The sequence below is a fragment of the Bradyrhizobium sp. F1.13.3 genome (genome assembly GCF_040548265.1).
Classification (GTDB): Bacteria; Pseudomonadota; Alphaproteobacteria; order Rhizobiales; family Xanthobacteraceae; genus Bradyrhizobium.
The window spans coordinates 1-57,486 of record NZ_JBEPRI010000027.1; the positions used below are offsets into that span (position 1 = coordinate 1).

General features: G+C 58.2%; 52 protein-coding genes and 6 pseudogenes. 33 read left to right on the forward strand and 25 right to left on the reverse strand.

The features are described from left to right. From ABIB66_RS39935 to ABIB66_RS39945, 3 genes and pseudogenes are all read left to right on the forward strand, one after another. Positions 1-199: hypothetical protein (locus ABIB66_RS39935; protein ID WP_354259054.1), on the forward strand; the 199-nt coding region annotated here is incomplete at its 5' end. Between the two features lie 94 nt (positions 200-293). Further along, a pseudogene (locus ABIB66_RS39940) lies at positions 294-986 on the forward strand (IS66 family transposase); the annotation flags it as partial. 751 nt (positions 987-1,737) lie between these two features. Then, positions 1,738-1,920, forward strand: coding sequence for a hypothetical protein (locus ABIB66_RS39945; protein ID WP_354259057.1), 183 nt, complete (start codon positions 1,738-1,740; stop codon positions 1,918-1,920). A gap of 141 nt (positions 1,921-2,061) precedes the next feature. On the opposite strand, the gene ABIB66_RS39950 is transcribed toward ABIB66_RS39945, so the two are convergent. After that, positions 2,062-2,997 carry a class I SAM-dependent methyltransferase gene (locus tag ABIB66_RS39950; protein ID WP_354259059.1) on the reverse strand — a complete coding sequence of 312 codons (936 nt, stop codon included), beginning with the start codon at positions 2,995-2,997 and terminating at the stop codon, positions 2,062-2,064. Between the two features lie 475 nt (positions 2,998-3,472). Here ABIB66_RS39950 and ABIB66_RS39955 point away from each other — a divergent pair. After that, positions 3,473-3,791 (forward strand): annotated as a pseudogene (locus ABIB66_RS39955) (IS630 family transposase); the annotation flags it as partial. 140 nt (positions 3,792-3,931) lie between these two features. Here ABIB66_RS39955 and ABIB66_RS39960 read toward each other — a convergent pair. Continuing rightward, positions 3,932-4,958 (reverse strand): annotated as a pseudogene (locus ABIB66_RS39960) (IS5 family transposase). 23 nt (positions 4,959-4,981) lie between these two features. Then, positions 4,982-6,065, reverse strand: a pseudogene (locus tag ABIB66_RS39965) (tyrosine-type recombinase/integrase). 199 nt (positions 6,066-6,264) lie between these two features. Here ABIB66_RS39965 and ABIB66_RS43745 point away from each other — a divergent pair. Further along, positions 6,265-7,205: pseudogene (locus tag ABIB66_RS43745) on the forward strand (IS110 family RNA-guided transposase). Here the strand turns inward: ABIB66_RS43745 and ABIB66_RS39980 are convergent. Beyond that, on the reverse strand, positions 7,187-7,396 hold the full coding sequence (locus ABIB66_RS39980; protein ID WP_354259067.1) for an Arm DNA-binding domain-containing protein: 210 nt from the start codon (positions 7,394-7,396) through the stop codon (positions 7,187-7,189). The pseudogene ABIB66_RS43745 and the gene ABIB66_RS39980 overlap by 19 nt on opposite strands. A 239-nt stretch (positions 7,397-7,635) precedes the next feature. On the opposite strand from ABIB66_RS39980, the gene ABIB66_RS39985 reads away from it, so the two are divergent. From ABIB66_RS39985 to ABIB66_RS40035, 11 genes are all read left to right on the forward strand, one after another. Then, complete coding sequence (locus tag ABIB66_RS39985) at positions 7,636-8,052, forward strand: hypothetical protein (protein WP_354259070.1); 417 nt, start codon at positions 7,636-7,638, stop codon at positions 8,050-8,052. Positions 8,053-8,175: 123 nt separating this feature from the next. Continuing rightward, a complete protein-coding gene (locus tag ABIB66_RS39990; protein WP_354259073.1) occupies positions 8,176-8,748 on the forward strand; it encodes a hypothetical protein in 573 nt (190 codons plus the stop codon). Next, the gene (locus ABIB66_RS39995) at positions 8,735-9,052 is read left to right on the forward strand and encodes a hypothetical protein (RefSeq protein WP_354259076.1); all 318 of its coding nucleotides are present in this window, start codon (positions 8,735-8,737) and stop codon (positions 9,050-9,052) included. The genes ABIB66_RS39990 and ABIB66_RS39995 overlap by 14 nt, the downstream gene beginning before the upstream one ends. Positions 9,053-9,373: 321 nt before the next feature. Then, the gene (locus ABIB66_RS40000) at positions 9,374-9,922 is read left to right on the forward strand and encodes a hypothetical protein (protein WP_354259078.1); all 549 of its coding nucleotides are present in this window, start codon (positions 9,374-9,376) and stop codon (positions 9,920-9,922) included. Between the two features lie 452 nt (positions 9,923-10,374). Then, entirely contained in the window at positions 10,375-10,590 is a 216-nt protein-coding gene (locus ABIB66_RS40005) for a hypothetical protein (protein WP_354259081.1), read from the forward strand. Positions 10,591-11,217: 627 nt separating this feature from the next. After that, positions 11,218-11,406 (forward strand): hypothetical protein, encoded by a 189-nt coding sequence (locus ABIB66_RS40010; RefSeq protein WP_354259084.1) that lies wholly within the window; start codon positions 11,218-11,220, stop codon positions 11,404-11,406. Between the two features lie 184 nt (positions 11,407-11,590). Next, on the forward strand, positions 11,591-12,415 hold the full coding sequence (locus ABIB66_RS40015) for an ATP-binding cassette domain-containing protein (RefSeq protein WP_354259086.1): 825 nt from the start codon (positions 11,591-11,593) through the stop codon (positions 12,413-12,415). Between the two features lie 21 nt (positions 12,416-12,436). Continuing rightward, positions 12,437-13,717, forward strand: coding sequence for an extracellular solute-binding protein (locus ABIB66_RS40020; protein WP_354259089.1), 1,281 nt, complete (start codon positions 12,437-12,439; stop codon positions 13,715-13,717). Between the two features lie 128 nt (positions 13,718-13,845). Then, on the forward strand, positions 13,846-14,994 hold the full coding sequence (locus ABIB66_RS40025) for an aminotransferase-like domain-containing protein (protein WP_354259092.1): 1,149 nt from the start codon (positions 13,846-13,848) through the stop codon (positions 14,992-14,994). 102 nt (positions 14,995-15,096) lie between these two features. Further along, positions 15,097-16,353, forward strand: coding sequence for a mandelate racemase/muconate lactonizing enzyme family protein (locus tag ABIB66_RS40030; RefSeq protein WP_354259095.1), 1,257 nt, complete (start codon positions 15,097-15,099; stop codon positions 16,351-16,353). Between the two features lie 518 nt (positions 16,354-16,871). Next, a complete protein-coding gene (locus ABIB66_RS40035) occupies positions 16,872-17,792 on the forward strand; it encodes a ketopantoate reductase family protein (RefSeq protein WP_354259098.1) in 921 nt (306 codons plus the stop codon). A 538-nt stretch (positions 17,793-18,330) separates the two neighbouring features. On the opposite strand, the gene ABIB66_RS40040 is transcribed toward ABIB66_RS40035, so the two are convergent. From ABIB66_RS40040 to ABIB66_RS40055, 4 genes are all read right to left on the reverse strand, one after another. After that, complete coding sequence (locus ABIB66_RS40040; protein ID WP_354259101.1) at positions 18,331-19,449, reverse strand: alpha/beta hydrolase family protein; 1,119 nt, start codon at positions 19,447-19,449, stop codon at positions 18,331-18,333. Between the two features lie 477 nt (positions 19,450-19,926). After that, positions 19,927-21,192: an extracellular solute-binding protein gene (locus tag ABIB66_RS40045; RefSeq protein ID WP_354259104.1), complete on the reverse strand. Its 1,266-nt coding sequence runs from the start codon at positions 21,190-21,192 to the stop codon at positions 19,927-19,929. Between the two features lie 168 nt (positions 21,193-21,360). Continuing rightward, positions 21,361-22,221 carry a phytanoyl-CoA dioxygenase family protein gene (locus tag ABIB66_RS40050; RefSeq protein ID WP_354259107.1) on the reverse strand — a complete coding sequence of 287 codons (861 nt, stop codon included), beginning with the start codon at positions 22,219-22,221 and terminating at the stop codon, positions 21,361-21,363. Positions 22,222-22,306: 85 nt separating this feature from the next. After that, positions 22,307-23,791 (reverse strand): alkaline phosphatase family protein, encoded by a 1,485-nt coding sequence (locus tag ABIB66_RS40055; RefSeq protein ID WP_354259110.1) that lies wholly within the window; start codon positions 23,789-23,791, stop codon positions 22,307-22,309. A 1,563-nt stretch (positions 23,792-25,354) separates the two neighbouring features. On the opposite strand from ABIB66_RS40055, the gene ABIB66_RS40060 reads away from it, so the two are divergent. Further along, positions 25,355-26,938, forward strand: coding sequence for a carbohydrate porin (locus ABIB66_RS40060; protein ID WP_354259113.1), 1,584 nt, complete (start codon positions 25,355-25,357; stop codon positions 26,936-26,938). A 513-nt stretch (positions 26,939-27,451) separates the two neighbouring features. Beyond that, positions 27,452-28,837, forward strand: a complete 1,386-nt coding sequence (locus ABIB66_RS40065) for a carbohydrate porin (RefSeq protein ID WP_354259116.1) — start codon at positions 27,452-27,454, stop codon at positions 28,835-28,837. A gap of 177 nt (positions 28,838-29,014) precedes the next feature. Here ABIB66_RS40065 and ABIB66_RS40070 read toward each other — a convergent pair whose 3' ends face one another. From ABIB66_RS40070 to ABIB66_RS40105, 8 genes are all read right to left on the reverse strand, one after another. After that, positions 29,015-29,986 carry an alpha/beta hydrolase gene (locus tag ABIB66_RS40070; protein ID WP_354259119.1) on the reverse strand — a complete coding sequence of 324 codons (972 nt, stop codon included), beginning with the start codon at positions 29,984-29,986 and terminating at the stop codon, positions 29,015-29,017. Between the two features lie 208 nt (positions 29,987-30,194). Continuing rightward, positions 30,195-30,989 (reverse strand): metal-dependent hydrolase, encoded by a 795-nt coding sequence (locus tag ABIB66_RS40075; RefSeq protein WP_354259122.1) that lies wholly within the window; start codon positions 30,987-30,989, stop codon positions 30,195-30,197. Positions 30,990-31,200: 211 nt separating this feature from the next. Continuing rightward, positions 31,201-32,550: an ABC transporter substrate-binding protein gene (locus ABIB66_RS40080; RefSeq protein ID WP_354259125.1), complete on the reverse strand. Its 1,350-nt coding sequence runs from the start codon at positions 32,548-32,550 to the stop codon at positions 31,201-31,203. A 22-nt stretch (positions 32,551-32,572) separates the two neighbouring features. Next, a complete protein-coding gene (locus tag ABIB66_RS40085; protein WP_354259127.1) occupies positions 32,573-33,619 on the reverse strand; it encodes a succinylglutamate desuccinylase/aspartoacylase family protein in 1,047 nt (348 codons plus the stop codon). 13 nt (positions 33,620-33,632) lie between these two features. After that, a complete protein-coding gene (locus tag ABIB66_RS40090; protein WP_354259130.1) occupies positions 33,633-34,742 on the reverse strand; it encodes an aminotransferase-like domain-containing protein in 1,110 nt (369 codons plus the stop codon). A gap of 349 nt (positions 34,743-35,091) precedes the next feature. After that, a complete protein-coding gene (locus ABIB66_RS40095) occupies positions 35,092-35,940 on the reverse strand; it encodes a carbohydrate ABC transporter permease (RefSeq protein ID WP_354259133.1) in 849 nt (282 codons plus the stop codon). Next, entirely contained in the window at positions 35,937-36,869 is a 933-nt protein-coding gene (locus tag ABIB66_RS40100; RefSeq protein ID WP_354259136.1) for a carbohydrate ABC transporter permease, read from the reverse strand. Before ABIB66_RS40100 ends, ABIB66_RS40095 begins: the two co-directional genes overlap by 4 nt. Then, complete coding sequence (locus ABIB66_RS40105) at positions 36,866-38,044, reverse strand: ABC transporter ATP-binding protein (protein ID WP_354259249.1); 1,179 nt, start codon at positions 38,042-38,044, stop codon at positions 36,866-36,868. The genes ABIB66_RS40100 and ABIB66_RS40105 overlap by 4 nt, the downstream gene beginning before the upstream one ends. Positions 38,045-38,732: 688 nt before the next feature. Between ABIB66_RS40105 and ABIB66_RS40110 the strand changes: the two genes are divergently transcribed. The 5 genes from ABIB66_RS40110 to ABIB66_RS40130 all read left to right on the forward strand — a co-directional run bounded on the left by ABIB66_RS40110 (position 38,733) and on the right by ABIB66_RS40130 (position 44,750). Next, positions 38,733-39,932, forward strand: a complete 1,200-nt coding sequence (locus tag ABIB66_RS40110; RefSeq protein WP_354259139.1) for a pyridoxal phosphate-dependent aminotransferase — start codon at positions 38,733-38,735, stop codon at positions 39,930-39,932. Positions 39,933-39,973: 41 nt separating this feature from the next. After that, a complete protein-coding gene (locus ABIB66_RS40115; RefSeq protein ID WP_354259252.1) occupies positions 39,974-40,816 on the forward strand; it encodes an isocitrate lyase/phosphoenolpyruvate mutase family protein in 843 nt (280 codons plus the stop codon). Positions 40,817-41,020: 204 nt separating this feature from the next. Further along, positions 41,021-41,929: a LysR family transcriptional regulator gene (locus ABIB66_RS40120; RefSeq protein ID WP_354259142.1), complete on the forward strand. Its 909-nt coding sequence runs from the start codon at positions 41,021-41,023 to the stop codon at positions 41,927-41,929. 1,006 nt (positions 41,930-42,935) lie between these two features. Further along, positions 42,936-43,250 carry a helix-turn-helix domain-containing protein gene (locus tag ABIB66_RS40125; RefSeq protein ID WP_354259144.1) on the forward strand — a complete coding sequence of 105 codons (315 nt, stop codon included), beginning with the start codon at positions 42,936-42,938 and terminating at the stop codon, positions 43,248-43,250. A 588-nt stretch (positions 43,251-43,838) separates the two neighbouring features. Next, a complete protein-coding gene (locus ABIB66_RS40130; RefSeq protein ID WP_354259147.1) occupies positions 43,839-44,750 on the forward strand; it encodes a LysR family transcriptional regulator in 912 nt (303 codons plus the stop codon). On the opposite strand, the gene ABIB66_RS40135 is transcribed toward ABIB66_RS40130, so the two are convergent. From ABIB66_RS40135 to ABIB66_RS43750, 7 genes and pseudogenes are all read right to left on the reverse strand, one after another. Then, positions 44,714-44,911 carry a DUF2274 domain-containing protein gene (locus tag ABIB66_RS40135; protein WP_354259255.1) on the reverse strand — a complete coding sequence of 66 codons (198 nt, stop codon included), beginning with the start codon at positions 44,909-44,911 and terminating at the stop codon, positions 44,714-44,716. The genes ABIB66_RS40130 and ABIB66_RS40135 overlap by 37 nt on opposite strands. Before the next feature lie 344 nt (positions 44,912-45,255). Beyond that, positions 45,256-45,513, reverse strand: coding sequence for a hypothetical protein (locus tag ABIB66_RS40140; RefSeq protein WP_354259150.1), 258 nt, complete (start codon positions 45,511-45,513; stop codon positions 45,256-45,258). A gap of 100 nt (positions 45,514-45,613) precedes the next feature. Next, positions 45,614-46,621, reverse strand: coding sequence for a DNA-primase RepB domain-containing protein (locus ABIB66_RS40145; RefSeq protein WP_354259152.1), 1,008 nt, complete (start codon positions 46,619-46,621; stop codon positions 45,614-45,616). A gap of 577 nt (positions 46,622-47,198) precedes the next feature. Further along, positions 47,199-47,633, reverse strand: a complete 435-nt coding sequence (locus ABIB66_RS40150) for a hypothetical protein (RefSeq protein WP_354259155.1) — start codon at positions 47,631-47,633, stop codon at positions 47,199-47,201. A gap of 120 nt (positions 47,634-47,753) precedes the next feature. Then, positions 47,754-48,008 (reverse strand): helix-turn-helix transcriptional regulator, encoded by a 255-nt coding sequence (locus tag ABIB66_RS40155; protein ID WP_354259157.1) that lies wholly within the window; start codon positions 48,006-48,008, stop codon positions 47,754-47,756. A gap of 26 nt (positions 48,009-48,034) precedes the next feature. Further along, positions 48,035-48,826, reverse strand: coding sequence for a tyrosine-type recombinase/integrase (locus ABIB66_RS40160; protein ID WP_354259160.1), 792 nt, complete (start codon positions 48,824-48,826; stop codon positions 48,035-48,037). Further along, positions 48,796-49,143: pseudogene (locus ABIB66_RS43750) on the reverse strand (phage integrase central domain-containing protein); the annotation flags it as partial. The pseudogene ABIB66_RS43750 and the gene ABIB66_RS40160, both read right to left, overlap by 31 nt. Before the next feature lie 86 nt (positions 49,144-49,229). Between ABIB66_RS43750 and ABIB66_RS40165 the strand changes: the two are divergent. The 9 genes from ABIB66_RS40165 (at position 49,230) to ABIB66_RS40205 (ending at position 56,037) form a co-directional block, all read left to right on the forward strand. Next, complete coding sequence (locus ABIB66_RS40165; RefSeq protein ID WP_354259258.1) at positions 49,230-49,622, forward strand: Arm DNA-binding domain-containing protein; 393 nt, start codon at positions 49,230-49,232, stop codon at positions 49,620-49,622. A 411-nt stretch (positions 49,623-50,033) separates the two neighbouring features. Further along, positions 50,034-50,582: a hypothetical protein gene (locus tag ABIB66_RS40170; RefSeq protein ID WP_354259163.1), complete on the forward strand. Its 549-nt coding sequence runs from the start codon at positions 50,034-50,036 to the stop codon at positions 50,580-50,582. Positions 50,583-50,624: 42 nt separating this feature from the next. Then, complete coding sequence (locus ABIB66_RS40175) at positions 50,625-50,801, forward strand: hypothetical protein (protein ID WP_354259166.1); 177 nt, start codon at positions 50,625-50,627, stop codon at positions 50,799-50,801. 27 nt (positions 50,802-50,828) lie between these two features. Next, entirely contained in the window at positions 50,829-51,041 is a 213-nt protein-coding gene (locus ABIB66_RS40180) for a hypothetical protein (RefSeq protein WP_354259169.1), read from the forward strand. Positions 51,042-52,473: 1,432 nt separating this feature from the next. Then, positions 52,474-52,710: a helix-turn-helix domain-containing protein gene (locus ABIB66_RS40185; RefSeq protein ID WP_354259172.1), complete on the forward strand. Its 237-nt coding sequence runs from the start codon at positions 52,474-52,476 to the stop codon at positions 52,708-52,710. A gap of 470 nt (positions 52,711-53,180) precedes the next feature. Then, positions 53,181-53,699, forward strand: a complete 519-nt coding sequence (locus tag ABIB66_RS40190) for a hypothetical protein (RefSeq protein WP_354259175.1) — start codon at positions 53,181-53,183, stop codon at positions 53,697-53,699. A 408-nt stretch (positions 53,700-54,107) separates the two neighbouring features. Next, complete coding sequence (locus ABIB66_RS40195) at positions 54,108-54,734, forward strand: hypothetical protein (RefSeq protein ID WP_502918358.1); 627 nt, start codon at positions 54,108-54,110, stop codon at positions 54,732-54,734. Between the two features lie 2 nt (positions 54,735-54,736). Continuing rightward, positions 54,737-54,982 carry a hypothetical protein gene (locus ABIB66_RS40200; RefSeq protein ID WP_354259178.1) on the forward strand — a complete coding sequence of 82 codons (246 nt, stop codon included), beginning with the start codon at positions 54,737-54,739 and terminating at the stop codon, positions 54,980-54,982. A gap of 26 nt (positions 54,983-55,008) precedes the next feature. After that, positions 55,009-56,037 (forward strand): hypothetical protein, encoded by a 1,029-nt coding sequence (locus ABIB66_RS40205; RefSeq protein WP_354259181.1) that lies wholly within the window; start codon positions 55,009-55,011, stop codon positions 56,035-56,037. Positions 56,038-56,071: 34 nt separating this feature from the next. On the opposite strand, the gene ABIB66_RS40210 is transcribed toward ABIB66_RS40205, so the two are convergent. Next, positions 56,072-56,251, reverse strand: coding sequence for a hypothetical protein (locus ABIB66_RS40210; protein ID WP_354259183.1), 180 nt, complete (start codon positions 56,249-56,251; stop codon positions 56,072-56,074). Positions 56,252-56,595: 344 nt separating this feature from the next. Here ABIB66_RS40210 and ABIB66_RS40215 point away from each other — a divergent pair, with 344 nt between their 5' ends. Next, the gene (locus ABIB66_RS40215) at positions 56,596-57,111 is read left to right on the forward strand and encodes a hypothetical protein (protein ID WP_354259186.1); all 516 of its coding nucleotides are present in this window, start codon (positions 56,596-56,598) and stop codon (positions 57,109-57,111) included. Here ABIB66_RS40215 and ABIB66_RS40220 read toward each other — a convergent pair. Then, positions 57,096-57,236, reverse strand: coding sequence for a hypothetical protein (locus tag ABIB66_RS40220; RefSeq protein WP_354259189.1), 141 nt, complete (start codon positions 57,234-57,236; stop codon positions 57,096-57,098). The two genes, ABIB66_RS40215 and ABIB66_RS40220, sit on opposite strands and share 16 nt — an antisense overlap. Positions 57,237-57,486: the final 250 nt, after the last annotated feature.

A 57,486-nucleotide genomic window follows, 5' to 3' on the forward strand; every position in this document is an offset into this window, starting at 1 on the left:
TGCGCACGACAATCTGCGCGGCAATCATTACTTCGCCGCGACACTGACTCGCCATCCAGATTGCCGCGCCTTCCCATCCAGATCGACGCGCTACAGTCGGCGCCGAACGGCCTTGAGCTCGGCGATCAGGTCTTCATCGGATTTCAGCATTATCGACTCCTCTGCTGGTCAAATAACCGCAGAGGTCGCAAAGAAGTAATCCGGAGCAAAGCCGCTATTGAATCAGCGGAATTCCTCAATATTCTCGCGTCGAACCCGGCATTCCTTCACATTACCACCACCTCGCGATTAGCCTGCAAGCTGACTGCTACAATGGTTTTAAACCGTTGTTCGACCCGCACAAGAAGGTACTGCCGATCACACCGGCGGTTTGCCTGACCCATGCGCGGGGCTTCTTCGAGCTGTCCGACATCGAGAAAAACGCCCGGGAAGGCCAGAAGGGCAAACCCATCTCTCCGATCGCGCCGGAGGCGGTCAGAGGCCTCGATGCGTTGTTCGAGATCGAGCGCGCCATTAACGGCCGCGGCACCGACGACCGGCGCGCCGTGCCCAGGAAAAAGAGCAAGCCGCTTCTCGAGGACATGCACGGCTGGTTGCTGCGTGAGCGCAAAAACCTCTCGCGCTCTTCCGAGATCCTGAAACCGATCAGCTACATGCTCAGGCGCTGGAACGACTTCGCCCGCTTCCTCGATGATGGCTGAATCTGCTTGACCGACAATTGTTCTGAGCTGCGCATTGAGAGGTATCGCATTGGGAAGGCGCAACTGGACCTTCGCCGGCAGCCAGCGTGGCGCCTACCGTGTCGCCATCATGCTGACGATGATCACGACCTGTCTCCTTAACGACGTCGATCCCAAGGCCTGGCTCGCCGACGTTCTCGCCCGCATCGCCTATCTGCCTACCTCGCGTCTGCACGAACTGCTATCCTGTGAATGGAAACGCCTGCGCCAAGCCGCCGACCCGCCGATCAGCAGGCGCCGCAATGACCCGCCATCATAGAACCCACCGTGCCCACGCGCATGCGTCAATCAGCCGGTCTTCGTCGTAGGCATACCATTGACACAGAGTTACGCGAAATCCATTGGATGGCGATATTGTCGGATCTTTGGTGGGTACTGCGCCAAGGAACGACCGGGATATCCCATCGGACCGATCATTAGATCGCGAAGCGGACGTCGGCTTCGCTTTCTCAAGACGGTCGGCGACTGCTTCGATAATATAGAAGGTTCTGGTTGCAGAACTCGGCGCAGACATAGAAGCTCACATCGGCTTACAAAACTCAGCAGCCGATAGGCGATCGCTCACCCACTCCACCAGACCGGGCCTCTTTGCCACTTACTGTTCTTGAAGAGCATCGCCCGTTTGTGTCGCACCAAGCTAATGTACCGATGCGTGTGCACGCATACGTCACTGATCGGATAGCTCGCGGAGCTCTTGGCTGCGGGCGACGCCGCACACTCGCGCTCATCTTCCAGGCGGTCGAGCATTCTGCGACGGCGCATGGCATCAGATCATCGACTCATCGACTGCGAGATGCTTAGGGCCCGTCCGGGTCTCAGCACGGGACAGCAATGTGACGAAGTCAACGGTGCACTGACAGTCGAAATGCGTGCAGTTTGTTATCGAACGTCCGGTCGTTGTCAGAGCCGCCGTCCTTGCACCAAATCCGTTGGTGATAAGCAACAAAGTGCACAGAGGCAACTACCAGTGTTAGCAATTGATCCAGATGATCGAAGCATGCCACAGATGACCGATGAGCGTCGGGCTAATCAAGCGACGCTAGCAGCGTGTTCGGATGCAAAACTGCGATCTATTTTCGTCGACCGCCCCGATCGACGTGCTGAGACATCGCCCGCAGAAATGCTGCGCGATTATCTTTACTGCGATCTGGTCGGCATTGCCGCCAGTGAGATCGCGTAGCGACATCCAAGCGGTCCGGTTCGCCTTCGCAAGCTCGACAATCAGTTCACGAGGCGCGCGCATGTTGGCGCAACGGATTTCCTTGCTTTCGGGTTCGGGCACTACGGCTGCGACCGGCTCGGTCGTCGAGCTAGCTAAAGATCATTCCGTCATCCCTTCTACGCGCACCAGCCGACCATTGAAGGATAAGCCAAAGGCCTCTTCAACGCAATCGAGCCGACGCGCATCCGCGGCACTGGATCTCGCGAACAGTTGGTGCCGACGCTCGGACTTGCGGTGGAGAGAGTACTGGGTTCCTCGACCATGGGGACGACCAGGGTTGCACTTAAAATCGAGCCATCTTCGTCGTCTGGCGTGGCAGAGTTCGAACAGAGCTTTGATCGATATGCCAATGTCATTCATGCGGTGGTCGTTCCAGCTGCGATGTGTTGGCCGAATATGGAGATTCCAGCTTGGTCCGCGACGTAGTTCGAACAAGCTGTACTCGTGTAAACGCCAGGCCGGACAATTGAAATATTCATCAAAAACAATAATTGTCCCAGGCCGAATTTGGGGAGCCAAATTGTTGAAAATCGTCATGGTAGAGCTGTAAAGATCACAATCCACGTGTAGTAGTCTAATAGGTTCCGAATGCTCAGCGACGAATCCTGGCAGAGTGTCTTCGAAGAGTCCGTTGATGAGCGACACGTTCTTTCGGACTGCCGGAACATCCCCAGCAAAAGCTCCCTTTGGGACATCCGATCTCCAAGTCTCGGGCAACCCCTTGAACCAATCGAACCCGAAGATCTGACGTTCCGGATTTAAGGCGGCGAGATGGTTGATTGTTCTCCCGCTTGCAACACCGAACTCAAGTGTAAGTCCATCGATGGTGGCCCAGTTGTTCGCGCTGGTCATAAGATCAAATTTAGTCGCAAACCGAGGGCAAGCGAGCATGTGATCAAGGTAGTATTGGGCTGCATCAAATCCCGCCACGAATTTTGCGAGACGAAGGACGTTGAATGAGCCGTACCTTCCGCCAAGAAACCCATCGCGAATTGCCTCGACTATCTCAGTTACGTTCACGTATTGATGGGTCATACTAGGCCAATCTCCTTCCTTGCGTAAGATGGAATGCGCCATCACGCCGTCCTTGCGGTTCTCTAACTGGACGCAGTTAGTCGCGGGCGTTGTCCAAAAATCCATTCTGGTTCGAATGTTTGTTGATCAGAGCGGCACTAATCCCGATACGGAACCGGCAACAAATCCGGCGGATACTGCGGGGTGGCACCCGGTGCGATGACGGCATCATGCCTTTCGGACAAAGCCTTCCAAGACCATCTAGTTCGCGCCAGCAGAAGATACGAATATATTGGCTTCGTTCCTGACCATCAGCAAGTTTGTGTAAAAGTTACGGCGTAGGCAGCAATTCTCGACTGTCGCGAAGAGCATATTTTGGAAAACAACGGCGCGCTTGGCACCTCGTCTCCGTACGAAGGCCTTCTCGATCCGACGGGGTAAGGTCTGCCCGTGTTCGGAGCACGAGCTCAGTTGCACGAGTTGTGAACGGCACCCTTTTCTGGACCGCCAGCTTCACGTCATCCTCGATAACCTCAACACCCAGAAGAACGAGCGCTGGCTCAAGGCCCACCCCAATGTGCAACTTCATTTCACGCCGACAAGCGCAGCGCGTCCTGGCTCAATCAGGTCGGGATTTGGTCCTCGATCCTGCTGGGGCAGTCACTCAGCGGCGCTCCTTCACGAGCCTCAAACAGCTCGAGCAGCACATCAATGCCTAGATCAAAGCCTACAACGACAAAGCTCAGCCCTTCGTCTGGACCAAGAAAAAGGTCCGTGAACGCCGATTCAAAGGTCGCCTTATCCCTCAACTATGATTCCGGGTACTAGCAGGCTGCTGAAAAATGGGACTTGAAGTGCGATTTTCCTGATGTGCGGGGCGAGGATGAGCCAATCGATGGGTGGTAAAGAGCGCCGTACGCGCAGTTTTCGCTCATGTTTGACGTTCCAGACAGACTCATCCCGTTGCTGACAGCATCTTCGGAATACGAACGAGATTGTAGGTTACGGCGGTGAGCACGAAGAACCACTCGACCAAGCCTCGGCCACGATGCCGGGTCTTTCGCATGCGATAGCCGGGATGCCGGGTCGTGCGCGTCGATCGCCGAGCGGCGGATGGTGTCGTTCTGCGAGACATGCGGCGTGCAGCCGCGCTCGCGGCAACAACCGGCGACAAAGTCGGCGGTGTCATAGTTCTTGTCGGCCCACGGTGCTGCCCGGCTTTGGCGTTGCCTCGATCATGTCGAGAGCGGTCGTTCGCTCACCCGGGCCTCGGTGAGGCGCGCATCGACGATCGGCCGGTTGCGGTTCTCCATCATCAGATGCCCCATGTGGCAGAGCTTGGCCTCCTTGCCAGCGCCCTTGCGAAACAAGCGGGCGTCGGGGTCGGTCGTCGAAGAATGCGTGTCGTTCTTGCGCTTCTCGCCATGGAAGTCGCGCTCGACATTGCGTCCCTGACCGCTGCCCGATTGCTTGCCAGATGGTGGATCGCCGCCATCCTTCGGCACGAAGCTCTTCATGCTGGCCCAGGCTTCGATCGGCGTGCCATCGACGGAGAAGTGCTCACTGGACAACAGCCCACGCACCTGCGGCAGGTTCAACACGGTGACAAAGAACTTAGCCGCGATGTCGCCGTCGAGCAGCCGATCCCGGCTCTTGCAGAACACGGTCGCATCCCACACCTGATCGTCCATCGACAGACCGACGAACCAGCGGAACAACAGATTGTAGTCGAGCTGCTCCATCAACTGCCGTTCCGATCGCACCGTGTAGAACGCCTGCAGCAGCAGCGCCCGCAACAGCCGCTCCGGCGGAATCGACGGTCGGCCATGGCGGGCGTACAGCCTGGCAAAGTCGCGCGACAGATCCTTCAGCGCCGGGTCGGCCAAGTCGCGGATCGCACGCAGCGGATGATCCGCTGGAACGCTCTTCTCCAACAGCACGTAACTGAATATGCCTTCCGACCGCCGATCTGCCCCGCGCATCGCATCCCCCAGCCCAAAGGAATTCAGACACATGGCGGATTCGTCCGCTGCAGACGCACCATTTTGCCGTCCCGCTTGGCGCCGACCAACTCCGCTATGTAGTCGTGAGCCGCTTCGAACGCCATCTTGCGGATGATCCACTGTTCGTCGTGATTGTAGACCTGATCGATTCCGCTAGGCTTTTGCCCAACACACAGCCGCTGGATTTCGTTGTCGTAGCCACAGCGTGACATGATGGTGCGCAAGCTGCGCCCTACGTCTTGAATGGTGAACTTGGCGGCGCTCGCTTCCTTGACCAAGCGGTTGACCATCTTGGTGAAGCCGGACATCTGGCCGCCCGTCTTTGGTGACGGGAAGACATGATCGGAGGTTGCCCGCTGGAAATGCTTCGCGGCCGTGAGCACCTCGTCAACCAGATGAGTGCGCGGCACATCGTGGTGCAGCCCCATCTTGGTCCACGCTGCATCGAAGGTGATCCGGTCGTCCATGATGTGCTTCCGCCACTCGATCATGATAGGCTCACTGCGGCGCGGGCCGCCGAGCAGGCACATGCGTGCCAGGAGACCGAAAGCCCCGAGCTTGCCGGATGCAATCCCAGACCTTGATGATTTCCTCATCGATCAGCGCGCGACCTTTCGTTCGGCGTCCGACCCTTTGCGCGCGGGTTTCATTGGACGCGCGATAGCCGGCGAGCACGTTGTGCTCGACATAGCCCTCGCCGACGCACCATTCGAGCAAGGTATGCACGTGCTTGCGCAGGTCCTTGGCTGCACCCCGCTTGCCGGTCTTGGCAATCTTGTCGACCGCAGCCATGATTTGCCGTCGCGTCAGGTCCCCCACGCCGCTCTCGGCGTAATCCTTGAGCCCGCGCCGCAGCGCCGACATTGCTGGCTTCACGTTCGGTCAAGGAGGTCTGGCAGGGACCATCTTCAACAATGAGGGCCGCGAGCGTGGTGCGCTGCTTCTCGGCTGCCTGTTGCCCCTCGCCTCGCGTTTCGCGTCATTCGGGTCCAAGCCCTTGACCACCTTGCCTGCGGCGATGGTGGCGGCCTTGCGCGCGGCCTTCTCATTATATTTGGGCCACGCGCCGAGGGTCTTGCGCTGGATCCCCCTTGTATCTGCACGGCAGCATTTTGTGCGATGGAAGCGACTTAGCGCCTTGGCCGGTGGCCACCGGCCAAGGCGCGTGGCGATGTCGCCCGTCACCCCTCCGGCTACAACCGTGGGCGAGCTCTGGGATCTTCGCCATGTCACGTACGACCGAACAGTCGCTTGGTTTCCAATCGCATGGACAAGGCAGGTTACCGTGAAGAAGACGATTTGTGGAGTGGACGTTTCGAAAGCTAAGCTCGATGTCTGCATCGAACCCGTTCATCGGCTTGCAAGCTTCAATAACGACACGGCGGGCATTGCAGAACTGGCCGCGTTCTGCCGTGAACGTGCCGTCACACTGGTGGTCATGGAGGCCAGTGGCGGTTATGAGCGACGAGCATTCGTCGAACGGTGGGAGAATGGGATCAGTTGCGCGCTGACCAACCCTCGTAATGTCCGCCGCTATGCCGAGGCGATGGGCATTCTGGAGAAGACCGACCGGATCGATTCTTCTGTCATTGCCCGCTTCGCTCATGCCAAGAACTTGGCTCCGACCCCGCTGCCGAGCCAGGCCCAGCAGCGCTTTAAGGCCTGGTTGCAAGGCTCCGGCAGGTCACCGACGACCTTACGGTGCAAAAGCAGCGCCGCGCCAGCGTGCTCGATAACGCGGAAATGCGATCGAGCATCGACGAGGTGATCGCTCTGCTGAAGCGGCAGTCCCGCAAGCTCGAGGGGGAGATCGCCTCCATGATCGACGACGATCTACTCTGGGCAAAACTCGCCGAGACCTGGCGCGAGACGAAAGGCGTCGCCGGTCGCACCGTCGCGCGGCTGCATGCCGATGTGCCGGAGATCGGCACCCTGTCCAACAAAGCCATTGCCAAGCTGGTCGGTCTCGCCCCACTCGCCAACGACAGTGGCAAGCGCAAAGGCCAACGTCACACCCGCGGCGGGCGTGCCGGCGTCCGCTCGATCCTGTTCCTCGTTGCGGCCACCGTCGCCCGCTAAGACAAAATCCTCGCCGACTTCCGCGCAAGGCTCGTCGCTGCTGGAAAGGAAAAAATGGTCATCCGCATCGCGCTCGCCCGCAAGCTCCTCGTCCGCCTCAATACCAAAGCACGCGACGCGCGAGCCTCTTACGCCAATGCAACTTGACAATCGAGATAGTCGCTCACCCCCGGCTTGGTGAAGAGGTAGACCCAGGTCCGGCCGCCGGTGGCGCGCATACGCAAGGCGAGGCCGGGCAGCTTGTCGTCGTGGAGATAATGCTGCGCCTTACCCGGCGGCAGCGTTGCGTTGCGGATCACCGCATCGGTGAGTGTCAGCTGGTTGGCTGGCTCCGTCATGCTTCCTTCCCTCTCTGTGCCCCGGTGTGCCCCGCAAGAACGGCGGTCAGGCCTCCAACAGAACCGGGCCTCGGACCTTCCCTTGTGTGCCCGCGCACCAAGGGAAAATCCACGGCGGGCACAACGGGGGCATACAAAATGTAGCAAGGCCACCTATGGGCTCTTATGGCCGCACAGGGCGATAACCACTATCAACTAAAGGAATTTTTACATCTCAACCATGGCCGGATTTGGTTGGCTTGAGCCTACAGATTGCGGTTCAGCCGGAACGGGTAAATGATGCCGTCGGTGGCTGGGATGTTCGTGGAACGCGACTGACCACTGTCTGGCGAGTCGCTGGGACAACGCACGAGCAACGTCGGTCGGCCCCCCAGGGACAAAATGTCGATGACGCGTTGTCGAAGGTCTTGGACCCGATCGCGGCGCTCGACCGGACCAGCGACGTCGTCCTTATTGGCGCGATCCTTGCTGCAGTTCTATATCAGTCACCCACAAGGGGCATTGCCGCCCTGGTCCGATGCTTTATCGCGCTGCAGAATGTCGACAGCGCGCTGTATGCCGAGTTTCAGGCGCTTTTCAACCAGAGCCCCATTCCGTTCGTTGACGCCGTTGAGAAAGCGGCGCTGACGGAAAGTGTGACCTCCACTCTATCTTAGCTTGTCTAAGTTATCCATGACTCACGCGGATAGCCCGAGTGCTCAGCCGCCTCAAGTAAAGCCATCCACCGTTGGCTGAGATGTATTCAACCGCCCCGGAGCGGATGATGACGATTGCACCCGATGGTGAGGAAGAAAGAGCGCACGAAGCGCCGCGCGAAACGCGAAAGCGAAATTGCAGAGGCCACGGCAGCGTTCGGCGACGTCGAGCGTGGGCTGCTCGCTAAAATGACTCGGGAGGAACGCGGCGATTACAGCAACTTGAATCATCTCGCTTTCCAGTTCCTCGCTGGACATCCCCTGACGGAATATGCGGAGAGTCTCCGAAATTGGGCTTTTGCCAACGCCCTGAACGGTGGCTTCCGAGATCACCACGATGAATTCCATCACCTCGTTCGGCTCAATCTCGTCGATTGGAAGGCCACCCGCCTAGCGATCTTGGAGGCCTGCAAGATCTTTCGGATGCAGGGCCTATCTAGGACCGGCCGCTGGGCTCTCGCCTACCTGCTCCACGCCACGGGCGAGAGTTCCGAAGCTGTAGAGGCTAATCAACTAGTCGAAGACCTTACGAAGAATAGAGAAAAGCGCGACGGTTGGCGCCTGATCGAAACCTTCTGTGCGACCGATCTTTGCAACCCCTCCTATCCGCGGCCGGCCAACATCGATGTTACGGTAGAAAAATATGCTGCCCCTTGATGTTTCAGCTCTGAAGGAACACACCGGGCAAGGAAGAAACGACCACTTCTTTGACATGGCGCGGCCCGGTTTGGCTCGTTTCAGGCCCGATGCGGCGCTCGAAACAATGCGACGCTTTGCTGATCAGAGCCTATCCAGACAGATTGTCGATTTTCGCACGGCCCCCTTCTTTATCGAACCGCACACCATCGGGTTGAGAGATTCTGTCGCCCCAGCTTTCGTGACGAAAGCTGCCGGAATTGCGACCGATGCGCTGGCAGGCGATAAGAACAATGAAACATATATCGCTAGTATGCACTTCTAATTGCACTTGCGCATACGCACTACTAGAGCTGGCATTTGTATGGCTGGTGAAAAACGCAAATCAGCTGCCGGTAGAGGAAATCGAACGAGAGTACAGGCGAGCCTTGCTCAAGAAGTTCTGGGCACACAAAGCTTGGCGCTTGGTAGGCAGCGAAAGTGAGAGTAACGGCGACTAAGCGTCCATGGATCAGTTTGACTATAAACTACTCGAAGCCATCGCCGCGATTTGTCTAGAAACGGATGTGAAGACAGCGCCTTCCCTCTGGCAGCCCATATTTGATCTCGGGCCCAAAGGGCACTATGAGATCGGACACTTTTTCTCATGTTTTTTCAGTCATCTCTCGGAGACGACCGACACCGCTGCCTTCGTTGCGCATTGGCGGCCCACGAAGCTATTCTCGCCGGGCGGGGATGGACCGGCCGTTCATACAATCAGCAACGCTTTGAACGAGAAGCGCTCGGTTTCGGCCTGGAAGAGACTTTAGTACGTCCAACGCAAGGCCCGCCGTTGGTGGAATCTCTACGCGACCATTATCAGTCCTGGGCAGAAATGCGGCTTGCAGGCGATGAGGATAACGTCGCCGGCTTCTGTTCTTTCCTATCTACTCGTGCCGGCAAGCCGCTTCGCTTCAGAGCGCTCGTTTGGATTGCCGACGAGTTGCGAGGCCACTCCGAGGTGCGCTCATGGCATCGTGATCGAACATCAGCGGCCTTCGTAGATTTTTTGGGTACCGTGCTTACAGAGGATGGCACAGCGGCGGTTGCGACGGCGAACACGAAGGAAGCGCTCATGGACCTCGTTGGGCTGGCTGTATCGGGCCAACTGACGGCGGCGTCGGCACTTCAGGACCGGTTGAAGGCCCTGCTGTAACTGGTTCGATTTGTCTGAGGTATTATTGAAAGCACCAGCCTTGCCAGCGCACAAGCCAGATAAACGACAGGCTCGCTGCGGAATGCAGCACAACAGACAGCATGGACGTCGGCCCTCCATCCGGATTTCGCATGACAGATCGAATAAGCTGATGGAGCATTCTGATTTCGCGATGGACTAGCAACGACAAGGAAGCATAATGCTGCTTTTCGTCGCGACTTCGCCAGCAATCATATATGCACTGAAGCAATCGAGAGTGCCGATGGAAGCAGCGCTGGTGATACCGATGACGAAATGGAAAACAGGATCCGGATTGAAGGTCCCGCAAGCGAACCCGTCAGTCCGTGTTTCCTCGACATGCACCTTGCGGCCTACGAGAGGCCGATGGGCCTCGCGCAGAGATATCATCAGAGCGCGATCGGCAGAGACAGACGATCCTTCTGGAGGCGGCGGTGAACGACTTTGGCATAGACATCAATTGCAAATCGGATCGATGGTCGATCACCTTCGATCTCGAGAAGATTGACAAGTTCAAGGCTGCGCACGGCGCTGATCGGTTCATCGAACTAGGATGTCGCTACGTCGAAGAGCGCTGCGATGAGCTCGGCCTCGTCGACGACCTCTGGCTCTGGCTTGACGCAGTCTGCGCCAACGCGAGAGCTAACTGACAAGAAGCTTGGTCCCGTGATAGACTAAAGATAAAATAGTCTGGCGAAGGAAAAGACACGTTCGGCGAGAGCGCCGTCGACGGGAGCGGCTCTGAGGCGCCTTCTTCAGGCGATGTTTGTCCGACCGTTCTACCAAGAGCAGTTCTGCCGGCGCCGCTGTCGATTTCGGGACAGATCGATTGGCATTGTCGAGGCGATCGATCGTCTCCTGCATCAAGGGCCGGCCAAGCCGTACGCGCCGCTCGACCTGCTCGGCCAAGGACTTGAAACGCTCATGGCCGAGCCGGCACGCGTCCCGCTGCTGTGATTGCGCCATGGGTGCCGTCACGGTGAGGTGATAGCGCGCATGCAGTGCGACCGTCTCGGCGATGATCGCGATCTCGACCTCCAGCCGGCCCCTTCTGGCCGTTTATCTGCTCCAGAGCCTCATGAATCAGACCTTCGATCGGCGGCGCAGGATCCAGGAACGTTCCAGAGCCGTCTCGACGACCATGCTTTGCCCAAGCCCGGACCGTCAGTCGCAGCCTCAAGTCGTTCCGTGCTAAGCCTACGCGGCGCTTTTGCCATCTGTCGTCTGAAAGGATGCGTCTGTTCGTATGCCTCCGGGGTTAAATAGTCGAGCGCCGAATGCAGCCGCTGCTGGCTGTAGATAGCTGGGATGAAGACTCCGATCCGTTTGTGCGCATCGGCGGCGTCCTTGTAGGTGAGGCCCTGCACTTCTTCCGTATCCCTCCGGCGGAGGCCGCCTTGTGTAGTTTGCGTGGCAGCCTGAGGATCTCGATCGCGATATCGCCGCTCCATGTTCACGTAGCGTAGACAGACGCGCAAGCGTAAGCGCCAGCTTGGTGGCTTTCTCCCCGAAAGTGCCGCACACCATCGCATTTTGCGTCGGCAATTGTCGAGTTAGTCGATGCTCGTCATCCAACTGTAGCAATGCAGGTTTTGAAGTTATCCGCCCAACATATTTTGCACAAAAACGTTTGTGCCGGAGGTAAAGGCGATGGCATCCGTCTCAATCGACTGCATCGATAAAAATTTTGGCGCGACATCTGTCTTGCGTGGTGTTTCGCTGTCCACAGCGGATGGCGAGCTTCTGACGCTCTTGGGGCCATCGGGGTGCGGGAAATCGACGCTGCTACGTATCCTGGCGGGGCTCGAGGTGCAGGACCGGGGCTCGATTTCGATTGGCGAACGTGTGGTGGACCGCCTCAGGCCGAAGCGGCGGGACGTGTCCACGGTGCTCCAGTCCTACGCGCGCTATCCGCACATGACGGTCTCATCCAACATCGCGCTGCCGCTCCGAATACGCCGGCTCTCGGCCGGGATGGTTCTCATTGGCTTGCTTCTGCCACATCAGCTGCTCTCGCTGCCTCTCTTTGTTCTCGGCTACCAGCTCGGCATCCTCAAAACCTATGCCGCGCTCATCTTCCCTTATGTGGTCTCGCCGTTTGGCATCTTCCTGTTGCGGCAATTCTTCCAGGCCCTTCCTGACGACGTGGTCCACGCCGCCGGCCTCGACGGTCTCTCCGAAATCGCCATCGTCTGGTGCATCATGGCGCCGATGGCACTGCGAGCCGTCATAGCCTTCGGTATCTTCTCGGTAGTCCCGCACTGGAACAGCCTGTTCTGGCCGCTAATTGCAGTGCGCGACCAGTCCCTCAAGCCGCCGCCGCTCGGCATCATGGCCTTCAAGGACGAGGAGGCCGGCAACGACTACGGCCCTCTGATGGCGGCATCCACCATCGTCGTCGCTCCGCTCGTCATCGCTTTTCTTGCCGCTCAGAAGTGGTTTGTCGAAGGTATGACCGTGGGAGCCGTCAAATAAACCATGAACAGGACAGCTACAATGAAGCCGAGCCGTCGATATTTCGTCAAAAGGCTTGCTATCGGTCTCGCCGCCATCCCAGCAACTTCCGCAATCTTCACGACGGAAGCACAGGCGGCCCCCGTGACGTTGAAGGTATCCCATTCGTGGCCAAATCGAACCGACTTCCTGCAGCGGATGCGGGCCGGCTTCAACGGTGCACAGACGGGCATCCAGATCGATTATGTTGCAAGAGGAGATAACTGGCAGCCACTTTTTCAGGCGACACTGCGAGATTCGCTTATAGGTCAGCTTCCAGACGTGACCCATCAATTGATCAACTATACGAGACTTTATTCCGAGAAGCGGATTGCTCAGCCGATCGACGGCATACCAGAGGGACAGGGCTTCGTCTCGTCATCTGGCATCTCAAACGCTCTTATCCAAGCCGCATCGGCAAACGGCCGCGTCTATGCCGTACCCTACGGTCTGACTATCCCTATCGTATTCTACAACATGAGCCTTCTCGAGAAAGCGGGTTGGAAGCAAGATCGTCCCCCTCAAACCTGGGAAGAGATTATCGATGCGGCGGCGAAGGTCTCCGCTCTCGCCGGAAATATCAATGGCGGCTACTTGGAGTTCGAAGCGTCCAACAACTGGATGTTCCAAAACGTGCTGACCGGTCTCGGTGGATGCATGCAAGACGAGAGTGGCGGTATCGGCTTCGATAACCAACTTGGTATTGAGGCCATGCGGATCATTGGCGACTTCGCCAAGGCAGCGAATACGGTCGCGATGACGCGTAACCAGGCGCGCCAAGCATTCAATGCAGGAACGATGGGCGTTCTGATCCGCACCGCCAGCGGTATCCCGTCGATCATGAAGGCCGCGCAGTCCAATAATTTCAGGTTCGATGTGGGCGCATTTCCCGTTCTGGCGGGAAAAGGCAAACTTTCCGCGGTTTCTCACGGAATATTCGTTCTCACGAAAGATCCCGCCCGGCAAAAGGCTGCACTTCAGTACATCAAGTGGGCTTGCGGACCTGAAGGGCAGGCGCCGGAAGCAGAATACGCCGGCTATCTTCCAGCCAATTCAAAAGCCCTGAATGACAGCGATTCCAACTACAGCAAGTCCAATCCATACGTCGGCAAACTAGCCAAATCGCTGTCGGAGGCCGCAGATTGGTACACCTACCCGGTAGCCAACACCGATCAAATCTTTGATGCTCAGATCGAGGTGGTCAGACGAGTCGTCACCGGAAAAGCCGACGCGGCTTCAGCAATCGCTATGATGTCAGCCGAAACTCGCAAGCTTTTGAAATAGCCCGGCCGGACCGTAGGGCCATGCCCGTGGCCTCACATTCATCCAGCCGTGATCGCCGTCCATCAGTATCCGCCACGCATCTGGGCACGACATTCCTAGAACCCACAACTGAATCACACGAGGCCACTATGAAGACTGCGCTACAAACCACTCAGATTGACTCAAAGAAAGAGCCGGGAGCTCTCTTGGCTCCCGTTCCTATGACGGGCAACCTCCCGCCGCGTGTCGCCGACACGTTTGACCACGAGTATCGTGGGGCCATGCAAAGTCTCCTTGAGACAAGACAGCCTATGGACTGGATCGGACTCCACCAGTTCTTAGGATCTCGGGAGGATCGTGAGGCCGGCGCCAAGTTTGTAACGCGTCGCCTTTCCATGAGCCCTGATCCGGACAGAGTTGTTCTGTCCCACTCGACACAAGCAATTTTAACCGTTCTCTGCGGCGCACTCGTGGGAATGAATGGCGTTCTGGCAGTCGAGGAATTGACCTATCCTGCGATGGCGAAATTCGCCAAGCAGATGGGCTTCAACCTTGTCGGCGTAAAACTGGACGAGCACGGGATGCTGCCCGACGCGTTCGAGAAAGTATGCAAAGAGCATAAGCCGCGAGCACTCTATACCCTGCCAACCTTGCAAAACCCGACGACCGGCATCTTGGGCCTAGAGCGTAGGAAGAACATAGTGGCAATCGCTAGAAAACACGGCGTGGTGATATTCGAGGATGATATCTATTCGCTTTTGCCGGAGGATATGCCCCCGCCACTAGCCGAACTCGCGCCAGACATCACTTACTACATTCTCGGCACGTCCAAATCGATCGGCGCAGGTCTTAAAGCAGCCTATCTGGTCACACCGAGAGAAACTGATCCGGCTCGATTGTTCTGGCCGGGTAGCGGCATGACTTACTGGATGATCGCGCCCGCCAATGCCGGAGTCGCAACGGAGCTCATCCACAATGGTGGCGCAGACAGAATCATCTCGGCTGTCCGCGACGAGACCCGCGCGCGACAAAAAATGGTACGTGAAACGCTGGAAGGCGCGTGTTTCCGGACGTCACCGGAATGTCTGCACGTGTGGATGGAAGTTCCTGCCAATCGGGGCCTCTCTGATTTCGTTGAGGACTGCAAGCGTCGCGGTGCGGAAGTTGGCCCTGCAACTACGTTTCTGATTGCCGGCGGCGAAGCCCCCCATCGCATTCGATTTGGAACTGGCAAGGCAAGAGATCGGACCATGCTTCAGCGTGGCCTTGATGCGATCGCAGGCGCCTGTTTCTCCTAAGCGAAGATATCGTCAACATCTGGTTCTGCCGCCGCGATTCGGTCGCGGCGGACCTATCGGACCATGGCACATGAGGCCCGGTACCACGACGCAGGAGCAAGCGTGAAGATCATCGGTATTGAAACAGTGCGGCTCCGCTCGCGCACGACCGTAATATGGGTCCGGGTGCACACCGACGACGGATTGGTAGGATTAGGCGAAACCTGGTTCGGCTGCGCTGCAGTTGAAGCGGACATTCATGAACGGATAGCCCCCGCGCTGCTGGGGCGCGACTCTTCGGTCATTGAGACGCTAAATCGGCAAATGCGGCCCTATGTCGGTTTCGCAGGGACCAGCGCCGAGATGCGGGCGCTTTCGGCGGTGGACATCGCCTTATGGGACCTCGCCGGCAAGCGCGCACGCCAGCCCCTCTATGCGCTGTTCGGCGGCGCGGCGCGCGACCGTATTCCGGACTATAACACCTGCGCCGGCCCAGAATATCTTGCCGCATCGTCCGACGTCCGACCGCAGAATTTCGGTTTGACAGACGCCAGCGAACGGACCAGCCATGTGTTTGACGACCTTAACGGGTTCATGAAAAGGCCGGAGGCGGTCGCTGCTGAGTTGCTAGAAATGGGTATATCGGCGATGAAGATCTGGCCATTCGACTTCGCCGAGGGCGCCAGCGATGGCCTCGATATATCCACGGCGGATCTCAAAATCGCGCTCGCACCGTTCGCACGGATCCGCAAGGAACATCGCGAGGCAATGCGGATCAAGGCGGAGCTACATGGGCTCTGGAGTCCCGCCGCCGCCCGAAAAATCTGCGCCGCGCTCGACGATTACGAAGTTGATTGGATTGAGGACCCGATCTGGATGGATCAGCTAGACCACCTGCCGGCGATAGCGTCGGCGACGCGCGCGCCAGTCGCCGCTGGAGAGACACTAGGTGGGGCCGGCCAGTTTCGCGAGCTTATGCAACGTGGCGTATCGGTGCCGATCATCGACCCGAGTTGGGGTGGTGGCATCACTGTCGCACGCAAAGTTGCGTCACTCGCCGAGGCTACTGCGCGGCCGATTGCCTTCCACGACTGTTCTGGGCCGGTAACGCTAGCGGCCTGCGCTCACCTCGCAATTGCTTGTCCGAATGTAAGAGAGCAAGAGATCGCGCGTGGCTTCTACTTCGGCTGGTACCGCGACTATGTTGATGCGCCGACGACGCTTGAAAACGGCTTCCTGCTGCCTTCTGCCGGTCCCGGCCTTGGACTGGAGCTCGTTGCGGACCTTTTTAAAGGTGACGACGCAATCGTACGCACCAGCAATGCGGCTCCGATGTTGGCAAAGCTGGTTGATGATCGTGTCGATCACGGAAGCGGCTGATCTGGCTCTCGGGAAGGCCGTAGAAACGGACGCGGAGAGACGTGGTCGCGATAGCCGAGGCCAATCAGTGTCCTCAGCTTTCTTCTGAGCGAATGGACGAGGTACCGTTAGCTGAAGACGTAGACGTGCTTGCCGGACGGGAATGAACGCCCGCGCACGAGTGCGCGAGCAGCGTGATTTCGCTAGCTCCGTTCTCCCGAACGCATCGGCTGCTTGAGCATGTGGCAAACAATGCGATGACACGCGCGTTGATGCGCTTGGGATCTAGTGTCCATATCGCGCGAGCTTGTCTGGACACTTTCGATCTGTCCCACACGCAACCGGCCGATATGATTAACAGTCGATTGCCGCTTCCACGATCTGCCGTACGCATCGCTAGCGTTTGTAGTGATAGTCTTCTTCATGACGTTGCTTTCCTTTACGTGAGCCGGGACCTCGAGCTTGACGGCGCAAGGCGCGCAACGCCGCTCACCCTATATCAAAACTCTCGGGGAAACCCCTAATACAGGAGCTAACAAATGCAGGTCGTGGTCCTCGGAGCTGGAGCGGTCGGGTGCTACTATGGGGGGCTGCTCGCTAGAGCAGGTCATGACGTGACGTTCATCGGCAGATCGGCCCATGTCGATGCGATCAACACGCATGGCCTTCTCTTAGCTACGCAAGTCTTCAAAGGGTACGTGCGCGCCAAGGCCGCTATGGACATGAGCTTGCTCAGTCCGCCAGACTTGGTTCTCGTCTGTGTGAAATCGGGTGATACTGAGGAAGCCGGTCGGATGTTGGCGAACCGCTTACGCTCCGAAACGTCAGTTCTCAGTTTTCAGAATGGTGTCGACAATCCACAGCGCTTCAGCGCCGTTACGGGCCACCCTGCCATCCCCGCCGTGGTCTATGTCGGCACCGAAATGGCCGGTCCTGGCCACGTCAAGCACAACGGAGGCGGGACGCTAGTTATCGGCGCATCTCCCAAGAGCGAGATATTGGCGGAAACGTTGACGGCAGCCGAAATCCAGACGAGGATTGCAGACGATATTGAAAGCATCCAGTGGAGCAAGCTGGCGACGAACTGCGCTTATAACGCACTTTCTGCCGTTGCTTGCATCGCTTATGGACCGATGTCACAGGTCGAAGGCACGAAGGATGTCGTGATCAGCGCGGCGCAAGTCTTGATGGTCGCCCGTGCCTGTGGCGTATCGATGCCAGAAGACGTGCTGGAGCAGATAATGAAAATTCCCGCAGCGATGCCCAACCAGATGTCATCGACCGCGCAGGACCTCGCGCGCGGTAAGACAAGCGAAATAGACTTCCTGAACGGTTACATCGTGCGGAAAGGCGCAGAGCTAGGCATTCCGACTCCGACCAATCATGCCCTCCAGGTGACCGTGAAACTGGCGGAACACAGTAATGCGGCGTCTTGGAGGTCTGTTCGAAGAGTTGTGTAGGGCATAGCGCGTGGAAAGCTATGCTGTATCGGACGTCCTCCATGTCTGGCGCGAGAATATCGCTCTTCCGAAAGCTAGGAGTTTTGTTGAGAACTCTGAGGTGATTGTTCCTTGAGACATCCGTGAGCAACTGCGGCGTCTCGTTCGGTGCTCCTTAGATACGTGCCCGATCGGGCGCGAAGTCAACTAAGAGGCCGGCAAGCGCTTTTAGCGAGAGTCACGTTCGGCGCGACAAAGATCCTGTTGGTCCGCTATTGCAGCCGACGGCCCTGTTGCCGTCGCTGACTGTAGCTCCGCCGATGCGAGCGAGCGTAAGTGATCGTCTCGCAGTAGAAGATGTGTGGATCGAATGAAGTCGACAGCCTGGTGCTCAAGCGCCGCGCAGAGTTGTACGGTGACGCGGTGGCCCATTGGCGCCCCGGTCGCGCTTAGTTCAGGAGCGATTTCCGCTAAATGGGCAACCAGTACGTCGACCGCATCGTCACGTCACGCCACTACATCGACACTTCTGACACAGTTCTGCTGCGGTAGCTTGACGTCATGAGCAGCTCCTGTGGCAATTGAGTGTGCCGAAAACGGCTTCGAGACGTTGCACCTCGTCGCGAAGCTCAATGAGATGAGCCACGGTGGCTCTCGCACCGCGGGCCCCGACAAAGAAGAAATGGCCGCCCGGTAGATGTCTGGTGAGACGCCGTGGCACATCGACGACACAGGCTCGCAGCCGTACCCAGTCATGGATAGGAAGTCGGGATGGTGCCAGCTTGGGCAGGACGTTGTGCAGCAGGCTCTTGACCGTAATGCTGCCCCAGACCGCCTCATCCGCCAAAGCATGTCGATAGTCCCGCGCATCCACCGGAACGATCGCCGCGCAAATCGGATAGTCATCGCCAGAAAATGAGCGGGCCCCGCGAAGGGCGCGAGAAACGTCTTGCGGCGGTTCTCCTTCGAAAAACGGGTCCAGCTCGGGTCCCCACAGTCCTACGGGTACATTCGAGCGATAAAAATCCTGGAAGACTTGCGGCTCGATGACGCTGTGGCCTTCCAATTCCGCGATAGCGAAGAGCTCATCCAGCCAGCGCTCGTCTCTCGTCGAACCATCCCTGGTTGCAGTCGAGATGTTCCAAAATCCATTCGACAAAAGGCTCTCGGGTGGCGTCGACCCGCCGTCAATCCGGGGGAATGGCGGAGTTGCGCAGAAGGAGACGAAGTATTGAAGCGCGTGTTCCCGGAGCCGCAACGCTCGGGTCAGGGCAAAAGCGAGCCTGCCGCCCATGCTCCAACCACAGGCGATGATCGGACGCTTGCTGCCTTCGCCAACGGTCTCCGTTACAAGTGCTGCCAGCGTCGACGCCCAGGCCTCTAGACCGAGGTCCGCCTTTGGCGTTGTGAATACCGGATGGTCTCCAGGATATGTCGCCGTGAGCAGGCCCCAACCTTGTCTATCGAGCCAATAGTCCAGGAAATCCTTCTCGTTGCCTCCTGGATGACCGTAGGCGACGCGCGCTAGGACGCCACCACCCGTAAGGAAAAGCACGAGCGGCTTCTTGACGTCACCGGGTCTGCAATATGCCAAGAGCGGCACGCTTTCGATCTTCGAGCAGTACTCGGCTGGGAAAAGAGCAGATCGATCCTGGATAGACTGGTGCTGGGAATTCATACAGGGCCTCGCATTCGAGCAGTGGTGTTAGGCATGTTTGTCCGGGCGATAGAATCAAGCTCGCGCTCGAACACCCGACGATCCCGCACCGTGCTGGTGCCGAACCGGATACCGTTCGGCACCTCATCCTTGCCGTAAGAGTGGTTGCCGGTTGCGGTGATCTCGATCCCACGGGAGCGAACCCGTGCTACGAGCTCGCGCGCGGTTGACTGGCCGAAAGCTTCAACCGGATGCCTGCTCCCCATATTTGCTCTTCCATTCGGTGTGGACGCCGGCGGACTTCCTACCACCCCTCCATAGTCACGGCATTGAATCTGCGATGCCGCAGCCGCTCCGCGATTGGCAGCAGATTGCCGCTCCGGTCGGGCAAGAGCCCGTGCTATTGGGGCTGTCAGTGGAACACGCTGCAATTGTTGTTGCCAGTGCGGCCAAAGGCCTATTTCCAATGGAGATGAAGTCATCGCGGAAAGCTCGGCCCTAGAGCAGCTTTCGTGTCTGTTGGGCCATTGCTGCCAGTGCTCGTTTCGGCTCCGACCGTCGAGTGACTACCTTGCGCATCTCATCGGCCATCATGTCTACGATCTTCACCGTATTGTCGGTAGGAAAGGAAAACTGATCGCCGGTGATGGGCAGGCGCTCCACAACGGACCGGTGATAGGGATTCGCAGCGAAATACCGCTCAAGGAACTTCGGGTCATTCAGGGTGATCATGTTGATGGGCAGGTATCCGGTATGCTTGGCTAGAATGGCTTGACCATCGGCCCCCGCCGCGAAGCTGATGAAGTCCCAGACGCGCTTCTGACGAACTGGATCCTTGGCGAACATGAAGAAGCCGTGACCGGCTCCGATAAGCCGTCCATTCGGATTTGGGAGGGGCAATTGGCCTACCTGCAATTCGAATTGACCAGACGCCGCCTTCGCGACCGAATTGATGCCGCTGGCCGTTCGAATATGCACGCCGCTAATTCCAGAGTTGAAGGCCTGCCGGGCCTGATCCAGCGTCACATCGAAATTGGTCTGGCCGAACTTCGCCAAGATCTCGAGCGTCTGCAGTCCTTCAGGCCCATCAAATGCAATATCGGTCTGCTCGGGGTTCATCATGCGCCCGCCAAGCGTTCCAAGAATGTTTTGAAACATCCATGCATTTCCGGATGTATACTCGATATATCCGCCGTTGACGTTTCCGCCGAGGGAAGCCACCTTCTTTCCAATTTCGACAATCTCGTCCCAAGCCTTCGGCAGCTCAGCGTCCGAGAACCCCGCCCGTTTCAAAAGGTTCATATTGTAGTAAACGACCGGAATCGTTGTTCCGAAGGGCAGTGAATAGTTCTTTCCATCTACCAGCGTTGCATCGATCAATGGGCGGGAGAGTCCCATCGTCGCAAGCTTTTCGACGTCTCCGGAAACTTTATCGAGCGGTTGTGAGATTCCGCGCTTTGCGAGTATCCGCGCATAGGTAAGTGACTGCCACGTACCATCCGGCAAATCGCCGACGAGCGCTCCGCGAAAGGTGCTTTGCAAGAGCGGGTCCCAGTTGTCGCCGTTTGCGATGAATTCGACTTGCGTCTCCGGATGCTTCCCGGAGAAATTCTGTCCCAACTCGGCCAGCATCTTCGCATACGGCGGCGCGCCGTGGCTGATCGTCAGCTTGATGTTATTGGCGGCGCGGCTGATTGCTGGGATTGCTAGTGCCCCGATTGCGGATGCACCTGTCAGAAGCAAAGCTCTACGTGTAGCGCGCATCGAGTAAATCCCCTGAGAGCTTATCTAATCCCACCGACAGTCAGCTCCCTGACAATCAAGGAAAGCTACGACCGGATGGAGATCAGCCAGCTTGAAATCCGGTCAACACTGGCTCCCCCGCACATGTCATCCAATGTGATGTCCTCAAGCCAACTATGCCGGTGAGGCTTAGAACATAGCTTTTGCTTTGAGCAGCTTTTGCTTGTTCTGGTAGTCAGCCGCGACTGCATCCTTCCGTCTGCGGCTTTCGGCAACTATCTCGTTGTAGAATTCAACAGCTTCTGGATCAAAATCCCGGCGCGGACGTGGCTCGGCGATAAAGTTCCGATGCTTGTCAGTTCCGCGAACCAAGGTCGCGCTATCCCTAAACCCGCTCGTCTGACCAACGTGGGCAGCGACGTATCTAAGGGTGATCCCCAAACGCCGCGTATCGGAGAAATTCGGCTTTGAGCCATGAATCAGCATGGTGTGATGAAGAGATATCTGGCCAGGTCGAAGCTCTAAATCGACAGCCTGAGCTTCATCGACATTAACCTCGATATCCTGGCCTCGGCTCAATAAATTGTCCTTATTGTCGGTGTCCCTATGCGGCAATTGGCCTTGATGGTGGCTGCCGGGGATCACTCTCATGCATCCATTCTCGCGGTCGCTGCGCGTCAACGCCACCCATGCGGTAACAACGGTCGGTTCGGAAAGACCCCAATACGTTGCATCCTGATGCCACGTTACAAAGCTCGGATCGTGAGGTTTCTTATCAAAGTGGCCGGTTGACCACCCCAAGATGTCTGGCCCAAGCACATCCTCCACCGCATCCAAGATCCTCGAATTTCTCATAAGATCATTCATCCACATCATCAGCAGATGCGCCTTCATCTTCGATCGTGCCCACAGGTCTGGCTCGCGACTTTCGAGATCTTCCATGCGCGCAAGGAATTCTGCAGCCTCTTCGACCGAAAGAGCGTCAATCGGGCACACGTACCCTTCTGAGCGATATTGCTCAACCTGGGCTTCACTCAGCATTTTGGGCATTTTTCTCTCCTTGCAGCCAGCATCGAATGCTTTGATTAAATGAAACCGCGCTTGGCATTTCGGTCTCCAGATACGAGCGCGCGGATCAGCTGACCCAAGCACCCGAGAGGTAGCAGGCGCCATCCACATGTATGCGGCGAAGCACCTGCGCGTAGGCACCAAGGTGCGCGTCAAAGACGTCTTCGCGAATCGAGGGACCATCCTTGGCTGCTGGCGCGATGAGTTCGCCGAGCACCCGTCCGGTCATACTCTGCGACGCAGCCACACCGAGCAGCTGTAGGATGGTCGGGGCCACGTCACAGATGCCGGACCGCACCGCCGAGACGGAACCTGCTGCAGGGAAGGCAGAGCCGGCGACGATGCCCACGGCCGCCAGTTCCTTGGGGTGCAGCCCGCCATGGACGCCGAGGCCCGTGCGACGATCATTGTCATAGAAGGTGCCACCTGCGAGGCCGAAGGGGTCGACGGTATCGTCGGCGCGGAAGGAAAAAGCGACGTCAGGCGCACGGACATGATCAGCGAAGACGAGGCGGTTTGAGAGGCTCCCGGGGGCAATGCCGTTGACCTCGTCCTTAGCGCGGGTGAACACTGGCCCGCACCACGGCTCGGACGTAATGGTCGCAACCAAACGGGCAATGTTCGCCTCATCCGGATCGACAAGATAGAGTGCGCCGACCTGGCCCGGCACTACCACCACGTCAATATCGGGAGCGGGTGCGACGCCGGGTCTGAAGCCGGCCGCACGCAGGCTGTCGGCCACCGATACACGCGTATGGCCGGTGATATGGCCGTGATCCGAGATCGCGACAATCTGAACGCCGGCCTGTCTTCCCTCCGCTTCCCACCAGTCGAGCACACGGCCGAACTGTTGATCGCAATGGGCGATGATGGATCGCGTCGCCTCCGCGCCCGTGCCGTGGAAATGCGAGGTGACGTCAGGTTCGCCATAAGAAAGGATAGTGACATCGGGACGATATTTCGGCCAGACGACGTCGAGGAATGCCGACGTGATCCAGTCCTGCCCGATGCGGTCCGGCTCAGTCCTGGGCGGGGCCGGCGTCAATGGGTTGATATGTGCTTCAATCTCGGCGAGCACATCGTTCGGCGTGCAGGCTTCGCGGAAATGACCGGAGAGGCGCACATGGCCGAGATCCTCTGCCTTATGGTGGAAGAGCCGGGTCGTTCCGGGCGTATTCGTGGCGAGGACAGCGAGGCTCCGCCCGCTAGCCGCCAAGATCTCGCCGAGCGAGGGCGCCGAATAAAGCCGCCCGCCGCTCTCGACGTCGAGCCGGCGCAACAGAACTGCGTCTGAAGTATCGATGTAGCGCGCCGGGGTAACGGCGCGATCGACGTATTTGTTACCGACCATGCCGTGCCGGTCCGGGGTGGCGCCGGTGACAAGACTGGGGAAAGCCGAACGGGTCTCGCTCGGATAGACCGTGCAATGGTTAGCAAGCGTCAACCCGGCCGCCTTCAGGCGCCAAAGGTTGGGAGTCAGTTCCGGGTCAATCAAGTCCGGACGTAGGCCGTCGAAGCTGACGATAAGAATGCGGCGCTTGGAATCAAACATCGTTTTCATTCTACCCTAAGCAATCGATGGGTGCTCGGAAGTGGCGGCTCAGTACGAAAAACACCGATTAGCTCCATAGCAAAGCCTGCCCTTCATATTCGTTGCCGGCATCAGAAAGACGCCCCGCCCTTCGCCGTTGTGCGAGCAACAGCAGGCCATGAGCACCATGTCGAAGGAGCAGATCGCAAAAACCAAAGCTTCGCGAGCGCATTCGAATGGTTCAATCAACGCGGATGCCATAGCCCTTACTTCCACTGAAACCTTGGCCGAGCACCGTTTAGTCGTGTTCGCGCTGTGCGAGACGTTAGACATTTGGATTGCTACAGTCGGATGACACTCATCGAATAGTTTGATGCTAACTGGCACATCATGCGATGAAGTATGGTGCTCCGAGGGAGAATGATGTTGGAAGAGGACTTGTTACCGCTCTAATGCAATGCGCACCTTTGTGAAAATCGCTCAAACACAGCGAGATGCTAGCGGTAAAGGGCCTATGCTCGACCCCGGTCCGCACCGAAACCATCGACGATGAACTGGCGGCGTTTCATTCGGCTAGCAAGATAACGACGGTGTCGGACGACACGCGGAATACGATTAGCTTGGCGACGGAGGCTATCCGGAACGGTGTGATCAGCGACCCTGTTGACTTCAAGCCGCGCGCAGTCGTCATCTCCGCCAGTCTTTCCACGCAGAGACCGGAATATCTGTAGCCGTCGTCCGCGAGTCCAAGTTCCTAATATTTGCCTCGATGCATTTGAAGCGTTTAAGGCGGACGCGGAAGGCGTGCACGTCGATCTATGCACTCTCGATCCTCGTGCGCCACGCATGAGGGCCGAGGGCTATTCAAGGGCCTCCCCTCCTCAATTTGCATTGGGCTCTACCAATCTCTCGTCGTTTAGCTCGATGAATCATGTGCGCCATCTCTCGCGGTGACCCGCGCGTTCGCACGAAGGCGACATCATGGCCTTCGCACAGCGCTATCAACCAACCTATGGCGTGCAGTTCCCTGCGGAATCGGTCCGTACCCAACAAGCAGGCGCCGCTTTATGAACTTCTACCACCGGAGAAGTCGCAGGCATCGAGATCGACTTGACGTCGTTGGCTCGAGTCAGGAAAGCGCCAGAAGCGCTTCAGCCTGTTCCAGCAATTGCTCCAAAAGGCCAGATCTGCCGGCAGAGTCCGGCACGCGGCCGCATAGGCCTCGACCGAGACGGAGTGTTCTCCCTTGCCGGAGGCGCCCTCAATCAGATCGAACGTAGTGGTGAGGTTGTTAGTGCTGACTTGAGAGTTTGCGCACTCGCAAAGATGGTGCGGAGACTACCTGGAGGGTGGCACATTGAGTGACGGCTCTTCACCTCGCGACATCGCCTTCTACACGGAGCCTCACGCATCATCGTATCTTACGGGATCAATCATCGAATTATTCGATGGGCGTCATCCCTCTGTTGCGATCTGAATGCGATGGATCGCGCGTCAAGAGGCGTCTACTTTTCAGGGGGTACTATGCGAGTTGAGACAAGCAGCACCGATCTTTCCAGTGCACACGTTCCACAAGATCATCAGATGAAGCTGCTACACGCAGCCGAAGATTCTGTTTTCGGTTTTCAACCAACTACAAAACAAAGGGGGCTTGTCATCGCATTGTCCCTCGCTGCAAGTCTCGTCGCAGGCTCGGCACTGGCACAAAGTGCCAACGCGACTAACCCAAACAGCGACACTCCGGATGCGGTTACTAAGGGAACAATTCAAAAGAAGAAGGACCCGGTCGCAAAGGTCAAAAACCTTCGTGAAATGCGGGCCGCAAGTCTCGTCGCCAAGTCAGCACCGGCACAAACGGCCAATACGCATAACCCAAGAAGTGGTGCTCCAGATCAAGTTGTCAAAGCAAACAATCAAAAGCTCACCGACCCATACGCAAAATTCCAAAACCTTCGTGAGAGGGGATTGCAGCTCAACATACCCGCTCCAGCCGATACGGTTACTCAGGATAAAGGCGGCGTAAGATCTGCACTGGCAGACGTCGGGATCGGGTATATCGGCTGGACACAAAACACATTCACAAACAATCTTCTACCGGACGCGGCCAAAAGCACCATCGCCAAACAACTGTACAACGGCCAGAATCCAACGTTTAACACCGGAACCTACATGATGGTGGTCTATGATCTCAGCCATTACGGGATTCCCGATGGTCAGATTATCGTAGGGACCCTGCAACAAGCTTGGACATGGCAGCCCGGAGGGCCAGACAGATGGGGTATCAATGAGATTGCCTACTATCAGACATTTTTCGACAGGAAGCTCGAACTCAAGGTCGGCTATCTCAGAAATTCAAATGAGTTCGCTGGCCTCCAGGTCGGAGGAAACGCCGGAGCAAACGTTTTCGGCCCCTCGTCGAATGTCCTCTACCAGGGCGGCATGAGCAGCAATGCTACGCCGACGCCAGCGCTCAACCTGACGTACCATTTTGATGATCGCTTATACACCAAAGCATCGTTCCAACGATCGATTAGTCCAGATGGTGTATTTACGGAAGTAACTCAAAATCCTACTGGCTTCCAGTGGACCACACCCAATTCGGGCATTCTTTTCCTTGATGAAACGGGTTACCAGACGAAAGCGGCACCGGGTCTACTCAACACGTGGCTGCGAGCCGGCATTGGCTATAATCAGAGCAACTACACGAATTTGGCGTATCCGAAGCAACCACGAGCCGATCAGAATGACTTCTACTACGTCGCTGCAGACCGGCAATTCTCGCAAATTGACGCCCAGGGCAAGGCTTCACGGGGTATCTACGGTGGGTTCACGGTAATGGGGGCTCCGCCTGACCTGAACAAGGTCACGCAGTATTATGAAGTCCGACTGTATGCAAAGGGACTTTTTGACAGCCGGCCCACCGATCAGATCGCTGTCGTCGCCACAGACACCGTCTGGAGCAACATCTCAGTGCAGACGGCCTTGGCTGCAGGAAATCACGTCCATAGCGACAGTAAGGTGATCTCGGGAACGTATACTGCGCACCTCGCGCCCGGAGTGTATCTCAACTTAGGGGTGTCATACATCAATCATCCGACAAGCATTACATACACACCGCAAACGGGACATGCTCTCAACTTCTCGGCGTCTACGTCAGTATTCTTCTAGGTCGTCAACGCGAGAATAGGTACTGGGCTGAAGGTCTCTTCGGTCATCCAGGACCATGTGGACGCAACCGTCGCCGGCAAGGCCGGCGCCGGAGAAACCATGCCAAAGCGTGCCGCCGCCGTTGCCTCCTTGCTGCCGCCGTGCAGGGCGGCGAACTGAGCACGGGCATGGTAGGCGCACGAGCACACTAGCAGGACAACCATTCGTCAAACTCGAGAAAGAAGAACTAGCCAACGCGCGGTCGGTCTGCGGACACCTGTCCTGTGGCATTTCGGGTTTGTTCGATCGATCCCCCTCTGAAAAACATGGCGATCTATCTTTGCGTACTTGTGGATTGTGGAGACTTAAATGCTAGAAGGGACGATCGGACCAATCCCTTGCCATCTCAAATCTCACGGTGCGCGGCCGCGGCAACCCGGCAAGTTCGTCGCATCGCGATGGATCACGACTACCGCTCTAGCGCAGGCAAAATGCGAGAGCCGATCTGCCGCGCAGGTATTTGCATGTAAATCCGTGAGTATCAATTGGCCGCTTTCCTTTGCGGCGTTTCTGACCGTAGTAGGAATGGGCGGAACGACGTCTGCGTACGCCGCCGATGCGGCCATACTGAGTAACAACAACGGATCGGTCGCTTCGCCGTCGTTGCAGGTCCAAACAGATGCACCGGTTGACCCCAAATCTCTCGGCATAAAGGGATTGAACATCGGTCTCCCGGGCCCCACAGATACCATTGATCCGGACCTTGGGGGCGCTCGATCTGAGCTTGCGAAAGCCGGCATTGGCTACATAGGCATGAGTCTAAATAACTTTTACGATAATACTTTGCCTCATGCTTTCGCGCCCACGCACGCTCAACAACTATACAATGGGCAGAATTTCACTGCGAGCTCCCAAAATTTCATGTTCGTCACATACGATCTCAGTCGATTCGGGATTCCTGATGGTCAGATCGTTGTCGCCGCTGGGGAGAGCGACTACACATGGAATGCCGGTGGCCCCAGCCGATTCGGACTCACCATGGCGACCTACTATCAGACGTTCCTAAATCGGACCTTCGAGTTGAAACTGGGTTATATCGACAACGCGTGGGAATTCGTCGGTGCTAACGTTGGCGGAAGCTTGGCCTCAAGCGTGTTCGGGCCAGCAGGGAGTATCATTTACCAGGGAGGGCAGAATAATGCGAACGTACCTACCCCAGGTGTGATCTTCAAATACAATATTGATGACCATTTCTATGATAAGGCGACTGCGCAGCGCTCCGTAAGTCCTGACGGCCAAGTTGCTGAAGTCAAGGCAAATCTGAATGCTGTGGATTGGACGGTACCGAACGCTGGCGTCCTTTACCTCAACGAATTTGGCTACAAACGTGACGCGGCGCCATTCGCGCCTCAAATGTGGGTACGGGCCGGCGCTGCGTACAACACGAGCAATTACAACAATAAGGAGATTCCCGGAACCAGAACGGAAGGAAATAGCTTCTCCTACCTTCTGGTCGATCGCCAACTTTGGCAGAATGTTCCCGTTCAAGGGTCCGCCGGCCGTGGCATCTACGCCGGGTTTTCCGTGATGTACGCGCCGCCCGAGCTCAACACCATCAGCCTGTATTATGAGGGCCGGTTGTACGGCAAGGGCTTACTCAATAGCCGCCCAGACGACATGATCTCCTTGGTCCTGACGGATACGGTCTTTAGCAAATACTTGGTCGAGCAAGCGCTGCTCAACAACAAGCTAGCTCACACAGACAGTAAGGCAATAACGCTTAGCTACAGTGCTCATCTTGCACGAGGTGTCTATGGGAGCTTGGGCTTGAGCTATGTAGATCACCCTACCAGCGTTACCTATACTCCGACAACTGGCAACGCTCTGAACGCGGTGGTCGGATTGAACGTCTTTTGGTAGCTGTTCGGTTGCCGCGGTTGTAGGATTGCAATTTCCGGCGCGGAAATCTGGCATGAACAGTGTGAGCCTGTTTCTAAGATTGCGCTTGCTGTTGATGACGCTTAGGCCGCCAGGCGCGGTCTCCGGTCCAGCTCGTAAGCGCTCATCTCGACTCCGAGTGAGTGGAGTAGCTCGAAGCTACGTGTCGTCGCGAAGAGAAAACATATCCTCCCGCTCGAGATACCCACTCATCCTTCCCGCCGTGCAGCGCGCCAGAAAGTGAGCTGCGTCTGCGACGCCGCGCCTCGCTCTCGGGACCATGCGCAGCCGACCGCCAAACCCGTGGGTCAGACCTCGATAGTGGACCAGCTCGAAGGGCGTGTCCGATTTCTTGAGTCGGTCGGCGAGCATGAAATTGTCATCGCGTAGGACATCCAACTCAGCTACGCCGAGCCAGATCGGCGGGAGGTTGTTCAAGGACATCGCACGAAGCGGCGATCCGTAAGGGTCAGTCGGCGGCGCCTTTAGCCATGCGAAGTAGTCTTTGCATCGCGCCTTGGAGAGACCATAACGACCGTCGCCAAAGGCCACACGGCTGTGCGCCACCTCCCACAGATCGCCTCCCCACTGATAGGCACCATAAAAGAGCGCCATGCCGAGTGCGGCCTTCTTCTCTCGATCCCGGCGGCGCAAGCTGACTCCGAGTGCTAGAATGGCTCCTGCTGACGCGCCTGAGAGCAGGAAGTCGCGCGACTTGAGCAGCGGGTCGCCGGCCGCGCACCAGTCCAGGACCGCGTCCACATCCTCAAGCGCCGCAGGCCAAGGACTTTCCGGTGCTAGGCGATAGGAGAGGTTCAGCACCGCCATGCCGCTGGTCGCCGCGAGCGCCCGCGCTGTTACGTCGGCGCTATAGGCCGTTCCGCGAGCAAATCCACCGCCGTGGAGAAAGACGATGACGGGCGTGGGCTCCTGTGTCGGCTCATAGAGTATCGCGCCAAGCTGCCCTTCGGCCCCCGGCACTTCGACTTCCTGGACTCGCGCAATTTCCGGGCCACCATCGTTCCAGAACTGAGCTAGCCTTGCTTGTTGTTCGCGATCAGAGGCTATCGTCGATGGCTTGCCGCCATCGGCTTCAACCAGGTTGGCGTGCATTTCGAGCGCACGTGCCATGTGAGGATCCAGTGAAGGATCTGTTAACATCGACGAACTCCTTTTCAGTTAGATCCAATCACTATGTGTGCCTCAATCCGAATAAGGAGGACTTCGAGGCGAGCGAAGAGGATCGTTGTGTAGACTGGGCTGGAGATCGAAAGTTCATTGTTGGTTGCGCCAGGCAAACTGGTAACCGTAAGAGTTTTCTCTCAGAGCCGATTTTCGGTTAGATACGGCGCACGTTACCGGTCGGATCAATCGTGATCCAATCTCCTGCGTGCAGAACGATCGATTGCGGAACGATTTCACCTCTTGCTTTGGCTTCAGAGAGGCAGTTTTGGAATTCAGTAACCAACGGATCATCGGGATCCGTATAATGGCAAGGCAACACCGTCTTGAGTCCGAGCCACTGTGCGGCCAAGATGCCTTCACGCGGCGAAAGATCTGTTGTTAGTTTTCGGCCAGGCCGAGAATCAGAAATGCCGGTGGGATTGGCAATGCCAAGAGATCCGATTGTAGGCCGGTACAACTCACCCTGCAGTCGCATGTCGGAAAACAATGATGTGTCTCCCGGATGGTACCAACGGATTTCGTCTTCAAGTTCAACAATGAATGCTAGCGGGATACCGGAAACAAAAGAACCATCTAGCATCATTGTACCTGAGCAATGTCGGCACTCCACTGTCTGTACTTTAAACCCACCGACCTCAAGACGCATTCCCCAGGCGGTCGGCCTTATCTGAGATGCAGGAATATTCATCGCCTTGAGATAGGCTTGGACTTCGACCCCGCACACGACCGGAGCTCCTGTCCGCTTGGCTATGGTGTGCGTATCGCCAAGGTGATCACCCGCGGCATGAGTGACCAAAATGAGGTCGACGCGATCAAACGCTTCGACTGTGACTGAGCACGCAGGATTCCCGGAAAAAAACGGGTCAAGTAAAATGCGTCGGCCGTCCGGGGCAATGATTTCATAGGCAGCAACACCGTGAAAACGGATCTTGTAGAGAGTGTCAGTCATGAAGGTTAGCCTTCTAGCAGTGATTATTGCGTTCGGCCGCGCGGTGCGAGTTTCTCGACAGCCTTTAAGACGTAAGAAGGTCCCGAAGTTGACGTTATGACCTAACCTTTAAGGGAGCGATTCGGGAGTTTGCGAGAGTCCGGTTTGAACGGTCTGGTTAGTCGCGAGGCTGAGAAGACGAACATGCAGTGGCGTTTTTCTCGTGATCACTTCATTTAGGTAGGAGTCCGCGGACGATTTCGGTCATCTGCGGCATGACTTGCTCGGGCGTGCGTCGAAGCGTTACAACTTCCTGAAGCATTCCTTGAATTAGTTCAGTGATCCTGAGTGAGTTGTCGCCTGGGAAAGAACGCCATTCGCCAACCTTTGCCGAAGCACGTATGGATGCGTTCCGTGGGTCGTCCAGGGTGGCCGTGCGTTCCAGCTGCGCTATGGCAAGGCTGTTACCCGGCAGATAGCCGGTTGATTCGGCGATAGCTTGCTGCGCGGCAGGGCTCGCCATGTACTTCATGAATGTCCAGGCGGCCTTCTGCCGTTCGGGATCTTGCGCAAGCATCATCATGCAGTTGCCGCCGGCCGACAGCCGCCCATTGTCGGCCATCGGCAACGCCATGGTGCGAACCTCAAACTTCGCCTGCCTCATCAGGTTTTTCAGGAATCCACTCGAAGTTACGATCACGCCGACCGTTCCAGCGGAGAACGCCTGGTAGGCCTGATCGCGCGGCATGTCGATTTGACCGGCCTTGCCGAAGTCGCGGATGATGTCCAGCGCTCGTCGACCTTCCGAACCATTGAAGGCGATCGCCCGATTGTCCGGCGACATCATCCGCCCCCCTTGGCTCTCGACTAGTGAAAGAAAGGTCCAGTTGCCGGCAGACGCGTAGTCGAAAAAGCCGCCGATGCGATTGCCGCCCAATGCCGTGATCCTTGCGGCTAGAGCCGTTATCTTCTCCCATGTCTGCGGAAGGTGGTCGGGGTCGCCGCCGGCCTGACGCACAAGATCAGCGTTGTAATAGAGGATGGGCACGGAGATAATGAACGGCAAACCGTAGATTTTGTCGTTGTGCCGGCAAAGCTCGTCGGAATTCGTGCGGTAGCTATCGTGGGCCCACTCTTGGTCGGCATTGAGGAAGGGCGACAGCGGCATGGCGAGACCACGCTCAACGGTCAATTCTGAATGGTTAAAGCCTTGGAAAATGACGTCAGGCATCGTTTTGGAAATGCGGTCGCGCAATAGGTGTTGCATTAGGTCATCATAATTGACCACCGGCGGACGCAGTTTCAGATCGATCTCCGGATGATCCGCCTTGAATGCGTCCATGAGCTGAGATTGCCCCGCAAGGGGCACGGAAAGGACTTCGATGGTTATTGCATGCGCCTCACCGGACAGGGCGATGGCAAACAGGCACAATGAGAGCGATGATCGTCGTTTGAACACCGTTGGGATCTCCAATTGGCCGAATAATCGCGAGTGCGATAGCGCCTCGGCAGCATCGGCGATAGCGGCAACCGCCTGTAAGATCGGGCGGGTGCAGGTGGCAAAGTTGTGGATCGAAACCATTGAAGTTGACGGCTTCGGGCCTTTAGGGCAGTTGCCCGTCGCGACCCAGGACAAAGACGCAATCGCCGCGACCGGTTCGCGCAGGGATCCGGCGGCAAAGCACAATGCCCCCGGTTTTGGCGACGACTGGCTCTGGTTCTCGCCAGGGAGTGGTCGTAAAGTGAATCCTGCCAACGATCTGCTCGGCAGCAACTTCGTCCCCGAGACCAACAAGCGGCTCGAACAGACCCCGCTCACTTGTGTCGGCATAGACATACTGGCGGGCGGGTACGCGGTGCAGCAGGCGACATTCTGATGGTGCGCGATCTGTCAGGACACGAGTTGTAACGCCGACGTGATGGAGCAGACGCACAAGTCCGTGTTGGGCCATTTCCACGGCGGAGTGCGAAACGGTGCCGCCAGCACCTAACTCGGTCGACAGATGTTGGACACCCTGACGCCGGCAGGCGCCGATCAATGCTCCATCACCACCGGTCGAATGCTCGACGACCATGCCGATCGGCATGCCAAAGACACGTAGCAGGGATACGGCGCCTTCAAGCCGATCCGGCTGGGGCGGTCGCGCAATTACGGCGCACGGCAAATACTCCAGGCTAAGGCTGCCCGAGTGAAGGTCAAACGCGTAGTCAACGCGCGGAAGGAGTTCACTCTCGATGAGGTGGGCGATCATCGACGTTGGACCGCCCTCCGCGTCGCCCGGGAACTGGCGGTTGAGGTTGCCGTCGTCGAGCGGCGAAATGCGGCGATCGGCTCGAACAGCAGGAGCATTTGCCGCCGGAAGGATGATGAGCCGTCCGCGTATGTCCTCAGTACGCAAGGTGCGGATCAGGTTCATTAGAATGATCTGCCCCTCGTACTCATTGCCGTGGTTGCCGGCCATCAGCAAGACGCCCGGCCCTTCACCGTTGCGAATTGTCACGATGGGGATCGGCTCATAGTTATAGCCTACATCGTCGCCGGAGCGATCATAAACCGCGAGTGGCAGTCTAAGGTATCCAACCTGTTTGCCGACCGCGTCGAAATCAAGCTCAGTCCAGATCCTGGAAGCTTGCCTTGATAACTCTGTCATAGCTCGTGTTTCCTTATGCACAGTAGACTTTGGCAATCGCGTCGAGCCCGCGCGCGAAAGCTGTCCGGTCGCGCGGCGTGCCCATGCCGAAGCGGATGGCGTTGGGCGGCGGTATGTCGCCCATGGCGTAGGTGCTGCTCGCGCTGACCTCTACGCCCAGTGACCGCACCTCCGCGACGAACTTACCCGCCGGACGACTGTTGGGCAGTGAGAGCCAAACATGCAGACAGTCCAGCCGGGTGCGGATGTCGGCGCCGGAAAGGCGTTCGGCGACGACTGCCTGTCGCTCGCGTGTCTCCGCCCGGACCGCGTCAATGATCCGGTCGGCGTGGCCGGTCTCGATCAGCGTCGACACGACGCTGCCGCTCATCGGCGCGCACATCCAGTAAGTAGCGCGCACCCCGGGCCAGAATCGCTCGGCCGCCGCCGCCGCGCTCGGCGCAACGACATAGGCGACCTTCAGTGCCGCCGCCATGGACTTGGCGGTGCCGAGGACGTACCAGGAGAGCTCCGGCGCGAAGGTTGATAGCGGCGCTGGCAAATCCCGGGGCAGCAGACTGTAGATGTCGTCTTCGATGATGGCGACGCCGTAGCGGCGACAGATTTCGGCGATGGCCCGACGCCGCTCGATGCTCATGATGCCGGTGGTCGGGTTCTGCAGCGTTGGCATGGCGTAATAGGCCGCCGGGCGATCGGCGCGGCAGACCGCCTCGAAGGCGTCGGGCAGAGCGCCCTCATCGTCCATCGGCACCGGCGAGAGGCTGAAGCCGAGATGGTCGGCGAACGAACGTAGCGTCGGATAGCTTAGCGACTCCAGCGCCAGTCGTCCGCCCCTGCCGACGAGGCCGGCGAGCAGCATCAAGAGGATGCTCTGCGTGCCGTTGGCGACGACGATTCGGTCAGGCGCTGGCATCTCCGGCAAACGGTGGGCCACAAAGCGGGCGCCCGCGCCGCGTTCGCTACCGCGGAATTGGTGCGCGCCGATGAGGTCGTTCGGCTCGAAGTCGGCGAGCACCCGCTGGACCGCAACTCGGTAGGCGTCGTCAAAGACCTGCGGAACCTTCGGCGGCAGATTGCCACTCATGTTGAGGAGGACGGCGTTCGATTGAAGCGAGGTGGTCATGGTTATCTTCCGGGTAGAATAGGCTGCCGCTCAGGCCTTGAGCGGCTTGCGGGTATGCTCGGCCATGTCGGCGAGATCGGCGTCGGGTTTCGTCAGATGCGCAACCATCTGCAAAGTTGCATCAACCATCATCTTGATAATCTGACTGTGTTGTCGGTCAGGAGCGAAATCGGGATGGTGGAGGTGGATTAGGCGAAAAGTTCATTAAGCATCTTCTGGTCGGAGCGGAATGGGTTGCTGATCTTCGATGTCGCCTTGCTGGCGGCAGCGGTGTGCGCCTGGCAAGGCCGCCAAACCGACGCCCGCGATAAGGGCATCTCTGCGCGTTAGGGGCATCGGTATCTCCCGGTTATTTTACGGCTCCCCCGGTTATTCCTTCTACGAACCACTTCTGCGCGGCAAGGAACGCGATGACGAGGGGCAGCACGACGAGAGTGGATGCGGCCATCAGGGGGCCGTAGTCGTTGCCGGCCTCCTCGTTCTTGAAGGCCATGATGCCGAGCGGCGGCGGCATCAGCGACTGGTCGCGCACCGCGATGAGCGGCCAGAAAAGATCGTTCCAGTGACCGACGACCGAGAAGATCGAGAAGGCGATGACGGCCGGCAGCGCCATCGGCACCATGATCTTCCAGACGATCGCGATTTCGGAGAGGCCGTCGAGCCGCGCGGCATGGACCACATCATCAGGAATAGTCTTGAAGAACTGCCGGAAGAGGAAGATGCCGAAAGGCGAGACCACGTAGGGAAAGATGAGCGCCGCATAGGTGTTGAGGATGCCGAGCTGATAACCGAGGATGAAGAGTGGCAGTGAGAGGACCTGGTGCGGCAGCAGCAGGCCAATGAGCACCATGCCAAAGAGCAGGTCGCGTCCGGGAAACCGAAGCTTGGCGAGCGCATAGGCGCAAGGGGCGCAAATGAGGATCTGTAGCGCCAGGATCAGAGCACAGACGATCAGGCCATTGCCCATATAGCGCGGCAGCGGCACTTCGGTCAGCGCCTTCGTATAGTTCTCGACGCCATAAAATTGCGAAGGCCAGAAGGAGAAGGACGCGCGGAAGATCTCCCCCGGCGGCTTGATCGACAGCGACACCATCCAGACGAAGGGGACAAGAATGAGCGCGCCGGTGGTGAGCAGAACCGCATGGCGAATGATGACAGACGGCTGCAACAAGCTGTTGGGGTGCATGTTGGCGCTCATTGGTAATGCACCTTCCTATCCATGAGCCTGGCTTGAACGAGGGTGAGGGTCACGACGATGACGAGAAAGACGACGGCAACGGCGGCGCCATATCCGGTGCGCAGATACTCAAAGCTCTCGCGGTAGAGGGTGTAGAGCAGCACTTCGGAAGCGTGGCCGGGACCGCCTTGGGTAAGAACTTTCACGGTGTCGAAAGACTCGAATGCCCTCAGCGCCACGACGATGACGACGAACATCGATACTGGCCCGAGCAGCGGCAGTGTGACGGTGCGCAACCGGTCGAGCCAAAGGTCAGCACCGTCGACATCGGCAGCATCGTAGAGATCCTGCGGGATGCTCTTCAGGCCGGCCAGGAACAGCACCATGGCGTAACCGAGATTCTGCCAGATCCCAATGACGGCCAGCACCGGGAGGGCCGTATTCTCGTCGCGCAGCCAGTTGGCGGTCGGCAGGCCGATCGCCGAGAGCGTCTGGTTGACGAGGCCGATCGTGGGATGCAGCAGTGCCTCCCAGCCGATCGCCATGGCCGTGAGCGTCGCCATGAAGGGGAGGAAATGGATGGCGCGGTAAAAGGAGCGGTAGGACTTTCCGCTCTCGATCAGAAGCGCGATCAGAAGACCGAGGATGAGAGTGCCCGGCACGACGATCAGAACGTAGATCACGGTGTTGAGGAGCGAGGTTCTAAACCCGTTGTCGGCAAAGAGCTCGCGGAAGTTGGCGAGGCCGACAAAGGAGAGTGTCGGTGCGCCGAACTGCCAGTCAGTGAGCGCGATGACGAAGACGCCGATCACAGGCATGAAGAACAGGACGAGCAGAGAGCAGACTGCCGGACCGGCCAGCGTCCAGGCCGCTAGCGCTTCCGTGAAGGCGCGCCTGTGGACCAGGGACGGCTCGTCGGAGGCGACCGAAAGAGCAAGAGGCCCGCTCATCGGGCGATCTCCCGGATCGGCGTGACCGATGCGTGGCCGGATTCAACGTCCCGGCGCAAACGCCGCCCGTCACGGGCAAAGAGAAGCACGCGGTCCGGCCTGACGCCGACATGCAAGGTCTGGCCGGGGATGATATGAGGCGCCCGTTCGGCCAGCAGCCTTGCGATCAACGGATGATCGATGCCCGCCAGATCAAGATGGACGAAGAGATCGGAGCCCATATGCTCGATCATGCGCACGGAACCGGTCAGTGCACCCTGCCCGCCGTGGTCGGCGAGATGAAAAGCCTCCGGGCGAATGCCGAGGGTGAGATGCGCGCCGGCGAGTGCATCGGCCTCGATCGGAAGCGTCGATCCGGCGACATCGATCAGGCCGCGTTCGCGCACCACGCCTTCGAGCATATTGATTTTGGGCGAACCGATGAATTCGGCGACGCGCCGGTCGTCGGGATCGGCATAGATGTCCTGCGGCGGAGCGACCTGCAACAACTCGCCGTCGAGCATCACCGCCACGCGGTCCGACAGCGTCATGGCCTCGGCCTGGTCATGAGTGACATAGACGAAGGTGACCCCGAGCCGCTGGTGCAGTTCCTTGATCTCGGCGCGCATCTGTACACGGAGCTTGGCGTCGAGGTTGGACAGCGGCTCATCCATCAGGAAAACAGCCGGATGGCGCACCATCGCCCGGCCGACCGCCACGCGCTGGCGCTGGCCGCCGGAGAGCTGCCCCGGTTTGCGGGCCAGGAGGTGGCCGATGCCAAGGGACTTGGCCGTACGGGTGACTTCCGCGTCGATCTCGGCAGCGATCCGCGCCGTTCCCGGCAGCAGGCGGCCCAGAAGAGGAAGCCTCTGGAAGATCGAGAGACGGCGCATTCGAAGCGGCAGGCCCATGTTGGAGGCAACCGTCATGTGGGGATAGAGCGCGTAGGACTGGAACACCATCGCTACGTCCCGGCGCTTCGGCCTGAGCTTGTCGACCGCCCGCTCGCCGATCGAGAGCGAACCTGCATCCTGCACCTCGAGACCTGCGAGGATACGCAGCAGCGTCGACTTCCCACACCCCGATGGTCCCAACAGCGTCAGGAACTCGCCATCCGCTATCGACAGCGAAACACCACGCAAGACGGACGTGGCCCCGTAATTCTTATTGATGCCGTCAATCGATACGGATGCCATCGCCCTCACCTCCACATCGTCATGAAACCCTTGCGGAGCACGGCACTGAGATCATCCATCTCGTCTGGACGTGTACGCTGGCGTGCCAGACCTTAGAAACTCGTACTGCTACAGTCGGATGACGCTCATCGAATAATTCGATATGTACATCCGCAGATGCGATGACGTGTTCCGCTTTTGGGGAGAATGACGGAAAGTAATTGCATTCGGTGAGTGCGGTGCGCACTTTGGTGGAAATGTCTCGCGGACCTGGCGTGACGCGGGTGGCAAAGGCTTCGGTATCGCCCGGAGTTTCGGCCAGCCATCCTCGCTGCCGAGAAAACTATCTCGAGTCAAAGCTCACCGATCGGGGCAGCCGAACAGCGAATCGACCGACTTCGGTCGGCCTCGCTAAGCGAGCACAGCGATCCGGTCTACTGCGGAGCGCATGCATCGGCGCGACAAAACGGAAGCGAACCGCATTGTCGTGCGCACCTCTCTCACAATGTTTTTCTAGACGCACTCGTTGCTCACGGCTTCGACCGCTGGATGGCGCGCCTGCAAGAAGGGCATGTCGCCGCGACGGGCGCAAAGTATCGTAATTCTCGATGCTTTCATTTGAAAATGCGATACTCTGATTGGTTAACCCGTCGAGGAGCGAGTAGAGGTCGTCGGGAATTTTTGCTTTGAACTTCGCAGGTATTCTATCTTGTCTCTCGTTGCAGAACGGCTCAATGTCGTCCGTCCCTCCGAAACCAAGGCCATGACCGCCCGCGCCTCCGAACTGAAAGATCAGGGCGCCGATGTGATCACGCTCAGCCAGGGCGAACCGGATTTCGACACGCCGTCTGCTGTCTGCGAAGCCGGTATCCGGGCGATCCGCGATGGGCGGACGAAATACACCGCGGTCGCCGGTATCAAGCCGCTGCGCAAAGTGATCCGCGAGAGCTTCCGCCGCGATCACGGGCTCGACTACGACATCGACCAAATTACGGTCGGCTGTGGGGCCAAGCAGGTCGTATTCAACGCACTGTTCGCCACCCTCGACCCGGGCGAGGAGGTGGTGATCCCGACACCCTGCTGGGTCTCCTATCCCGATATGGTGGCGCTTGCTGGCGGCAAGCCGGTTCTCGTCGCCTGCGATGAATTCCATGGCTTCAAGCTACGCCCCGAGGCGCTCGAAGCTGCCATCACGCCGCGCACCAAGTGGCTCATGCTGAACTCGCCGTCCAACCCGACCGGTGCGGTGTACAGCCGAGGCGAATTGCTCGCGCTCGCTGCGGTGTTGCGCCGCCATGGCCATGTCCATGTGCTCTCCGACGATATTTATGAAAAGCTCACCTACAACGCCGGCTTTGCTAGCATGGCGGCGGTCGCGCCGGACCTCTACGAGCGCACGCTGACGGTCAACGGCGTGTCCAAGGCCGACGCGATGACTGGCTGGCGCGTCGGTTATGGCGCGGGGCCTCTGGCGCTGATCAAGGCCATGAACCTCATCCAGGGCCAGACCTCCTCGCACACCAGTTCGATTTCCCAATACGCCGCCATCGAGGCGCTGTCCGGCGGGCGGAAGCATATCCAGGAATTCGCGAGCGCCTTTCTGCAGCGCCGCGACCTCGTCGTTGCCAAGCTGAACCAGGCCACGGGGCTTTCATGTCGCGTGCCGGACGGCGCCTTCTACGTTTTTCCCTCTTGCGCGGGTGTTATCGGCAAGCGCACACCGGGCGGCAAGGTGATCGAAACCGACACCGATTTTGCCATGTACCTGCTCGACGCATTCGCCGTAGCCGTCGTGCCCGGAAGCGGATTTATGGCCTCGCCCTATATCCGCATTTCCTACGCCTCATCGCTCGAGGACCTCACCCGCGCCTGCGACCGCATCATCGCCGCCTGCGCAGCCCTGTCCTGAAAGATCTCCAAATGTCCCCTGCCAAACGCCTTCGCGCTCGCATGGCCCAGACCAGCCTTGTCCACATCATGGCCGCCCACAGCCCGCTTTCGGCGATCCTCGCCGAAGAAGCCGAATTCGATGGCCTGTGGGCCTCCGGCTTCGAGTTGTCGGCGCTTTACGGCCTGCCGGACATGAGCCTGATCTCGATGACCCAGCATCTCGACATGCTGCGGGCGATCGCCGGACGCACGACGCTGCCGATCGTCGCCGATATCGATACCGGCTACGGCAACGCAATCAATGTCATCCATGCGATCGGCGAATACGAGCGGGCCGGTGCGAGCGCCGTCGTCATTGAAGACAAGACCTTTCCGAAAGTGACGAGCCTTGTTGCCGGTGGGCGCCAGGAACTGCTGCGCGTTGAGGAGTTCAAGGGCAAAATCGCAGCCGCCGTCACGACAAGACAGGATCCGGATTTTCTCGTGATTGCCCGCACCGAAGCGCTGATCGCAGGCCTCGGCGAAACCGAAGCCCTGCAGCGTGCGCAAGCCTATGTGGAGGCTGGCGCCGACATGATCTTGATCCATTCGAAAAAGACGGATCCTTCCGAGATCGAAAGCTTTTCACGCGCCTGGACCCGATCGGTGCCGCTGGCGATCGTGCCGAACGCCTACCCAGAACTCAATGCCGAGCGTGTCAAGGCACTCGGCAATATTCGCATGACGATCTACGGCAATTACGGGATCCGCGCTGCTGCAACTGGCATGCAGGAGACCTTCCGCCGGATCATCGCCGATGGCGGCGTCCAGAACGTTCACAAGGACATTCTGCCGGTGGAGGACATTTTTAGACTTCAGAGGATGGACGAGATTAAATCAGCCGAATCTCGCTTCCTTTGCTGAGCCGTTCCAGCCCGCGCCGCGAATGGCGAGGTTTTCAACGCGATAGGCCATTACGCCGTTCATTTTGGCTTAGGCCGTTTTTGCGCGCGATATATCGTTCATAAGCAGTAATCCGGCGATAACCATCGAATAATGTGCTGGGAACTTTCATTTTGTCGTGGCCTGCTGCCAGTAAGAACTGGCGACAATTTTCTGGAATAGAAGATGGCCACCGAAGACAATGAAGTGCCCCTCAACGCGATCCGCGTGTTCGTGACGATCGCGCGAGAAGGAAGCGTCACGCGCGCGGCTCACGCATTGGGAATGACCCAGAGCTCCGTCAGCCGCTATCTGGCCGTGCTGCAGGACCATCTGGGCACAGACCTCATGCAACGACGCGGCAAGCGGAGCGAATTGACGGAATTCGGACGGCTCTTTGCGAACACAGTCGCCGAGCCGCTAGACACCGTGTGCTTCACCGCTAAGAGAATGCGCCGGCGGGATCGACCAGACGTCAATCGGCTTGTGGTCCGCACGTCGCTTTCGACCTTCGCGTACTCTCTTCTGATTCCGAATCTCCAGGCATTCTCCGCTGAAATGAGCGGCGTCATCGTGGATGTGATCAGCTCACTGTCGCTGCCGATATCCTCCGACGATTTCGACATCCTGATTACACGCGATCTTTCCATCGTCGAACCGGCCGACGATTGGGAAATCTACAACGAGCAACTGGTCTGTGTGGGCTCTCCAAGTCACGTCGATGGTAAGGGCCTCTCGATTGTTCGCGTAATGCCGATTCTGAATATCACATCCAGGCCCGACATACTGCCCACATGGCTGCGGGCGATGAACCTGACCACTAAAGACATAAGCTCGGGGGCGCGTTATGATCACAATTACCTGGCTCTGCCAGCGGTTATGACGGGAAAATGCCTTCTGGTGGCGCCCGAAATCATTGTCAGCGATCTGGTGCGCGGGGGCGCACTACATGTGATACCAGGATCACGTGCTCCCAGCGGCATGCACTATCGGGCCTATGCCGTCGACCGCTGTGACAATCCCGAACTCGCTCGTGCGTTTTGCCGTTGGCTAGTCCGCCTTTGTAAAAAAGCCACCCTTCCGGAAGCCGCTTGATATCGCATGAGGTCTCCAGATGGTCATCTCCAATCCGACTTATTGGACGGCTGAAGAGCTGATTGCGCCACCAATCACGAGCTCGCCGCGCCCAAGGCCCATCGACCGCTGGACTCTGATCTAGCTAGTCTAATCAGGTTTCGCAAAAGCGTGACGGAGCGCGCCGCTCCGACACGCGAATGGGACGAAGCCGGATCGCCGCGCAACGCGCAGGAAACGCTTCGGCGCGTGTATAGCCCGCGAGCGCGCGAGCGCTTCAGTCACGATGACGCAACATCGCCGGACTGGCGCAACGCGCAACGCCTCGTGTAATCGCGAAGGCCAAAACGCAGGAAGCGCGCATGCTCTCATCCTTGTCGGACTGATCTCCGGCGCTCAGATGCGGATTTTCGAGCACGGTGGAAACTCCCTCGTTGGCGCAAGGCAAACCAAATAGGTGCGCCGGTTGTTGGCGCCTAGCTCGACGTGAGCGCGACAGCTCCGGCTATACCCGGATCAGCGCGTAACTTCGGACGGCGTGTCTCAAAGCATCCGCCCTGATCGATAGTTAGATTCACGATCTCGCATCGGGCAACAGACATCGAATCATTTGATGAAACGCCCTGGTTTTGCGATGGATGACATCCGCCCTCGTTGGGCTCGGGCTACAATCTGAGCGCGTCTTGCAGCATGGCAGCGGCCGATGACGTAAGCCCGATGCAGGTCCGTGAGACGCCTTGAGCGGCGACCCTCTCACAGTAACAGGGGAGCGCTTAGAGCTTCGCAAATGCATCAAATCTCTCAAGCATTTGTGCGTAGTCGGTCGATCATGAGCAGCGCATTGATCTCGACTGGACCCATCTTTCGCAATCCCGAATGTGAGCCTGTGCTGAGCATGCAAAGCCGGGGGACCCGCGGTGGGTCATCTGGCTGAGCTCGGCCGCTGGCGGACCGTCCCACACAACTAAAAATCGTCACAATCAATGCGCACAGCTTCGTTACCTTCGATCAATTTGGTAAGTGTGCGATGGATGATCCAGGCTCGCGACTGTCTATCGAAGCACCTCGAATTCCGAACCTTGATCCTCGGCAACTTCGCTATGCTGTTATAGCCGCGGACTTCGGAAGTCTCCGACAGGCGACTGACGTACCTCTTGTCAAGCAAACGACGCTTAGCCGCTCGATACGACAGTTCGAGCATCTCGTGGGTATTGCGATTTTTGAGCGGTCGAACGCTGGCATTCGTCGACAGCCGCAAGTCGTACTTTTTCCGTGTCACGCGGTTCATACTCGAAAACATGGAGGTCTCTCAGCGCCAGAAATCTGCGTGCGCCATGCTTGAATTCAGGCAACGATTCCCAAATCGACCTGACTACGGCTGAGCGATCAGGAACACTTCCGCGGGCCGAGACGCTCGAATTTTCTGCACAATGGAGGCCAGATAACGAGATCCCTGCTCTGGAGAGGCTCATCGATTGCGCCTGCCCTCCAGAGGGCTGACTGATTTAAACGGCCAAGAGAGGCAGGGCCACCGTGGAAGTCCACTCAACTCGCGATAGGAGGCAATAGGTGGGCTGCGGCCTCAATCGACACATATGAGGAAAATGAAGGAGAGCAGCATGTCCAGTTTGAGGCTATCGGTTCGGAACCCACCTCTGAACACATCGAAAGAGAGGACTGAGAAAGCTTGATTGACGGCTACCATGAAAGGCGGGCGCTCAAGCGCAAGATCAAAGCTTCCAAAATTTCGGTGGTGTCCTCGTCTGGGTCGACGCCGGAATCGAAATCCTAGCTATTCCGAATTGACCGCACCTCACAGTAGTCAACGAATTCGCTGGCGGGGGTGCTGAAGAAGCGCAAGCAAATGGAGTGACCCATTCAAGAAACAATTTTGTCACCGGCAACTCGCCATAGCGCTTCGACCGCGCCTGTGGAATTTCGAGATCTACGCTGGGCGATCGCCGCATCCCAGCACCGAAGCCTGCGGCAAGCGGCGGAGACGCTCAACATCAAGCAGTCGACTCTTAGTCGCCGCCTGCGCAATCTCGAATGCAAGTTGGGCAGCACTCTGTTCGAGCGCACAAATGGCGGGACGCGACCGACCATTGAAGGTCAGGAATTCCTCGATGCCGCAAGGCGCGTCGTGGGCGAAGCTGATGCAATGACCGCTCGTCTCAAGACCCGCTCGCGTGGCGAGAGCGGTCGGTTGACCATCGGCATCCACACCTCCCTCTCAGCCGGCAATCTCCGGGCCACTCTCCTCGAGCACCGGCACCGCTTCCCCGATGTCGATAGGCAACTGGTCGACGGCTCGAGAGACCATTTGATCTCGGATCTCGCCAGCTCCGCCGTTGACGTCGCCTTCGTGGTCGAGCCCAACCCGAAATGGAGTGACAGGTCATTGTTGCTCTGGAGCGAGCGTGTTGTTGCCGCCCTCCCCGCGAACCATCCATTGGCGGGCCGTGACGTAATTCACTGGGGCGAACTGAGGCGCGAATCGCTTTTAATGTCACAGCGAGGCCCGGGACCGGAATTCCTGAAGCTCCTCATCAGCAAATTGGGATCCTCCGACCCTTGCCTGCTGCTTCGCCATGATGTCGTGCTCGACCGCCTCCTCTCCTTGGTCGGCGTGGGCTGGGGCATTCTACTGATGTTGGAAAGTGCGACTGGCGCAGTCTATCCGGGTGTCACCTTTCGCGAGGTGCATGATGCCGAGGGTCCGACGCGGCTGAGCTTCCGCGCCTATTGGCGGCAGGCCAACTGCAATCCATCGCTGGGTCCGTTCCTCGACCTACTTCGCGAGCGCTATCCGGATCTTTCCGGTGACGCAGGTACGGGCTGAGCAGCATTTCGCCGCGCCTTCGCAAGGGCGCGGTCGGTTGCCATGAAAGGCTCGATCATCGGCGCGATCAAACTGGCCAGCTCGATCGGGATTGTCGCGTTTCCGATACGCGTCAGAATCTCGGCATAGCTTTTGAGGTCCCTGAAGACCGCTGCTGGCAGCTAAATCGTGAGCTTGACCGGCTTGTCGTCTTCAAGGGGCCAAGCTTTAGGTTCGTCACGGTGTTCCTCCCTTGCGGTAGGGCGCCAGCACTAGGTGTGGTCTTTCAGGAGGTTGTCCATCTGGTCTGAACCGAGGAAGCTGAGGTTGCGAAGCTTCAGTGTTCCAAGGAGAGACCAGATGAACATCCACAAGAATGCGCCTCTGACGCCCAAAGGTCGAGAGGCCATGGTCCGAAGCGTGGTGGAAGGTGGACCGACGCCAGGGATCACATCCAGTCGCCTGCTCGTCGCGTTTGATCGATGCCAGGCAATAATGCGCTTATCGAACTCCAGGATCTGAGCCTTCAGTATCCGCAACTGACGCCGAGAGCCGCAAGACACGCGCGGGCCACCTCCGGGACCCGGCGGTCAGCTGGATCGGCGACGACTTCCAACAGCTGTTCGACACCCCTGCGCCCGACGGGGGCAACAATCCCGAACTCGGCAAGATATGCACGGATCGAGTTGATGACAGCAGTCTGCTGGCGAATGAAGAGATGGCGTACGCGATGAAGCATCAGACAGCTCTGTTGCTCGTTCGTCTTGGTCGGCACGAACCGCATGTTGGGCTTTGGTTCATGAACCGCCCGGTAGGCGTGAGGATTTCGCCACGACTTTCGATCAGAATGCATTCGGCGAAATACACGGCTTGCTCTTGAGCGGTTAGCAGCGAGCCGAGTTGTGGCACCGGCAATCCGACATGGGCAATGACGGCGTAGGATTTCGTTCGCTAAACAATCGCAATGTGTGCAGATGACCGTTACGGCGTTCGATTGAGGGCCATCCGATTTGGCTGTTGCGCAGACTAGCCCAGTGTTTCGCGTTTTCGGCTGGATTGTTGCGGTCGTATCGCTCGCACCATCTCAGAAATACGTCTCGCAATTCGCTCTTATCAGCAAACCAACTCCAAGCGGCTTGCTTGATCGCGGCCATAAACGAAATCCATTGTCCGCGATCCATTGCATTCGGATCATGTAAGCTGAGAGCGTAAGCAATCCAATCCTTGCCCGGAGCGGCCAACGATGGTTCACCTAGCTCATGCCGACCGCCGCTTATGTTGGTGACATCCGCGGTTGCCAATGCGAATTCGAGAAAGCCCGGATCGATTGGCTTGCCATAGTTGTTCAACGCCCAACACGTAACTAGGTGCGGTTCAGCCTTGCGATGAAAGAAGCCGGGCAATCGCAGGACGCGCGACGGATCGGTTACGCGTTTGTCGTTATCGAAATGCTGGATTAACTTCCGCTGCAATAGCGCGAAGCGGTCGCGGTCAAGGTGTTGATGCGTTTGCCAATACACATGGAGCTTGCCGGGTGAGGTTTGGACGGCGAACGATGGCGGCGGATTGAATTGCGTTGCGCGTTCGTAATTCTGTTGGGCGCTCAGATCGTCGAGGTCTACAGCCAGACAACGTATTGTTTTGACGTTCGCGATCTCGCGCCCGATGCCGTCCATCTCTGAGATGTTCGCGAAAATGCCGTATCCAAGATCATTCCACGCGCACAACTCTGGAAAGCGTGCGGAAGCGTCCCGCGTCTCGGGATCGGCTGCAACGGTCTTGTCACGATCATGGATCGCACGCGCATCGATCAAAATCGTGTTGGGATCACCTTGTGTCAGCGCGGCCACGAACGCGAAGGCTTGCTCATATTGCTGCGACGTTGTAAACATGCTCGGTCTTTCTTGATCGGAAGGCATCTGAAGTGCTTAAAGGCCGCGCGGTTTGCGACACCGCGCGGCCTCTTCATTTTCAGGCAGCCTCTAGGGCTTTGCGCGCGGTGTGGGCGGCTTCAAGGACGCTCCGGAAGACTTCCGGCCCGGCCACGCTGGCGCGCTCCAGCATCGTATCAATGGCAGCCAGGGCGACTTTCTTGCTTGCCTGACTTTGGGTGCGCCGACGCGCTTGATTACTCTCGAAAATAACTGTTCCGGTTCTCTGACATGGGTCCTCCGTTGGTGTTAGCTCACGGTGACAACAGTCATCAGTGCCTCGCCTTACCCAGTCCAATCGCCGCTGCGATCAAGAGCAGTCAGGAACGATCGGACGATCGAATAGAGTTGTGGAAAATTGGGTTCGACGGAGTAAGCGTCCGTCCGTTTCGTTGAAGGCGCTCGGGAATTCCCGGCATTCACCACGACCGTTAGCCAAAATGGCGTCTGCTGCGGTCGCAATGCTCGGCAAAGCAAAAGCCCGGCGCGAATGGCCGGGCTCCCCTTGACGCACTAGGATGACCTGAAACGATGATTGCTAAGCAGACCTTCGATCGTCATTCATGGCATTCAGCCAATCTTCGACGCTATCGAACGTTTGGATGCCTTGTCGAATGACGTTGCCCTTCGGATCGAGGATGACACCGGAATTGAGACTTCTTTCAATTCCGCTTGCGGTGATCGGCGTTGGTTCATCCGTTCCATTACAGCGCCATGCGATGATTGGTTCGCGTCCGAGTTCAACCAACACGCCGTTGTCTTCGGCCGCGTAGATGTATTCAAATCCCGGAAAGGCCGGGATGATTTGAGCGAACTCATCAGCAACTTCAAAGATGTCCCCGGTGACGGTTTCGGAGGTACCGTCGATCAGATGCACCGTCGATTGCTCAGCCCCGTGTTCGTTTTTATTGGCGCGCCTAGCTCTAATGACGTGGCGCGGATTAATATACGTATCCAAATTCTTGCCGAACATTCTCTTTTCCTTCTTGCCTTCATTGAATTGATGCTGGCCAGGGGTGGGGGGCGTCTGATTCGCGTTAATAATACAGGATCGATGTCTGCTAAGACATTATCCGAGCGGCCGTCGCCGCAATTACACCGGAATTGGCTCTTTCATTGCCTCGATGTAGTTTTCGATTTCGGTGGCAACGTAGGCAACGCGGCGCGGCCCAAGCTTCACCTTGCGCGGAAAGTGCGGATTGTTCTTGGCGTATCGTCGCAGCGTTGCATCACCGATCGAGAGCCGCTCACAGACTTGGGCGGGTGTGAGAAGCGACGGCACCGTGTTGGCGTAGGCAGCCAAGACAATCGAACGCACAGGCACGGCGCGCAGGAAGTGAAGCGACATGGCTCTTGATCCTTAATGGCGGTTTCTTATGCGCAACAACGTTCACCGCGTTGCGGCGCGCGCGCAAGGCTTTGAAAACCCGCACTGCACAGTTCTGCACGTTTCTGCACGGAAGCATCCAAAGCTTTCCACAAGTGAGTTGGAGCGCACACGCGGTCCGTCCGATCGGCGGAACGTTTATCTACTAAAAGAAAGCCCGGCGCGACGGCCGGGCTTAGATGCTGACGATGGGTTGCGGTGATCAGGCAATCAGGCGAGCCCATTTTTGCCGATAGGCTCTGCGTGGCGCTGAACAAATAGTCGCACCATTGTTGCATTAGATCGCGGCGGCGATCGAATGCATCACCACGTCGGTATGCTCGCTTGGTCTTGTTCTTGATGGTGTGTGCGAGTGCCATATCGGTGACCACGTCCAGATGCATAGTTGTATCTTCCGCCCAATCTTGGAACGATGATCTAAAGCCATGTACTGTGAAGCCTTCGCGCATTCCACGCAGCATCTCGAGCATCGCCATATCGCTCAACGGGCGTTCGCGTTTCACGCCCGGGAAGACGTATGGATTGCCGTCGATCGTTGGCAGCGTCCGTAATAGGTGAACAGCGGCATCCGACAAAGGGACGCGGTGTTCAACCCCGGCTTTCATGCGTTCCTTCGGGATTGTCCATGTGGCATTATCTAGATCAAATTCATTCCGCTCCTCATTCAGCGTTTCATTCGTGCGCGTCGCACAGAGAATTGTGAGCATCAACGCCTTTGCGCTGTAATCGGGTTTCTCCCGTAGTTCGATCACGAATGCGGGAACGTCCTTCCAATCCATCGCGTCGAAATGGCCCCTCGATGCTTGCCGTTCAACCAATGTTCAAGGTGATCTTTCCATTGCGCCGGGTTGTGATGGTTCATCCAAATTTCGCGCGTCTCAGGATTGGTTATGCCTTTCGCCTTCGCAGCGCCGATGACGGTCTCAATTCTCATACGGGTGCGCGACGCTGTTTCGCGTGCATTGGTCCAGAGCGTTCCTTTCTTTTCGGCGGGCTCATGAGTTTGCTGCAAGACCTTCAGTACGTCATCGGTCGTAATCTCGTGTGGCTGCTTATTCCAGATGATTGGATAGACGTAGGTGGTAAGGGTGTTTTCCCATTGCTGACGCGACTACTATCGTAAGAGCCGCCAAGAGCCCGGCCCGTCCTCAATCCGGACGGCGGGGCCTTTCCCCCCGCACAATAGAAAGTCTCGTCAAAGCCGCCAAGCCGGGAATGTGGACGCACGAGCGAGGCCTATATCTCGTGATCGCCAAGAGCGGATCAGCCTTTTGGGCGCTCCGATACTCCACGAAGGCCGGGCAGCGCCGATTGATGACGTTGGAGACATACGAGCCGATTGACACCGCCATGTTGAAAGCTATCGAAGCGCGGGCGGCGGACCTACAAAAGCAAATCAAGGCCGGACGTGACCCATTGGCCGAACGGGACGCTATTACGGGAAAGGTGATTGCCACGGCCAACCGCGTAGACACCGAAACATTTGAACAAGTCGCGCGCGATTACATCTCGCATCACAAGGATGGCTGGAAGAATGCGAAGCATCGTGGTGGTATGCATTCGCTGGCGTCCTGAAAATGGTTAGTCGCCACGCTAGTCACTCACCAAATCGATCTCACCACCGCATTTAGATCCCGACTGTTCCTGATTGCTCTTGATCGGCTAAACTTGTGGATAGTCAAAGCGATAGCGGCGGTCTAGAACGTTGGTGAGCGCTCGTGACGCCGCGAAGTTACGGCCCCCCTTTCCGCCAGAAAAAACTCATAATCCCTTGTAATTACTCGTTATTGTCGCGAAATCAGAAAGTCTGCCCTAGCGCCAGTCTAGCACAGGGGCATGAGCCTGGGTTCGCGATGGCGCAGACTTTTTTTCACGTCGTGCAGGTAAATCAACGCTGCCAGCTTTCGACAGTGGCATCCTCATCTTTCGCGAATCAACCTGACGGTGCCATCAAACATGCGGCGAAGAGCCCTTTCGAAAGCAGACTTGGCAGCGCTCCCCGGCTACAAACCGGTCGAGGGAAATCGCGGCTACTATTTCGATTCTCCGACTGGTCGATGCGCCTTCCTCGGCACGATGCCAGGCGACGAATGCCATATCCACGAACGCTGGGGTATGATCAATATTTCCAAATGTTGGGACGAAATCGAGCGCGAAGGCGGCGCTCCGCAAATTACTGCCATCGATGATAGGCTAAAGCAGAACATTGCGTCTTACGAGTTCGACCAATCGCTGGTCGACGCGATGACCGTCTCCCGCCGGGATGAGCCGGTCCTTTTTATCCTCGCAGACGACGGCGTTCACCTGATCGATGGCACCCACCGACTGCGGCGACGGATTCAGGACGGACGTCGTGACGTCCGGTGCTTTCTGCTGGCGCCGACCGTTTTTCGGGAAGCAAGAGTGATCCTCATCCGCCAGCAATCGGAAGGGAGTTGGCAGCAAGAAATCGGGTTGAACGAAGAGGATCTTGATCGAGAGATCCGCGCCGCTGAGGACAATCTGCAATCATATGTGCGGCCTGTCCAACGTTGACCGGCCTGTGAATCGAGAACGCGGAGAAGTCGGGAGAGAATTATGACCGAGAAACAGAACACCAAGCTGAGCGACGGCGACGAGATCATCTTCAAGCTAAGCGCAGGCAAATGGACCGCACACGTCAAATATGCCAGCGGAGGAATCTCCGGTCGCATGGTGCCACTTCCTTCGTTTGACGCGGCGGTCGCAGCAGTTAAGGACGACCACCAGGTGTAAGCACGCAAAACATAAAGGGCGGCATTGATGGCTACAACGAAGCGGGCGAGACCACATTTCCGGGTTGGCGAATTTGCCAACGGCCAAGCGTGGATCATCATGGAGAACTTCGACGGGGACAATCTCGCGCTCTTCGAGAAAACCGTCGGCTTCGATCTTCGCCCCGGAACCTCCTACGAGGAGGCCCAGCGCATTGCGAGCTTCCTGAAGGAGAATCTCGTTACCGTGAACGCGTCGTAGGAGCCGTACCCCGCCGCAGGACGGGGCGCTCCGGTGTGTGCCCCTGAGGGAGTGAAGAAAAGGAGTTCCGCAGGTGGAACGCGCTGCGGAACTGCGGCTGCCCTCTGCTGAGGCCAGTGTTCATTGAACGCAAGCCCCCTTCATAGGCCTGTCATGGCACATTTTTAGCATGGTCCAACGACGGGGGATCGGCGCGCCAGCTCCCCGCTGTCTCGGCCTAGATGGCCAAGCTGTGCGGGGAGCGGGCCGGCTCTTTTGGTCTGCCGGGTGGTTCGACAGGCTACTTGGAAGTTAGCGCAGGTCACCTTCCAAGTTTTGGCATTGAAACAAGTTTCAGAGCGACCTTTTTTGCGCATTTCCTTCCTTGAAGGGTTTTCCATGCGTATCCCGCCAATTCAAAATTCGTATGTTGCGGCATTATTGAAACTGCACGAGCAGCGACTAGAAACACTCCGCATCGATCCAAAGATCGCACGGGAATATGCAGAAATCCTTCGTCTGAGGAAAAGACTAAGACTGGCACTCAATCAGAAGAAGGCTCCGTCCGCACCGCTCAGCACACGAGTCTCGCGATCTCGCACCGAAAAGCGCTCCTGATACATCGATGCGCGCTCCTGAAGGGGGTGAGCCGATATCCTGAGGGAGTGGATCTGCCTGGATCTGTGATCGGCGTTTGCGCCGGACGAGCGCTCTTTCGTTTTGGAACGACCGCGCGTACCAGCCGTTCTGTGGCTATGCGACGGAAACAGATCGTTCTTCCATCTCAAGCTAGGTACGTTGCCATCCTGGCACTGATGCTGGTGGCCTACTGGTTGACGCCAAAACGACTGCCACCTGTATGAGCCGCGGCGGTGAAGCCGCGCTATCCTTCAGCTCCATGGCACCGCGCCTATTTCTGAGCCGCGCCGACGAACGTCATAAATTTGCAATCTATGCTGCCGAACCCTCCCAGCTAGCCCGGCATTGTCGTAAAGATCGCCCGCAATGGGGAACTCTATGACCGAGCACACAACTTTAACATCCCGCACTCGCTCGCTGGAAGCGGCTCAGAAAGAGCTGGACGACTTTGAGCGGAAGGAAAGGAGTTCCGCGCGAGAGATCAGGCGGAACGTGCTGCTGAACTCCGCCTGCCGCTTGTAATCAGAGTTCATTGAGCCACTGTGCGTGCACCGGACCAATGTCAGTGGCCTGACGCGAACCGTCCGGTGTGACGCTATGAGCATAAGCCGCCGACGAAGCCAGAAGTGAAGCCTCGCGAGAGCGACGAGGCCGGCGGCGGTGAGGGGCGCTGCGGCTACGGCTTGTTACCGCCCACGGGATTGTGAGCTTGTTACAGACTAGCTTGCGGGTTGGTCTTTGGGTTAGTTCGTATCCGTCCAGAAAGTGCTTTGCCGTCCATGATTCGGGTTTGACCGGGTCGGAAGGCAACGTCATGCAAGAACCACAGCCCGTAGCGCCGCTGCCAGCAGCGCAGATGGCGTTCTCGGTCCCCGCAGCCTGCAAGGTTGCAGGTGTCGGGCGCACCAAGCTTTATGAAGCAATCCAGTCAGGTGCCCTGCGCGCGCGCAAGAACGGCGCAAAAAACCTGATACTGCGCGACGACCTTCAGCAGTGGCTGGAAAGCCTTCCAACGGAGAAGGTCATCATTCCTTCGACCAAGCGCCCTTGAAATCGTGACCAGTAGCAATCTGATCGCGCAGCTTAATGAGCATTAGCGCATCGTTCTCGTTTCCAACTCCGACACGTGGCGTCGCCGGGCCTGGCATCTTCAGCACCTCGTCGACGATGCCCTGGCACGACCGTGCCGCTGTCCGCACTTCGGGAGCGCTCCGCGCTCTCGCGCGTGTTCATGCCGGGCGCATCGACGCGCCCGCTGCGAAAATCCTGGATGCGCTGCCGGAGCGCGTTGATCTTCGAATACAAGAATCCACGGTCCGGCCGCCCATATCGAAGATCTGACGGCAGACAGCATCGACGCGTTCCGGATTCCATAAATTGAGGAAGCGGGCACTCGATGTTGGGGCAGGTATTGGGGCAGGCTCGGCAGACATGCGACTTTTCGCGGGATTTGGCGGGCCTTGTGGCGGAGACCCGCTCCGCCCGCACATCGGCGACCCAGAAACGGCGGTGCCGAGGGCCATGAGCGAATCTGAAATGGTGGCGCAGCTAAACGGGCGCTGGCGCGTCATGCTGCTGTCGGACGGCGTCACCAGGCGCAGCCGAACGTGGTGCGTCGATCAACTGGTCGACGGCGCCTGGTGCACCCACACCACCTTGCGAAGCGCGGATATGCTGCGCTGGCTCATGCAAGGAGAGGCCATCGGGCCCGTCGACGCCACCGCTGCCGCCGTCCTCGAACGATTGCCGCCGCGCGTTGATGTTCACGTAGCGGTGAAAGCGAAGCCGGTTGCCGTGCTCGCAGCGCGGCCCCCGCGTGTTCATAGTCCCGCAGTCGCGAAGGCGAAGCAGGTTGCCGTCGCGCCGGCCGCGCGTGCGGCGCCCATCGCTCCGATCGCGCCGGAGGTGGTGCGGATCCCAGCGAAGCCCGACGGCATCCACGACGCCGCGGCGCGCGAGCGGATCGCCATCGAGCGCGTGAGGTTCGACGAGGAGCGAGCGCGCGCGGAGGAGCGCTATTGGCGCGGCATCATCAAGTGAAACCATGAGCAACGCGCGGCGCGTGATGTCGGTAACAAGAACTTTGCTTCATGATGAAAGCAGCAACTAACAAGCACTTTGCTTCATCTTGATCGTGGCGATCTGATGCCGCAAAAAGAAAACGCCCGCCAAGGTTCACAGACTTGGCGGGCGCGAAGTAAATGAGGAACGGTTACAGGCCGCACCTCGCACACGCCGAATCATTGCACCAAGCGATGGTGAAAGGCAAGCGCGCTCTGTGATCGTTCCTCGATCAACAAGTCGAGGATCAAAAAGTCTCAATCGCAGCCCCACACCCACACCGCAAACTTCACAATTATCGACAACGTCTGCTTCAACGACGGGCGCCTGAGTTTCGAGGCGCTTGCCATCTTCACCTATCTGCGCAGCAAGCCGTCCGACTGGACCGTGAGGCAGACGGAACTTGCGCGGCGCTTCAAGGCCGGCAGGGACCGCGTTCGCAACGCCATTAATGAATTGATCGCGGCCGGGTACATCCGGAAGGTTCAAGAGCGCATTGCAGGACGATGGAGCGCGGCCGGCTACGACGTTCTCGCTCTGCCCGACGCTCCGGCCCCTGAAGCACCGCTGCCTGAAACACCGTCGCCTGAAAACAGGTCGCTACTAAGTACTGATCTTTTACCAAGTACCGATTCAACCAAGAAAGATAACAGTCCTCACACAGCTCGCGCTGTGGAGCCGAGCGATCGGGAGCGACGTCCTGGAACTTACCGGCAAAGCCCGGCGGAAGCGGCCTGTGCATGGAACGAGATTACGCGGCTGGATGGATGGCAGACCATCTGGGGCGAGGACGAGCTGACCCATTGGTACGCGTTGCTTAGCAAGGGGCATGCGGCCGACGACATCGTTGACTTCGCCTGGAAGTTTCTCCGCCAGACCCCGGCACATGACATGCCAGCCCTCGGTGACTTCCTGATGTACTTCGAGAGCTATCTGGAGGACGACGACTCCGCCGTCTCGCTGCTGGCGCAGCGCGTGCCCGCGATCAGCCATCACCCGATGCAGGGAGCTTGATCATGCGAATGAAGATCACCCCCGATGCCACGTTCCTCACCGAAGAGCTGCGCTTGCGAGACCCCGACGCCTTTGTGCTCTTGGAGCTGTGCCACTTCGATCACGGCGAGAGCGTATTTGAGTTGCGCGGGGACGAAATGCGCCGCGACATGCCCCCCGGAAGCTGGTCGGATGAACGCTTCTACGGCGCGCTCTCTCGGCTCATTGCAAAGGGCTGCATGGTTGCCGTGAGGGAGACGATCCAATGACGAAGCCAACAGGAGAACAGTAGACCATGCGCTACTACCGAATTGAAATTGACGGCGGCTCCACCGTCTTCACGTCCTTCCTCAATGGCCAAAACCTCCGCGGCGCGCTGCAGGTAGAGCTGGATATTCCCGTTGCTGCGTTCCACACCCCGGGCAATGCCGGCGCCTTCGTGAAGGTGTGGGGCATTCCGCTGTCGATGATCAGTCAGGCAAAGGACCTCGCCTTCAAAACGATCAAGGTGTACGGCGGTTTTCAGAAGGGCTTACCGCTGGCCAATCCCAAGCAAGCCGGACTGCTCGTGCAAGGCTACATTTTCCAGTGCTTCGGCAACTGGCAGGGCACCGATATGTCGCTCGACCTGATCACCGTAGCCGGTCCGCCGCCTGCAGCGGGGGCGCACGTCAACGCGCCACCGAAAACTCTGTCGCTGAATTGGAGGAAGGGGCGGCCCCTTTCGGAAGCGATCAACTCGATGTTTAGCGTGGGCTATCCCGGCATGATCATGAACGTGAACCTCAACGACAACTTGGTTGCGCCGGAAGATCAGCCGCACGTCGCACCCCCGAAGGCTAGGGCCGATTATTTGCTGTCGGCCAGCAAGTCGATCATCAACAGGCCGGACTATCAGGGCGTCAATATCGCGTTCGATGGCAACACGATCAACGTCTACGACAAGCCGAATACGACGGCGCCACGCGCTCCCGGTCTGACAGGGTTGGCCGCGCAGCCGAGCACCACGGTGCAGCAGGTCGCGTTCGTCGACTTGATCGGACAGCCGACATGGATCGGGCCGCTGACGATCGCGTTCAAATGCGCGATGCGCGCCGACATTGCGCTCAATGACGAAGTACAGATGCCGAAGACGTTGATTGCAAATACTGCGCAGGCACAGGGTTCGCTGATTAAGCAGAAGGCCGCGCAACAAGGTACGTTCCTCGTCACGTCCGTCCACCATTACGGCAACTTCCGCCAGCACGACGCCTATAGCTGGGTCACCGAGTTCAACGCGATCGCGACGAATGTGCAGGGGACCACGTCGACAGCGTCGCCATGAAGATTGCAGGACCAGGGCAACGACGGTCCGGCTCTTAACGCTGCCGAAGCCTCACAGCCATCGCGGCGGCCGAGTGTCGCGCCAGCGCGTCAACGTCGCCATTGCGGCGGGCCTGCATCGACAACCGTTCCTGATGCCGCCCTACCGCTTCGAGCCGGCGCCTGTCGGCAAGCCGGACTTCGCGCTTATCGCCGCTCTGCTGCTTCGTCGACATCGCGCGTGCTCCGTTTTTGAAAACGGCCTCCGACGAATTGCACAACGCCGGAGGCCGCAATCGTGGCCGACAGTACATCCGTGCCAGCCTCAAAACAAACCCGGCCGCCAGCGAAGGACAATCGCGGCGGCCGGGTCACAGGGCGCTGCCACATCTAGGAGGAGATCACAGCACGCGCACCATGCAACACGCGCGCGACGAAATCAAATTCAAACACGCGTGCGTTGTTACCCGCAGGGTAACAAGGACCCCTGTTTTTATAGGCAATTTGCGCACGAGCTATTATGGTCGCCGACACAGGGACCGCGTACCACAGCCACAAACCTCTCAGGGGATTACTGAACATGGATCCCGAACAGTTGAAAGCCTTCATGGATGCGCTGGACGAATTGCGCACCGGCATCACCGGGAGCGTCGATGCGATCAGCAAGCGATGCGATGCAATCGCCGAAGATGTCAAGGCGAGCAGGAAATCTGAAACTGCCGGCGAGCGCGATCGGGGCATCGACGGGACAATGGCCGAACGCGTTGCAGCCGACGGCGTGGGCTCCGCTGAGTTTTCCGTTTTGTGCCGGGAGGTCGCTGACCTGCGGAAGAAGGTGCCGCGCCCGCAGGCCGATCTGAACGCGTTCGCCGATGTGCAGGCAAAGGCAGACGCGGTGATGCGTACGCACAATGAAAGAGCTGAGCCGCCGATGGCCGGTGAAGACATCGTGGCCTACAAATTCGCCAGCATCGCGGCATGCAGAAGTTTTCTCCCAAGTGGAAGGGCGTCGAACTCGGGATCATCGCTGCGGACGGCAAGGCTTTCGAGAACGTCCTGGCGGAAATCCGTGCTGACGCGCTACAGGCCGGCATGAACCCGGTAGGTCTGCCGGAGTTCCAGCATCGCGAAATTACGCAGCAAATGCCGGGAGGTCACCTGGTCAAGTCCTTCCACGGCACTGGCGCCGTCTTCAAGCAGCTTTCGCGCCCTGTTCGACACGTTGCCTTCATCGGCACGCGCAACTAAAGGGACGTGACTGGCGACATGCTTTCCGCGCTCGTTTGGCGCGGTGCAGGTCGCGGTGCACGTCGCGGGGTAACGAAAGCGCGCTGGTCATCGGCGGCGGATTCGCCGTTGATGGTCTTGTTTGGGGGCTTCCACGTGACAGCAGCACCTGCAAATAACAGGTCAAAAGCAGGCGGCGGCAAATTCCAGAAGGGGACGTCCGAAAACCCGTCAGGCCGCAAGC

Excerpts from the sequence above, each read along its gene's own strand:
- ABIB66_RS40010 (WP_354259084.1), top strand. The coding sequence starts at position 11,218 with ATGCAGCCGCTGCTGGCTGTAGATAGCTGGGATGAAGACTCCGATCCG.
- ABIB66_RS40140 (WP_354259150.1), bottom strand. The coding sequence starts at position 45,513 with ATGCGGTTCGTGCCGACCAAGACGAACGAGCAACAGAGCTGTCTGATG.
- ABIB66_RS40015 (WP_354259086.1), top strand. The coding sequence starts at position 11,591 with ATGGCATCCGTCTCAATCGACTGCATCGATAAAAATTTTGGCGCGACA.
- ABIB66_RS40000 (WP_354259078.1), top strand. The coding sequence starts at position 9,374 with ATGTTTTTTCAGTCATCTCTCGGAGACGACCGACACCGCTGCCTTCGT.
- ABIB66_RS40045 (WP_354259104.1), bottom strand. The coding sequence starts at position 21,192 with ATGCGCGCTACACGTAGAGCTTTGCTTCTGACAGGTGCATCCGCAATC.
- ABIB66_RS40205 (WP_354259181.1), top strand. The coding sequence starts at position 55,009 with ATGCGCTACTACCGAATTGAAATTGACGGCGGCTCCACCGTCTTCACG.
- ABIB66_RS40025 (WP_354259092.1), top strand. The coding sequence starts at position 13,846 with ATGAAGACTGCGCTACAAACCACTCAGATTGACTCAAAGAAAGAGCCG.
- ABIB66_RS40090 (WP_354259130.1), bottom strand. The coding sequence starts at position 34,742 with ATGACCACCTCGCTTCAATCGAACGCCGTCCTCCTCAACATGAGTGGC.
- ABIB66_RS40040 (WP_354259101.1), bottom strand. The coding sequence starts at position 19,449 with ATGAATTCCCAGCACCAGTCTATCCAGGATCGATCTGCTCTTTTCCCA.
- ABIB66_RS40050 (WP_354259107.1), bottom strand. The coding sequence starts at position 22,221 with ATGCCCAAAATGCTGAGTGAAGCCCAGGTTGAGCAATATCGCTCAGAA.
- ABIB66_RS40190 (WP_354259175.1), top strand. The coding sequence starts at position 53,181 with ATGAGCGAATCTGAAATGGTGGCGCAGCTAAACGGGCGCTGGCGCGTC.
- ABIB66_RS40150 (WP_354259155.1), bottom strand. The coding sequence starts at position 47,633 with ATGTTCGGCAAGAATTTGGATACGTATATTAATCCGCGCCACGTCATT.
- ABIB66_RS40020 (WP_354259089.1), top strand. The coding sequence starts at position 12,437 with ATGAAGCCGAGCCGTCGATATTTCGTCAAAAGGCTTGCTATCGGTCTC.
- ABIB66_RS39990 (WP_354259073.1), top strand. The coding sequence starts at position 8,176 with ATGGTGAGGAAGAAAGAGCGCACGAAGCGCCGCGCGAAACGCGAAAGC.
- ABIB66_RS40085 (WP_354259127.1), bottom strand. The coding sequence starts at position 33,619 with ATGACAGAGTTATCAAGGCAAGCTTCCAGGATCTGGACTGAGCTTGAT.
- ABIB66_RS40200 (WP_354259178.1), top strand. The coding sequence starts at position 54,737 with ATGCGAATGAAGATCACCCCCGATGCCACGTTCCTCACCGAAGAGCTG.
- ABIB66_RS40080 (WP_354259125.1), bottom strand. The coding sequence starts at position 32,550 with ATGGTTTCGATCCACAACTTTGCCACCTGCACCCGCCCGATCTTACAG.
- ABIB66_RS40115 (WP_354259252.1), top strand. The coding sequence starts at position 39,974 with ATGGCCCAGACCAGCCTTGTCCACATCATGGCCGCCCACAGCCCGCTT.
- ABIB66_RS40175 (WP_354259166.1), top strand. The coding sequence starts at position 50,625 with ATGACCGAGAAACAGAACACCAAGCTGAGCGACGGCGACGAGATCATC.
- ABIB66_RS40210 (WP_354259183.1), bottom strand. The coding sequence starts at position 56,251 with ATGTCGACGAAGCAGCAGAGCGGCGATAAGCGCGAAGTCCGGCTTGCC.
- ABIB66_RS40155 (WP_354259157.1), bottom strand. The coding sequence starts at position 48,008 with ATGTCGCTTCACTTCCTGCGCGCCGTGCCTGTGCGTTCGATTGTCTTG.
- ABIB66_RS40035 (WP_354259098.1), top strand. The coding sequence starts at position 16,872 with ATGCAGGTCGTGGTCCTCGGAGCTGGAGCGGTCGGGTGCTACTATGGG.
- ABIB66_RS40100 (WP_354259136.1), bottom strand. The coding sequence starts at position 36,869 with ATGAGCGGGCCTCTTGCTCTTTCGGTCGCCTCCGACGAGCCGTCCCTG.
- ABIB66_RS39995 (WP_354259076.1), top strand. The coding sequence starts at position 8,735 with ATGCTGCCCCTTGATGTTTCAGCTCTGAAGGAACACACCGGGCAAGGA.
- ABIB66_RS40060 (WP_354259113.1), top strand. The coding sequence starts at position 25,355 with ATGAAGCTGCTACACGCAGCCGAAGATTCTGTTTTCGGTTTTCAACCA.
- ABIB66_RS40095 (WP_354259133.1), bottom strand. The coding sequence starts at position 35,940 with ATGAGCGCCAACATGCACCCCAACAGCTTGTTGCAGCCGTCTGTCATC.
- ABIB66_RS39980 (WP_354259067.1), bottom strand. The coding sequence starts at position 7,396 with ATGACGGAGCCAGCCAACCAGCTGACACTCACCGATGCGGTGATCCGC.
- ABIB66_RS40145 (WP_354259152.1), bottom strand. The coding sequence starts at position 46,621 with ATGTTTACAACGTCGCAGCAATATGAGCAAGCCTTCGCGTTCGTGGCC.
- ABIB66_RS39950 (WP_354259059.1), bottom strand. The coding sequence starts at position 2,997 with ATGACCCATCAATACGTGAACGTAACTGAGATAGTCGAGGCAATTCGC.
- ABIB66_RS40160 (WP_354259160.1), bottom strand. The coding sequence starts at position 48,826 with ATGGATTGGAAGGACGTTCCCGCATTCGTGATCGAACTACGGGAGAAA.
- ABIB66_RS40075 (WP_354259122.1), bottom strand. The coding sequence starts at position 30,989 with ATGACTGACACTCTCTACAAGATCCGTTTTCACGGTGTTGCTGCCTAT.
- ABIB66_RS40125 (WP_354259144.1), top strand. The coding sequence starts at position 42,936 with ATGGATGATCCAGGCTCGCGACTGTCTATCGAAGCACCTCGAATTCCG.
- ABIB66_RS40105 (WP_354259249.1), bottom strand. The coding sequence starts at position 38,044 with ATGGCATCCGTATCGATTGACGGCATCAATAAGAATTACGGGGCCACG.
- ABIB66_RS40180 (WP_354259169.1), top strand. The coding sequence starts at position 50,829 with ATGGCTACAACGAAGCGGGCGAGACCACATTTCCGGGTTGGCGAATTT.
- ABIB66_RS40055 (WP_354259110.1), bottom strand. The coding sequence starts at position 23,791 with ATGTTTGATTCCAAGCGCCGCATTCTTATCGTCAGCTTCGACGGCCTA.
- ABIB66_RS39945 (WP_354259057.1), top strand. The coding sequence starts at position 1,738 with ATGCCACAGATGACCGATGAGCGTCGGGCTAATCAAGCGACGCTAGCA.
- ABIB66_RS40215 (WP_354259186.1), top strand. The coding sequence starts at position 56,596 with ATGGATCCCGAACAGTTGAAAGCCTTCATGGATGCGCTGGACGAATTG.
- ABIB66_RS40185 (WP_354259172.1), top strand. The coding sequence starts at position 52,474 with ATGCAAGAACCACAGCCCGTAGCGCCGCTGCCAGCAGCGCAGATGGCG.
- ABIB66_RS40070 (WP_354259119.1), bottom strand. The coding sequence starts at position 29,986 with ATGGCACGTGCGCTCGAAATGCACGCCAACCTGGTTGAAGCCGATGGC.
- ABIB66_RS40120 (WP_354259142.1), top strand. The coding sequence starts at position 41,021 with ATGGCCACCGAAGACAATGAAGTGCCCCTCAACGCGATCCGCGTGTTC.